The following is a 49,155-nucleotide window of genomic DNA, read 5'->3' as shown; positions in this document are numbered from 1 at the left end:
TTAATTTTAAGTTCTACAACTTAAAATTACCTTACACTTGTAATCAAAATCTTGTTCAGTTTTCAAAGATCTACTCTTGATTGTTGCCGTTTGATTCTTCCTTAACGCAACATGTATAACTATACTACGTTGTGTTTTAAATGTCAACAGATAAACTCAATTATTTTAAATTTATTTGTTCAAGCATTGTATCCGGAGAAACCAGACAACAAAGACTATTATACAACGCTCATAATGAAGATGCAAGAGAAATGATTAAAATAATTAATTCAGTTCATAATCAGTGACTAATCGATTATTATCAAATCACTTTGTCTCCCTCACTGAGCATTTACTACTATACATGCGCTCAAATCATTTGTCAACACTTTTGGTCAAAAAAGGTCAAACTTTTTTAATTTTCATTTTTTATCAAGAAAATTGGCCTACTTTTTCTTTGAATATAAGTCAATTCCATCTTGCGGGTGTTGTCTTAGATAACGCGTCGTAAAAGCATCCACTGCACTCTTATCCTCTAAATCAACGTCAGCATCTTCCATCGCACTAACCAATTTCTTATAAAAGGCATCAAAATTAGAATCGTACATTGAACGTAATGCTTTACTATTATTTTCTACCCATTTATTCAAACTATGACCATTACTAATAATTCCCTGATCGTTTAAATAAGAAAATAAATGGATTAAGGCAAAGGGAATTAGTTGAAACAGCGAGTCCGTTTTTTCATCACTATCTAGTATCAAGGTAAAACGATTAAACATTACGTTAGTAACCAAATCGACGTTCCAGTTCTTAGGCTGAACTCCCAACCCAACGATCGCAATTTCAGCAAAACTATCAATGATGGTATCAATCTCGTCAATCTCATCCTGCGTCTTCTCTAAGACATCAGGTTCATCATCAATATCATCTAACCAACGATCGATCATTTCCCCTACTTGTTGTACTTCTTCATCCTTATCCATGACTCCATCTCCTAAATCTAATCTTATTATTCATTTTATTATAGTAGAAACTCGAAATTAACATTAACTTTTGCACTTTAAAAAAAGTTAAGTAAAAACATGTATAATTATCAACGAATCATGTCAAAGGAGCATCGAATCTATGAATGACAATATCGTAATTGTAAGCGCAAAGAGGACTCCGATTGGTAAAATCAACGGCACCCTCGCTAGCCTAACTTCGGTTGATCTTGGAACCATTGCCGCCAAGGCAACCATCAAAGACGCGGGCATTGATCCAAAACAAATCGACCAAGTCATCTTTGGAAACGTAATTCAAGCGGGCGGTGGACAAAACGTCGCCAGACAAATCGAGTTAAACGCTGGCATTTCTGACACAGCCACTGCCTCCACCATTAACCAAGTTTGTGGTTCCGGTATGAAAGCGGTCCGACTGGGGCAATCTGCCATCCAAATGGGCGATGCTGACATCGTCCTTGTCGGAGGAACCGAAAGCATGTCGAACGCTCCATACCTAAATATGAACGAAAGAAGGGGCCACAAGTTTGGCCCAATCACTTTAGAGGACAGCATTCAAAAAGACGGACTAAACGACGCCAGGAGTGGAAAACCGATGGGAATGACCGCCGAAAACGTTGCCGACCAGTTCAACATTTCAAGAAGGGATCAGGATGCTTTTTCCCTCCAGTCCCATCGAAAAGCCAGTGCCGCCCAACAAAATGGTTACTTTAATGAAGAAATGATCCCAATTGAAATCCAGAATCGCCATGGGAACACTATGGTTGATAAGGATGAGGGCGTTCGTTTTGATACCTCAATGGAACAATTAAAAAAGTTAAAACCATCCTTTAAAGAAAACGGCACGGTGACGGCCGGAAATGCTGCCAGCCTAAATGATGGGGCTTCCGCAATCCTATTAATGAAGCAAAGTAAGTCCAACGAACTTGGTCTAACTCCGCTGGCGGTGCTGGATGACTACGCCGAAGCCGGATGTGACCCTAAAATCATGGGATATGCCCCCTACTACGCCGTTAATAAACTACTGGATAAGACGGGTCAACAAATCAGTGACTTTGATTTGTTTGAACTAAACGAAGCCTTTGCCTCTCAAAGTTTAGCGGTAGCACGGGACCTTCACATCCCAGACGCTAAGCTTAACATTACAGGTGGTGCCGTCTCAATGGGTCACCCCCTCGGCGATTCCGGTTCTAGAATCCTCATCACCTTAATCAACAACCTCAAACGGACTGGTCAGACTAAGGGACTGGCCACCCTCTGTATCGGTGGTGGAATGGGAATGGGAATGACCGTTCACACATTATAATGAAGAAACAAAAAAAGATCTCAGTAGTTAGATTCATTTTTAACTACCGGGGTCTTTATTTATCCTTGCTTCAATTGTTTTCTGGTCTTTTTCACCGAAAGAATCAATCCAATCGCAAATCCAATCAATGCGAACAAAACCCATCCCATTCCGTACTGCGCCAGCGGCAAAAGGTCATTAATTTTAAATAACCAAGCTAATTCTGGAACGTGCGTCAATTCGGGAATGGTGGTAATCCCGCTTAAAAAGGCTGGAATGGCGATGAACCAGATCGTCATTTGGTAAACAATCTTAGAGTTTTTAAGTAATGGTTTAATTAACGAAATCAAAATTAGACAGATGGAAAACGGGTAAACAATCATTAAGACTGGCATGATAAACTTAATCATTTCAGTCAGGCCCAGCGTTGCCAAAAGTGCTGACATCACCACCGCGAAGATCAGAACGGGAAGGTACTTAAACTTGGGAAAAACATCAGACATCGTATCCGCGAAGGCACTACTCATTGCAATCGCCGTCTTAAGACAGGCCACGATCACAATTAGCGCCAACAAAATGTTCCCATACCCGCCAAAGTAATGCGTCGCAATCTGCACTAGGGCAATGCCACCATTCGCTGACGGCTGAAAATCACCCAGACTGCTAGCGCCCATGTAACTTAATAGAACGTAGACAACTGCCATCATCAATCCACCAATCAAGCCGGCCTTTCCGATGCTAACGGCTAACTGCTTGGGGCTTTTGGCTCCTAGTCCACGCACGGTTTCCACAATCACGATTCCAAAAGCAATCGATCCGGCCCCGTCAAGCGTGTTGTATCCCTCAACGAAACCCGAAAGGAGAGGGGAATGCCCGTATTCACCCATTGGATGATAGAAATGTGGCGACCCCATTGGTTTAACAATCGACATGACGATGATGACCGCCAGTAAAATCAAAAACAACGGGGTCAAAAATTTTCCGATGTATTCCAGTAAGCGCCCTTGATTATACGAGAGTAAAAAAACGGCAATGAAGAAAATTAAAATAAATCCGATTAAGCCTAACTGCTGACGACCAGAACTAAGAAATGGTGCAATTCCAATCTGAAATGAAGTGGCTGCTAAACGCGGAATGGCCAAAAGTGGTCCCATTATAAAAGAAATTAAAATCGTAAAGACATACGCAAACGACTTGCCAACGTTTGAAGAAATTTCAAAGGCTCCGGAACTGTCGGTAACCCCTAACGCAATGATGCCTAGGATGGGGAGACCCACTCCAGTTAAAACAAATCCGAGGGTTGCCCACCAAACGTTGCCACCAGCCATCTGTCCCATATTAACGGGAAAGATCAAATTGCCAGCGCCAAAGAAAATCCCAAACAACATTATCCCGACGTAAATAATCTGTCTTACACTTAATTTCTTTTCCAAATTTTTCCCAACTTTCCTAAATTACTGTTCAATGCATTTTACCAGAAAAAAAGCCGGCTCCCTAATTAATTTGGTGGTTGAAAAACCACATGAGCTTCACTATAATTATTTATCGTCTGATAATAAAAGTAAGGAAGTGTTATTATGTCTACTATTTACGTAAGAAAAGCTACTGAAGCTGACTTAAACGATATCTACACTATCATCAAAAACGCCAAGAAGTTTTTGGGCGAACAAGGCATCGACCAATGGCAAAGTGATTACCCGAGTGAAGAGGATTTAGCAAGAGACGTTAAATTTGGCATCTCATACGTCCTAGATGTTGACGGAAAAGTTGCTGGAACCGCAACATTGCATTTAGGAATCGACCCCGATTACTTACACCTTGAAGGTGGCGAGTGGGAAAATGGTGACCAAGGTCACTACTCCGCCATTCACCGTATCGCCGTCTCAAACGACTATCGTGGTCAGGGACTAGCATCCAAATTCATCAGTGGCCTATTCACCATCTCAGCCTTTCGTGGTTTTAAAGACGTCAGAATCGACACTCATCCCGACAACAAGGGCATGCAACACGTCATTCTCTCAAATGGTTTCACTAAACGTGGTATCATTTACGCAAACGGTAAAAAGAGTCATGGAACAAAACGTTTCGCTTACCAAATCGAACTAAAATAATAACTAGGAAGTGGCCAAATTGGGCGACACAGCGGTATTAATCAAATTAATCATAATGGCAACGTTCGGATTGATCGTAATTTTGGGCTGCATGGGATGGACCTATCACAAGACCCACAAATTAACGTCAAAACGTTTTTTGGCATTATCGGTGTTGGCAATTTGTTTCATTATCATCCTAGTTATTCTGGTATAAAAAGAGGCTCAACCTATGATATTCATGGGTTGAGCCTTTTGTTTTGTAATTTTGTTTATTTTTTCTACTATAATTAATAACTAATCATTTATAATGTGTACCAGATTTCACATTCGCCCTATTAATTCTGTTATCTAAAGAATATAATTATTTATGTGTCAAAATTTAATAAAAAGTTAAGGGATGTAAACTGGTTTGAAAAACAAGAAAAATATAATTATAGTCGTTCTAGTAGTCCTCCTAGCATTTGCCTTAGGAATAATATTTGCATTTAAAATAAATGGAAATAATAACAATAGTAATAATAAGAAAAATACTACAAGTATATCTAAGAAACGTAAGCCAACTAAGCACAAAAAAGAAACTGACAACAAAAATAAGCAAGCAACTGATCAAGCTTCAACTAAAAATAACAGTTCAGATGCTGAGGAAACCGGAACAACTTTGCCTCAATCATTACAGGGAGATTATAAGGAATCAGACGATTATACACTAATAATATCTAGTAACACCGTGGGCTTAGGAACTGCCGATAGTAGTATCTTAGTTAAATCTTATAAAAAGACTGGGAATACTTACATTATTAAAGGTGATAGCAATTCTGGAGATGGAGAATCAACGGCAACCTCAACTATTAGTAAACCAGAAAACATACAGATTACCAAAAATCAAAATGGAAGTGTAAGTGTATCAGGATGTTCGAATAATTTTTTAAATGGTACATATAGTGCCTCTAATACTAACGATAATAGCTCTAACAATAACTCCTCAGATGCTGACACAAATTCAAACGACGATAATTCAGATTCTGATAATGACAATAACTCAGATACTGATACCAACTCTGACGATGACACAACTACGGAACCAAATACCAATAATGATCAAGATAACGATTAATCAATAAGAATATTCGGTTTTCATTATCATCCTAGTTATTCTGGTATAAAAAGAGGCTCAACCTATGATATTCACGGATTGGGCCTTTTGTTTTGGGATTCTTTAACCATCAATTTGTGTAAACATTGAGACTTTACTATACTTAAAACCGTTAATTTAGTTAAGAAGAGTTTTAATGAAATACAATAAGATAATCAAATTTATACACATAAATATTGCTTTGGAATAATTTATCATTTTATATTTTATTAATTAGGTAACCATAGTTATAAGGAGAAAAATAAAATGCCAGAAAAAGCCAATTACATTAAAGATCGAAAAGAATTTTTACATAAGTATCATACCGCTTCTCGCTTATTGGTCCTTTCTATCATAATATCAGTAATTTTTTTAGCCATAGGATTTACTCTTATCAAGCTAGATGTAAATAGGGTTATTATTTTAATAATGGGATTACTGACTGGAATTGTACTGGCATTATTTATAGCCTCATTAGGAGCATGGTTAAATTTAAAAATAAAAAAACCTAAGAGTGTAAATTTAATGAGAAAGAAATACTACCTTAATTTATGGATCTTAATAATTTTATTTGTCTTTGGTATATTACTTTTTATTATTTTAATTGTACTGATGCCAATTTTACATAATTTAAGTTATATATATCTTGTTTCTAACATAACCACATTTTCAGTCTTTGGAAGTATATTTATTTATTCGATGGAAAAAGACATCTTAAAGTATCGAAAAGGGAAGTATTTAAAAGAATTTACTAAGGGGATTAAAAATGATGGAATATAAGGACATTGATAACGTACTTTTACTGGAGGGATTCTCTTGCAATCATATTTTCAATTAGGTTATTATCTGCTGGCTAAATTATTCTTTTTTTGTATGCTTATAGTAATCATCTATGAAATTGTTGCCTAGGAGCGTTCCAGACATTATTTTAAAAAAGGGAAGAAATATACCCAAGTTATTGAGCCTGTTTTTAAAATGGAATTAAACCATTAGGAGTACATAAATGATATTTCATGACTTATATACAACATTTACATGGATAACTTACATTTTAGCTTTAGTGGGACTCCTTTATATTCTTGTTGCATATATTCGTTCTAAAATTTACTTAATAAAAACTCATAATTTTAAATACAAATTGCATAACATTAAATATATGATTATGATATTTTTCTATTGTTGCATAACAAGTTATTTGAGTCATGCTTTCTTTGATAAACATTACATTACTAATAACGCAGAGAAACGTCGTCAATTTCTACTTCACAATAATCTGGTCTTTTTCATTTTAATTGTGTTAGCTGCTTACTTCATTATCATCATCTTTTTAACCACTAGAAAAAAGATGAATGATGATGTAAGTTTAACTACTAAATCTCTAACATATCGAGCATTAAAATCAAAGTTTTTTAAACACATTAACATTGCGTATTGGTTGGTAATTTGTTCCTGCGTTGCTGCAAGTGTAAACATCGTGTTAGTCACTATCTATCATTTACTTTAATAAAAATAACATTTGAGATGAAAAATAGAAAATATTAATTAACACTTTTACTGGAGGAATTATTTTGCAATCATATTTTCAATTAGGTTATTATCTGCTGGCTAAATTATTCTTTTTTTGTATGCTTATAGTAATTATCTATGAAATTGTTGCCTATGAGCGTTCCAGACATTATTTAAGAAAAAGGGAAGAAATATTTAACAATATCTCTTCCCTAATATACATTTTGATTCTTTTTCTATATTTTGCCTCTAACAATATCATTGGACATACTTTAACTGATAATTATATGTGGAACAAAACATTAACAGATCGCTGGTATTATTTAATCGGGAACCCTAGTGGACTAATTATGCTAATGTCATACGTAATTAGTCTGACCAGTATTGTTTTGTGCATGACAATTAAACGCTGGAACATTTACAATAATGGGAACCAACAGCCAAAATTAATTAAACAACTGAAACAATCATTTTTTAAACATATTAATTATATCTATATATTAATTATATTTACTTGCATAATTTCATTTATTAATGTTGCATTAGGAATAATCTACCATTTTATATTTTACTAATAAGGTAATATCATAATTGTGAGGGGAAGATAAATGTCTGAAAAACCGGACTACATCAAAGACTACCAAGAATACTTACATAAATACCACATTATGTCACGCTTATTGTTGCCATCCATTATATTGGTAATCATTACCTTCACTTTGGGATTCATTCTCCTTAGTATGCATGCAAACAAATTCATCCTTTGGATCATGGGAACAATCGATGGAATTACATTCTCGCTATTTATTACCGCACTAGGAACTACAATAAGATTAATTATAGAAAAATATAAGATTAAGCATATGCGACCTTCAAGGTTAAAACATTATTATTGTTTATGGGTCATTATTTTATTTCTGTGTTTTGGAATTTTTGTTTTCATTGGATCAATTGAAATACTATTACTTTCAAACAATTTATGGGAGGCATATGAATCTCCAATGCTGCCAACGTTTTTAATTTGCTCTGGATTTTTATTATATTATCTTTCTAAAAGCACCTTAAAATATCGGAAAAAGAAATATTCAAAAGAACTTACTGAGGGAATTAAAAAGTTTAAACAAAGTAAGCTACCTTAATAGATGATTCTCTTTATTAACATAATCATAATAAGAAGGATCAGAATTAAGGAAAACTATTCAGCTTGATAGAAAAACATTAACGAACATTCTTATTGGAGGAATTCTTTTGCAATTTACCTTACCAATCATCTACTATGTATTTTCTAATATAATATATTTTTGTTTAATTATACCTGTAATATATTTATGCATCGCGTATGAACGTTCTAGAAAACATTTAGAAAAAGAAAATAAAAATTATAAAAGTGTTTCTTCAATTTCATATATATTAATATTAATTGCATACTTCTTTATTAATAACATTACAGTAAATACCTTCGATAAAAAAAATTTGTGGAAAATAACTTTAAACGATCGTTGGGACCTTTTACTAGGAAATACAAATTACTTTATTGCATTAATGATCGGCTCAACATTTTTTATTTCGCTTATCCTATATTTAACCATTCATAAGTTAAAACGCTTTAATTATATGAGTAACACAAATAACGAATTTAAAAATCTAAAACAACACTTTTTTAAGCATGTTAACTTTATCTACTATTTAGTGATAGTTGCTTGTGCTTTATCGTTTATAAATATTATTTGTGGAATAATTTATCATTTTATATTTTATTAAAAAGGACATCCCATTAAAATGAGATGTCCTTAACTTTATACTGCTTCCATTGCAGTATAAAGTAATCTAAAGACTGTTCCTAATCTCTCCCCTAACAAATCAAGTGATGCATTTCTTTCATCGACACTCATATTAGAGACCTCCTTAATTGCCCCACTAAGTGGAACTATACTTTCCATTAATCCTGTGGCTACTTCTTTCTTATGTGAACTAAAGTATTGCAAAACTTTTTCTGAAACTTCTACAGCTGCACCCAAGATACTAGTTGGAATATTAAAGGGTTTAATTGTCATATCAAAGTTAACAGCAAAACTTCCAGAAATGTTTTTATCCTTTAATTCAAATACATTAAAAGTTGCTGAAACTCCTACCTTTCCATCACTTGTTAAGCTAGCTTGAATGGTTAATTGGCCATCATTAATTTTATCAAGAAACATCGTTTTCATTAATTGATTAAATACAACCCCAGAAATTGAAGCAGATAAGCCATATTCTTTAGAAAACCAGCCAGTAAAATCACTTGAAATTTTACCATTCTTAATTGAAAAAATCCCAGAACTATTTACATGTTGAACATTCTCAGATGCACTAACTTTTACATTGATCCAATCCTCATCAAATTCCAAAATGGGTTGATTAAACTGAATTGATGAATTATCCAACAAGAATCTAACAGCATTTAATGGAGAAGTTAAACCACTAGTAGAGAATTCTTTTTCTCCGTGATCTTTCCCGGATGAAGCAACTTGATCAATATCTAAATGACCTAGTGAATATTCAGTAAACTGGTCAAAAGCCCAATTTTTACTCATCGGATAACCAAGATTTCCACTGTATCCTGACGACATATCTGAAACAAAACAATACTTAGCAAATCCTGAACTAATCATGTGAGTAGAAACGTTTCTCGTTCCATAAACTCCAATATTATAGTAAGACATTGCATCAGATATTCCCTCAAAATATTGTTTAACTGTTCCATCAATATCTCCGGATTGAATATCAGTATCAACTGCAAAATAAATAGTCGTTCCTTTAGGAAATCCAAGTTGCTTAGCAGCTTTAGAAGCTGTTAAAGCATCTTTAAATCCCTGATTATACTTAAAATATGAAATCTCATCCCCACCATCTTGATAAATAGGGAAAACACTCATACCTCCATTTTTGATTGTTTCTAATTCAGCTGTCGTCAGATTTTTATCACGTTTTTTAGAGCCAGCTCCTACACTACCCGTTAAATATCTTCCAACAATGCTAAAGCCATAACGTTTTAATAGGTTTACATCCGAAGAATTTAATTGAGTAGCAGTATCGGCCGTATCTGAGTCACGGTTAGTATTTCCGTTACTCGTTAATAATCCCTTAATGACAGTCAAGTCTGCAGTACTGGTGAAAGGTGGCAGATTCATAAATTTACGAAACTTAACAACACTATTAGCAATTGAACTATCAAAATTATCATCAACATCACGATTAAACATAAAACCATTGACTAAAAGTCCATACTGAATAATTCTAACAATCAAGCCACTCGCACCTTGATTCACAGTTGGTGTTCGTGCAATTGTTCCGGGTCCATATACACCATTAGCAGTGTTTGGAGACATCCCTTCAGATGACTGCAATGCGTAAATTAATGCGGTATTCGTATTCCGATCATAAATACCATCAGTAGGAACCAAACCAATATCATCACCAAAATAATTCAGAAAATGATTATTCAAATATTGTTGCATCCCTCGTACACCATCAGTTCCATCACCAATAATAGTGAAAGCACTCATGTCGAATAATGCTCCCATTAAAATGACCGTCATCGAACCATTTTTTAATCCAGCATCATTACGTAATTTATTTACCGCATTCTGTGTATCTTTGGTATATTTCTCATCAAATGCATTCGGGCTAATTCCCTTACACCAAAAGGCACCCTGAATTAACTTCGCAATCTTGCCCTTGTAACCGACCTTCAACTGATCGACCATTCCACTTAGTGCTTTTTTGGTTTTATCACCAAAACCACTACCAAGTGGACTAATCCCTAGTTCATGCTGAAGTCCCATTCTTAAAGCATAAATAGTTGGCCAACCCGTCTTTCCATTCTCCTTGACCTTATCAAATCCCGAAACATTACCGTATTCTTGGTTCAACCACTTTTGAACGCTTAAAACTTGTTCATCCATAATTATTTCCTCCTAAATTTCTCTTTATAAGATTTAAGAGTTAGCGCTAACTCGTACGTAAACACATCGAAATCAATTCGCAATCATGTAGAATAATCATTGAATCTTATAGACAAAAGTTCTACAATGATGATAAAGAAAATCAGCTGAAATAATCTAAACCAACCTCACTTCGAGGTTGTTGCTTGATTTCTTATCTGTTTACAGGAACAATCATATATCCATAATTTCTACATGTCAACAATTTCATAGATTAATTTTCTATGTAAATAATTAAAAGGAGTCAAAAATGTCGATCTATCAACGTGTTAAAGAGCTTGCTAAAAATAAAAATATTTCCATTCGCGAACTAGAGCATCAACTTGGGTTCTCCAACGGAACCATGCAAAAGTGGGACCAAACCGCTAATTCGCAAAAACTAAAAAGGGTTGCCAACTACTTCAACGTCTCCGTTGACTATCTCTTAGGAAACTCAACCGGCAATTCGGCTGACTTAGATGACCTCTCAACGATCATGATGTTTGGGGGCAAACCCATCCCAGAAGAAGACCGTGAAACAGTCGTGGAAATCTTAAGGAAACTTCGAAATGCACGAAATCATCAATAGTCTTTTTAACTATGCGTTAGATAATGACATTGCCGTTGTATACACGGACAAACTCCATCAAAATACCCAATCCTTCGCGGACGTTCGTTCCCATTCAATTGTGATTAATGCCAACTGGCAACCACGAAAACAACTTCCGTTTATCATTGCGCACGAGATTAGCCACGTCCTGCAGTGCGATCAAGATGACGCCATTCTTAGTTTTACCACTCTGATGAATCCCAAGTACGAACAGAAGGCCAACGTGAATGCCGTTAGGCTCCTAATTCCCTTCTACGCTGACAACAAGGAAATTGACCAGATTAACCTAGAGAAATTCATGGATTTATTTGCCATCCCGGATTCACTACGTGACGTATGTTTTACTGAAATTAAAGACTATGTTGATTGAAACATCAAAAAGCTCAACTTCATTTCGAAGTTGAGCTTTTCATTTACGATCATCTATTCAAATAATTTCTTAGCGGCCTTGGCCAAAATCTTCGGATTCTTATCAAATCGTGGGTTGTCCACGAGTTTTGACATTGGAACACCAGCAAAGTGGTAGGCGGCCATTTCACCAGAACGAACTGCACTTTGTTCGGTGAAGACCATTTGGTAAGGTTGTTCAACAAACTCACCGGTGAAGGCTAGGTTCGTTGAATGGTCAGGGATGACCTTGGGACGGTCAATTTTAGCCCGGTTGTTAAACAATGCCGAAGCGTATGGCATGTATACCGGAACGGAGTTGACAATTGAATACATGATTTCTTTTTCTTTATCACGGATGTTTACGGGACCTGGATCGACCTTTGAAAGCTGTCCGATCAACTCTTGAACCATTTCTTTTCCAGTCATCTTGATGTACTGCTTGTCGACGAATTCACCGCGACGATATGGATACAAGAAGTAACCCCAAAGAACGGTTTCGTTTGGCTTTTGGTCGGTGAAATGAGGTTGATGATGAACCACAATCGACATTCTCACGTCTTTTTGACCTAACGGAGTAATTGGACTCGTTGATAGGAAGGAGTTCAAAGCATTCCCAGGCAGTTGCGTAGTAATACGGGTGATTTCGTTTAAGAAGGTATGATCCTTAGTGGTTACGGTAAAACTACTCCAACCACTAGCGTTTCGGTCGGCGAAGAACTTGTCCGGATTACCTAAGTTGTAGAAGTGATTGGTGGCTTTCTTCCACAAACTTGAGGCAGCCCCATAATCAGTGTTCTCACCGGACGGGGTGTTGAAGTCTCCAAGCGTAGCCGAATCGGTGATGGAACCATTGGTGAAGAAGACCGCAGTATCATCATCGACATCAATGTGTTCATCTTTACCAGTGTCAACGTTCTCCATTTCTAGGCCCTTAACGGTAATTTCTTCGTTCATTGGAGTTTCTTTGAAGTCCCAATCATTAACCCGACGGTTCAAAACGAAGGTTACGCCTTGCTTCTTCAAGTAATTAATTAATGGTAGCATCAAACTTTCGTACTGATTGTATCGAGTTCGGTTAACCCCCACAAGCGTGTTAATTTGGGTAAATTCGTAAATCATTTGATGCATGTAACGGCGGAGTTCTTGAGCTGAACTCTGGGTACGAAAGGCAAAGGTTGTCTCCCACATGTACCAGAAGTTAGTTTGAAACATGTGAGGATCGTCCTTGAAGTAGTCAGCAATTGAGACGTTATCAAGTTCAGTCTCCTTGTCGTCTGGCATCATGATTAACTTCGTCAATAAGAGCCGGTCCTTGTTGTTAAAGCCCATTTTAGCGGAGTTAAGGATTCCCTTTTCGCCTTCCATCAAACGCGCCTTGTCGTAGGTCCGGTGTTTAGAATCAAAGTCGCGCGTGTCTTCTGCAGCAGTCATTCCCTCTTCGGTGGCTGACGGAACCCGACTTAAGAGATCCATCAAATCAACGTAGGTTCGGTAATTCAACATTCTTCCCCCACGAGCGACAAAGCCAGTCTGGTCAGATGTTTCGTGATTGCGATTCCAGTATTCATTGCCGGTCACGTCAGTCTTGGCACCATCATTTGCGCCATGGTCGTCCAAGGAATAGAAAGTGATGTTCTTTCCATCCCAGTGACCTTCTTGAATCAAGTAAACGGCGGCGGCCATGTTGGAAATGCCGGCGCCAATCATAATTGCTTTTTTCTTAGTCATATTAAACCTCCTAGATTTAAATACGTAGTAAGCACTGGTCTCTATGTTAGCAGTTTCACATATGCTTATATTTATATTATAACGTACCCAAAAGTTGGAGTGTAACTTATCAATTTGATTTAATAATTTATTTAATTAATGTTCTAATGTCAACCATTAAGCAACTCACATATCAGCCTGCGAATAGATAATTAAGGTCGTAATCTGGTACAATATAGTAGAAGAAAGGTGGTAATTACTATGCCAGAAACAGTATTTTTCAATCCCGGCGACTCACTTGGAAACTTTCACGACTATAATGATGCAGTTCGTTCTGCTCAACTTTACCGTGACAAACAAGTGGAGGCCAAAAACGTCGTAGTAGTCCATGGAAAAGACAAAAAATCATTCGATATTTTCCTTTCGGATAACGCTCAATCAGATACTAAAAATAACGATCAAACTTCGCCCTATTACGTTAATAAACGAATCTAATTAATTGATTTAATTTAATTGGAAATTACGTAATTATTAGTGTACAATTGATTATATTAAATAGCCAAACGTATGTTCGCAATTATGTAATATGTAAAAAGAAAGGAATTTTATGGCAAATTCTAAAAACAGTGTCGACGGGCGTCAAATCGAGCTCGATAAAGCACTTAGCAAGATCAAAAAAGAATTTGGGACCGGTGCTATCATGCGGATGGGTGAGTCCCCTAACCAAAACGTTGATTCCATTTCAACCGGTATTTTATCGTTAGATATTGCTCTTGGCATTGGGGGATTCCCTCGTGGTCGTGTGGTTGAGATCTTCGGTGCCGAATCATCAGGTAAAACCACGATCGCTCTTCAGACCGTTGCTGCTTTACAACAAGCTGGCGGAACGGCCGCATACATCGATGCCGAAAACGCGATGGATCCGGAATATGCTAACAGTCTGGGAGTTAACATTGACAACCTCTTGTTATCACAACCAGGAACCGGTGAAGAAGGGCTACAAATTGCCGATGCATTGGTACAATCTGGGGCCATCGACTTAATCGTTGTCGACTCAGTGGCTGCCCTAGTTCCAAAGTCTGAAATTGAGGGTGACATTGGTGATTCTCACGTTGGTTTGCAGGCTCGTCTAATGTCACAGGCACTTAGAAAATTAGCTTCCAGTATCAACAAGACCAATACAGTCGTTATCTTCATTAACCAACTAAGAGAAAAAGTTGGTGTGATGTTCGGTAACCCAGAAACAACTCCTGGTGGTCGGGCTCTTAAGTTCTACTCAAGTGTGCGACTCCGTGTTAGTTCTGGTAAGCAATCAAAGGAAGGTCAAGACGTCGTTGGTCGAGAAACCAAGATTAAAGTCGTAAAGAACAAGGTGGCTCCCCCATTCAAGACCGTTGACACTTTGATGAGTTTTGGAAAGGGTATCGAACCAATTGCCGATATGGTCAACTTAGCCGTTGACAAAGACATCGTCGACAAATCTGGATCATGGTATTCATATGGTGAAGAACGACTGGGACAGGGTCTAAACAAGACCGTAGCCAACCTGCGTGACAAACCCGAGATGGTCGAAGAAATCAAGAATAAGGTCAGAGAAGCCTATGGCATCGCCAATGATGAAGAATCAAAGGACGATAACAGTAACAAGGATACAAAATCCAAGTCAACTGACGATAAGGCCACTACTAAAAAAACAACCAAAGCAAGTACCAAAAAAGATAGCGAAACTAAGTTAGACGTTTAATTAAATGGAAAAGCATCAAATCATTATGTAATGATTTGATGCTTTTTTAATACAAATAATAATCTTGATAAAGCTTTAAACAATATTTTAATTAAATCTACATAAGTCAAATATCGAATACTCAAATGAATTTTCAGTGTAATTACACAACTATAAAAAACAATTTTTATAACTTTAAAAAATTGTTGACTTTCTATATCGTTTAATTTATATTAATTATGGTAATTAAACCTCTCACAAGAAAGGAAGATTTAATATGAAGTACTTGCTTAATTTACAAGCACAACCAAACGTGGAGTTAAAGAAGAAGCGTCGTCATCACCATCACGGAGTACGAAGTAATATCAGTGTTCAATGTGATGTTCGAAGCAATGTAAGTGTCTTCTGTCAGTAATTTAACAATAGGTGTATTTATTATGAAAACTTTGCTAGACCTCCAAAAGACTGTGGGTAAAAATGCCAAGAAGCTTGTTGGCGGGAAAAAAGATTCTCATATTAGTGTTATGGGATGTGGCAACAACAGCAATATTAGTATTATGTGCAAATAATACTATAGGAGCATTTCATGAAACCTATTCTGCAATTACAACAACTTGATAATGTAGCATTAAGAAAAAAGCACCGAAAAGGACGTAAGGGTTCTCATCTGAGCGTTGGATGCACAATTAACAGTGACGTTAGTATTCTTATATGCAAGAGATAAGAGAGCCCTAATAGGACTCTCTTTTTATTTTAAACTTAAAGGATGTAGTTATGGATTTAAGATATTTAGATTATTTAAAAAAAGGATCATTATTTTATCAACCCACCACAGCCGAAACAAACAGTTTAATTTATAAAGTTACTATTCACGACAAGGATAAATGGAATCATCATATCGATAAAAATTGGAATTATTTTATCAATAAAAATAGACAACTGCCAAACCAAGGGTGGAAAATTCATGTAACATCTCCCATTGATTACGCGCAAAAAACATTGGACCAAATCACACCGTATTTGATAGAAAATAACATTTCTTTTAAATTTGTTCCTACCAAAAAAGAATTAATTATGAAAAATTCAAAATATGGTGATCGATCTGCATGTGGAAAATTCATAACAATTTACCCCAAAGATGAAGATCAATTTATTCAACTATTAAGTCCCCTAACTGACCTAACCAATGACATCCCCAAGGGTGCATATATTTTAAACGATAAACAGTGGTACAATTCCAACATCTTCTTTAGGTATGGGGGATTTATTGGAATGCCAATGGTACATGATGGAAAAACGATCATGGGAATCAAAAATCCAAATGGAGAGTTAGTGCCAGACTTAAGGGTTCCATACTATAACGTTCCCTCATTTATTTCTGAACCAAAAGAAATTAAAAAAATGGATAAAATACAAACGATTGAATATTCCAAAATTGATTTAACTAAATTCAAACGCTATGAGGTTATTTCCGCAATTCACTTTAGTAATGGTGGCGGCGTCTATCAAGTCACAAAAGATGGTAAAAATTATGTAATGAAGGAGGGGCGAAAACAGTCTGGAATTGATGCACAAGGGAATGATGGTTTTTTCCGTGTAAAGAATGAATACAATACCCTAAAAAAATTAAATGGGATTAACAGAACAGTTAAGGTCTATGATTATTTTGAGATATGGGAAAATAATTACTTGATTGAAGAATTTGTTCCTGGAAATTCATTATCCGATTTCATTCCAGAAAACTTTCCTTTCTCATACGAAAAGAATCGAAATGAATATTTAAAACTTATAGATCAATTAATCAAACAATTAAAAGTGGCAATCACAGAAGTTCATCAGGCTGGTTTTGCTATTGGTGACTTAAATCCAAATAATATTATGGTTACTCCTAACAATAACATTAAACTAATCGATTTTGAGACTGCTACCCTCCTCTCAAATGAATATCATCCAGAACTACAAACTATGGGATACGTTAATTCTAAAATTAGTGACTTTAAAAGTGCTGATTGGTTTGCTTACATGAGGATCTCAAGATTTTTGTTACTACCGATTGAGTTCGTTTCTGATTTGTCTTTAAAAATTGAAGAAAATCAAAATAAATGGATAACAGATTATTTTGGAGAAAAAGCACTTGATATATTACAAAATACAGAAAAGAATTGTAAAAATTTCATTCCAAAATTAAAGAACATTTTCGACGTCCCAAAATTTGAAATCAATATAAAAGCAGTAGACAAACTCATCAATGGGTTAAAAACCGGAATAATTGAATATTCATCAAATCAAAATGATAGTTTTTCAGGTGGTGACATTAGACAATTTATTGACAAGCTTGGAAAAGTTAACATCGCTAATGGTGGTTTTGGAATACTAATGGCATTAAATCGGAGTAATACAAAGTTAACAAAAGAAATCAATTGGGCTAATAATAGCAGCAAAAATCTTATTAGCCACTTCAATGAAGACACCAGTCTTGGACTATTTAATGGTATTTCAGGAATCGCGTCTATTTTAGATGATTTAAACTTACAGGAACATTCAAACCAATTTCTTGAATTTATACTTGATCAAAAAAATAGAATTTTAAAAGAAACAGATTACACTCTTTACTCTGGATTAAGCGGAATTGGTTTAAGTTTACTAGCCTTCTTTAAAAAAAATAATAATAATAAATTTTTAGAAATGAGTAAATTAATCGCGATCCGCTTAAATACATTATTTATAAATGGTTCGGGAACTCAACCAGATGATGAAGATACCATTCCTTATGGATTAATGAATGGATGGTCAGGCGCGAGTTTATTTTTATTACTACTATTTGATGTAACAAAAAACAAAGAAACTCTGAAAAATGCCAAAGATATGTTGAATTTTGAACTAGATAAAAACATTGAAATTTCCGACTCACAATCTGCAGAGATTTTGGATAATTCAATTGGTTTTCCCAGAATACTTCCATATCTGGGAGAAGGAGGAGTTGGTGTCGGATTAGTATTGAGCCAATTTATTAGGCGCTTACATGAATTTCAAAACGAAAAATATTTAAACCTTCAAGAACAATTCACTAAAAATCTCCAAACTTACTGCACATACTCATCTGGACTAACCAGAGGGATCAGTGGAATTATCCTTATAGGAATTGATAATAAAAACAAATTATCCGACATCGATAAATTAGTCCAGTCATTAGAAAACTATCTGCTTGTAGATTCTAATAATAATATTATGTCACCCGGAACATATGGATATCGTTTTTCAAATGATTTGTTTACTGGAAATGCTGGTCTAATGACTGTCTTACAAGGCATTAAAGATAATAACGCTTGGAAATGGATGCCAGTGCCTAAATCTGTCTTAAATCAACTGTTTCTTTCCTAATCAAAATTAAATTAATGTCATCGTATAAAATCATTTATTATGATTAATTCTTAAATAAATTAAAAGTAGGAAAATAATGAAAAAGACAAAAATTAATTTCATTAAACTAGATGCCGGCTTCTTCGTTGGACTCGGTTTAAGTCTGATTGGAACAATAGTTTCTTTATTTATTCCCCTATTAATTGGTAAGGCTATCAACATTAAATCGTTACTCAGTCAAAAAAATAATACGTGGACAATTATTGGAATTTTGGCCTTGCTAATTTTTAGTGCCATTTTTACAGCAATTAGTGGATATTTGCTTAGTCGTTCAGGAGCCAAACAAATTGCAAATATTCGCACTCGTATTCAAGATCATCTTCTTTATTTACCAACTACCTATTTTGATAACCAATTAAGTGGAAAACTTTCTAGTAGAGTTATTAATGATGCCTCAATAATTCAAAACTTTACTACTGAAATAATCCCCTCTTCAATTAGTGGGATAATTACTGTGGTAGGAACATTTGCAATTTTATTTTCACTTGATTGGAAACTATCTTTACTTATCTTAATTGCATTTCCACTAGACGCGATGGTTACCATCCCAATTGGAATAATTGATGAGAAGGTTTCAATTAAATCTCAAGAGAAACTAGCTCAAATGAATGAAACCAGTTCTGAAAGTCTTAGAAACATTCGAGCGGTTAAATTAAATAACGCAGAACATAGTATCCAAAATAAATTCAAAAAAGATGTAAATGCTCTTTATCATTTATCACTAAAAATGAATGCAATTTTTGCTATAACAGGTCCAATTCAAACCATGTTTGGACTTTTATTGATTATTATAATCATTTGGTACGGTGGTGTTCGGGTATCAGCTGGAACTCTTTCCATTGGAACCTTAGTCGCTTTTCTAATGTATCTATTCCAAGTAATTGGACCAATTAATGTCATAGCTGATTTCTATGCAAGCTACAAGCAAGCAAAGGGAGCAACAAAACAAATTACTAAAATCTTACAGTTAAGTCCAGAAAATAACTATAAAAATCCTGTTATTAAAAACACTTCAAAAAATTCTGTTATTAAATTAGAAAATGTATCTTTCTCTTATGAAAATCACCTAGTACTAAGTAACGTTTCAATGGATTTTACTCCTGGTGATAAAATTGCAATCGTTGGTCCCTCAGGCGCTGGGAAAACCACTATTATTAATTTATTAACAAGACTTTACCCAATCCAATATGGAAAACTTTTGTTTGATGACAATGACGCTTCTAATTTTTCGATTTCGCAATGGCGTTCGCTTTTTGGAGTAGTAACTCAAGATAACACTATTTTTTCTGGAACATTTTATGATAACTTAGTTCTTGGTTTAGTAAATATCCCAAGCAAATCAGAAATATTAACAGCAATTAAAATTGCTGATTTAGAAAATTGTGTATCATCATTACCAGATGGAATAAAAACAATCATTGGTGAACAAGGACTTAAATTATCTGGAGGACAAAGACAACGATTACAAATTGCTAGAGCATATTTAAAACATCCTAAATTCCTAATTCTTGATGAAGCAACTTCTAGTCTGGACTCTGATTCTGAACAATTAGTAACACATGAAATTGATAAGATGATGACCGGCAAAACAATTATTGCCATTGCACACAGACTTTCAACCATTATAAATGCCGATAAAATATACTTTCTAGACCGTCACAAAATATTAGGCTTTGGAAACCACGAAGAATTAATGAATCGAGTTCCAGAATATCATCGCTTCGTAAATGAACAATTCATTGATAAAAACTAAAAAAGCATCAAATCATTACATAATGATTTGATGCTTTTTTAGTTTGTTATTTAATTACGCTTTTCTCATTAACTTACTACTAACATAGTAGATAATGGCAATCACAATCATAGAAATGAAAGTGGCTCCAACCGTCGCCTTAATAATTGGCAACATGTTTAACGCAATGTACAATACCACCCCGATGGCGATACATAACATCGCAAACCAGTTAATTCCATTTTTGTACCAATACTTTCCAGCAGGTGTTTTCAGAGCCTTCAAATCGTATTTCCCATCTGACAAGCCAAAGTAATCAACCACCAAGATGGCAATAATTGGACCAAGGAACATCCCGGTATAGTTCAGAAATGCGGTAAAGGCATCGAGGAAACTACCGTTAATCAAAGGAACCAGTGTCAAAATCATGGACAAAATGGTAACGATAAACAGTGATTTATTCAAACTAATCTTAGGAATTAGGTTATTTAGAGCGGATCCACCAGACTGAATGTTGACGGCGTTGGCAGTCATACTGGTCAAAACAATGACAACCATCGCAATAACCCCTAGTCCCAATTTATTAGCAACCGTACTAGGATCGGAGTTATTAGGATTGAAGACTCCGGACGTCAAGGCAACACTCAGCGTCGTGCACAGACCGATGATGACAAAGCTGACCATCCCAAGAATGGCACCAACGTACGGAGCTTGGGTGGCAATGCGTTTACTGGAAGTGAACCGGGTAAAGTCAGCTCCACCAACTACCCAGCCAAGCGCAGCTGCAGCAATCGTATCGAGGGCAACCCCAAATGGCATCCGGGCTTTCATTGGAACTTGATACTTGGCAATCTGTGAAAACGAAACGTCACGAAAGACCACGATGACTTCGATAATCACAAAAATAATTACCAAAATCACTCCAATTCGTTCGATAATTTGAACGGACTTGGGACCAGCAATAATACTAAGTAAGTGCAGAATGCTCATGATGATAATTCCAACAATAATCCCAAAGTAACCGCCGGGTTGACCAAACAACGCCCAGCCAAACATACTGTGAAACAGATACGCAAGGGAAGTAGCGGCGATAAACGTATTAACGGCCGTCCACCCCATAAAGAGCGTCAGATTAATGACTGATGGCACGACACTTCCCCGAATTCCAAAGGGAGCTCTGGACAAGATCGTGGTCGATGCCCCCGTTTGATATCCCATGTAGCCCACCATGCTCAAAAACGCGAAGGCAATTGCCGAAGCAATGACGGCGGAACTAATTCCGCCAAAGAAACCAGCGGCGGCAATCACGCCACCAATGAACCAGGTTCCGTTGTTAGCGTTCGCTCCGAACCACGTGGCAAACATATCCCAATAATTCATGTCTCGTTCGGAAATTGGGATTGACTCAAATGCATATTTCTTATTTCGCTCCATTTTATCCTCCAATTATTAACGACTGGTTTGGTTTACTGTCTGATGGTCGTATTTGCAACTTATTTCAAGTATACCACTGAAAGAATCCTTCACAACGAATAATTCGAACGCCTCCTCAATTACTAAAATTCTGAATTACATTAGGCAAATCATTAAGTTACCACAAATTCTATCATTCGTTTTTCTTTGAATCAATTAAGTTGGTTAGCTAATATTGTTCGTTTTCTATGAAAATAAAAACGCCAATCATTTTTGACTGACGTTCTTATTATTTACTTCTTAGCTCTAACCCGCTGCAAAGTATTATTTGATAGCAGGTATAAATATTCGTCTTTAACCAGTTTGCCCAAGATATCTGATAAAGCAATCCCATAGATATTTACCTGACCACGATACTGGTCAATGATCTTCTTGACACTTTCATCCGGCTTCTTCGGATTAACGAAATCGGTCTTGTAATCAAACAGAACGGGTCCATCGTCTAAATCAAGATAACCATCAATAATTCCGTGGACCAACAACTTTTGTTTTGAATCGTTTTCAAATTCAGAGAAGATTTGGTCGGCTGAAACCAGCAGTGAAAACGGAACTTCCCGATGAAGTTGATCGGGATGAGCCTTAATTAGTTTGCCTAGGTCACTTTGATAAAACTCGACAACCGAATCAACGTTGACCTTTTTGGCAACCTCCGGCGTAATTAACTTATCATTAATCAGCTGCGCCAAGAGTTCTGAAACCGTCTCGTGATTAACTGGTTCTTTGACGTTAATCTTCTGCAAAATCAAATGCGTTGCCGTTCCAATCTCCATCGAGTTGGGTTGTCCGACTGATTGCATGAACTGCGGCTGCATAAACGTTGAGTTATTGTATCGCGTTCGCCTTAAAATCATGTTACGACTTTCGGCGACACTTCCCAGCTGAATGTTGTCCGGATCATCAAACAATCGTTTGATTTCCGAAACGGACTGATAGGCAGTGGTGGTAGTAGCTGCTTTGTATGGATATTTGAACCCCATAATCTGCTTAATTTGTGATTGATCAATTTGATCAGCTGGAAATTCCTGTTCCTCTGTGGCCGACTTTGTTTCGGTCGTCCCAGGTTGCTTCAAATCCTTTGCCGTCACAAATTCGACCTTAAAGTTCGTCGGATCCTTCGCCAAAACGTGGGTGGCGTCAACTTTTCCACGGTCCTGATAGTAGTTTGGGTGACGAGCAAGGGCCGCCCCAATCCAGTCCATAAAGTTATTCGCACTACTTCTCGTGGACTGATTTAAGACCAGGTCTGAACTCTGATAAGCGCGTTCCCACTTCTTGGTCTCATCTTCAACCGACTTCTTATTCTTAACAATCCCAGTGATGTAGAGTTGTTGCTCAGCCCGGGTCAGTGCAACGTACAACTGCCGCATCTCTTCGGCTAGCATACTGTTGTACTCTAGATCATTAATGGCCACGTACTGCAAACTGGGCAAAAGTTCATGCTTTCTTTGGTCTAAGTATTTAACCCCAATTCCCAATTTATTATTGAAAATGTAGTTTCCCCGGCTGTCAGAGTTATTGAACTGTTTGGTAGCGTCCATCAAAAAGACCACCGGAAATTCCAGCCCTTTGCTACCGTGAATCGTCATGACGTGGACCGAGTCGGTCTCAACTTCTGCAGGGGCCTCCGCTAAATCGTCATCCTTGTCCTGCAGTCGTTTCACAAACTGCACGAAGGCAAACAAGCCCTTAAAACTACTCTTTTCGTATTCAGCGGCCCGTTCGTACAAAGCGTGCAGGTTAGCCTGGCGCTTCTTTCCAGCTGGCATCCCACCAACGTAGTCCAAGAAACCCGTCACACTGTAAATGTGCCAGATCAAGTCCGAAAGCTCATGCTTTGTCGCAAAGTCCTTAAAATCATTCAGTTGGTCCAAGAACAACTGCACTTTTTTGGAAACCAAGTTCCCGAATTCGGTTGGTTCCTGTGTCGGATAGTTGTGGTAGAAATCAAGAAGCGACGTGAAATAGTCACCAGTCTTATGGTTAATTCGCAGATAAGCCATCTCATTTTCATCCATTCCCACGATTGGCGAACGCAGGACAGCCGCGAGCGGAATATCTTGATAAGGATTATCAATAATCTGTAAGAGTGACATCATAATCTGAACTTCAGTGGTTTTAAAGTAGCTCTCGCCACCATCAATTGAAAGTGGGATCTGTTTTTGGGCAAATTCCTTGGAAATATCTAAATTGTTCTTACGGGTTGGTTCCAAGATGGCAATATCACCGTAACGAATGTCACGCATCTCGTGCGTGGCCTTGTCGTAGATCTGTATCTTCTTTTTCATTAAGTCCTGGATTTGATCGGCGACCATTTTAACCTGACCTTCAGAACTACTGTCTGGTTCAAGGGTCAGATCGTCGTCATCATGGTCTGAATCATCAACGTACATCATGATATTGGCGTTTGATTGAACGTCGTCACCGTAGTAAGTGGCCCCGTACTTCAACTTGGCGTTGCCGGTATAGTTCATCTCACCAAGACCCCGGTCCATGATTTGAGAAAAGACTAAGTTGGTAAAGTCATCGACGTTTTTGGCCGAACGGAAATTATCGGCCAAAACGACCGCCGTATCCGGATTATCGGATTCTTGATAATCGTCTAGTTTTTCCAGAAACATCCCGGGATCGGCCAACCGGAAACGATAAATCGACTGCTTGACGTCTCCTACCATAAACATGTTCTCATGTTTCGGATTCTTCATGGCGTTTAAAATGGCGTCTTGAAGACGATTATTATCCTGATACTCATCAACCATGATTTCATTAAAGTAGTTCTGAAACTGATGTTGAATTTCAGGACTGTCCTTGCCCTTCCCCGTCAAAATGTTTAACGCAAAGTGCTCAATATCAATAAATTCGTAGGCGTGCTTTTGTTTTTTGACCTCAGCATAGCGCGTCGAAAACGTCTTAACGACGTCCACTAATTTGTTAACGATGGTTTCAGAATGATGAATCACATCTAGATTGTTTGCCTGTTTGGCAAAAAAGTATCGATTGGTAAGGTTCTTTTTGATCGTATCATCAGCATTTTTACGCAGTTCCATGGCTTGTTTCTTGAATTCTTTTTGGGAATCATCCACCTTTTTCCGAGACATGGTTCCCAGTTTAAAATCATGAAATACATCATAGAGAGCATCCCAGTCCGCCGTTTTCAACCGATCGTAAATCTGATTCAACTTTTTAATGTCAGCTTCAACCAAATCGGCCCGATCAGACATGGCACCGTTTAAAAATTCCTGACGGGACTGTTCAAGTAAACTAAGGGCCTGCTTCATTTTGTTTTGAAGTTCTGGGAGGAGGTACTTCTGGTAAAACGCACTCTGAGTGATACTACCGTCCATCTGGTACAAGCCTGAAAGCTTATCTAACCACGCCACTGGATCTCGATCAACGTTTGCGAAATCATAAAGTCCCAGAACTACGTCGGTTAAACCGTCGTCACCCCGATCACTTGAAAAATTGCGGGTTAATCTGGCAAATGACCCATCCTCATCGTCTCCGTACAGGTTTTCGCGCACGTCTTCCCAAACGGTATCCCGGAGCATCTCCAGCTCCGTTCGGTCGGCCAAAATCCGAAAGTTGGGATCTAGGTCAATGGCGTAGTAGTACTTCTGGACCAACCACTGACAAAAAGCATCCATCGTTGAAATGTGGGCCACTGACAACTTCCGAATTTGTTTGACCAAGTTTCGTTTTTGTGCATTGTCACTGGCCTGATTAATTTGATCCTGGAGACCCTTTTTAATGCGGTCCTGCATCTCCTTAGCAGCGGCCTTCGTGAACGTCACAATCAATAGATGATCGACGTCAACGCCGTGTTCAACCTTATTTAAGACTCTTTGAACCAGCACCCGCGTTTTTCCCGAGCCAGCCGAGGCCGACACTAGCGCATTTCCCGGGAACTTTTCCGTAATAGCTTTTTCTTGTTCGGGGGTAAAATTCATACTATTGTTCGCCATTATCACGTACCTCCTTTCTTAAGAAGTCAATCACGTCCTTGTTGTTCCCCATGTCTTTCACAATTCGATAGTTATTTTCAGTTAATAATGGGTCAAACTGCATCACCGGTTTATAGGGAGAATAAATAATCTTGGATTGGTCTTTATACTGAGACGGTTCCAATTTAATGTTTCCGGCAAAAATCTGCTTACCGGCATTCTTAATCCGATCCTCAGTCCGCTTCAGTAAGAGGTCCAAGTCACGTGGTTCAACAATGCTGGTCTTGACCGCATTACTGTATAAATCACCCTTGCTGGTAAACTGATAGGGATAAATATTACCGGCATCGTCAATGTTATTGACCATGTCTTTTAACATACTGTCGTTATTAACCAAGAGGCCCGTGTACTTATGAGCCTTCATCAATGCGGCTTCCAGCTGCTTCGGATCATCAAAATTCTTAACGTCTTGCGGCTTCAAAATCGGGTCAAAGATGTGCATGTAGAGCGCTCCCGCTAACTTCACCTTGTCAGTAGTAGACAGCTTGTCCTGATTTCGTAGCAACGCATCAAGGTAAGTCATCATCTGCATCCGCGTTCCGTCATAGGCTTCCGACAAATCAATCTTCTTTTCACCAGATTTATAGTCGACCACTCCAAGATATTCAGTCCCATCAATGAACATCTGGTCAATCCGGTCAATTCGACCCCGCACGTTCACCGAGTGCTGACTGCCTAAATCAAAGTTCAGACCGTCAATGCCATTTGGTTTTCCGGGTTCACCAAAGATGACCTCGGTGTTTTTCGGCCGCATCTTGGTGTAATGGGACTGGTCTCTAAGTGCCGTCGCCATCTGAATCACGGTTTGAACTAACTGCCTAGCAATGTACTCCATCCGGTTGGAACTCTTCAGAATTTCGTACTGCAGGTTCGGGTCGTTTTCAATAATGGTATCTGTGATTTCAGTTACCATGTTTTTAATCTGTTCGTTGGTTAACTTAGTAATGTCAATGTGTTCGGCATTAATCTTCTTGACCAGTTCATCAAGAGACTCGTGGTAGAACGTTCCCGTACTACTGGGATCAAGGTTAAACTCGTCTCGTTCTCTTAGTCGCAGTCCATACTTCAAAAAGTATTCGTACGGATCATAGTAGAATTCTTCTAGCTTAGAAATGGAGGTATTAATCGTGTTCCCGTACAGACCCGTCACAATTTGTGGCTTCAAAGAAACTGGCACGTTCTCATACGTCAGACTGCCAAGTAACTTCTGCGTGATGGTCCGCATCGTTGGGTCATTTTCAAGGTTCGCTTTAATCTGATTCCAAGCCGGACTCAATTTTTTACCACTAACCTTCGCATCGAGTGCGGCCTTGACCAAAAACTTCAGGGTGGCACGCTTGGAACCAATGAACTGCCGAACATCATTAGAATCAGATACTGGCGTCCCACTTACATGTTGCTCTTTTAGGTTAAAATGATCCCTAATTCTGGCGATGTACGGTGAGATGGACTGAGTCACGTCTTCCTTTCCGCCACCCAAGTTGTATGAAAAGACCAATTTATCAGATGGAGTCATGAAAGCTAAATAATTTAAATAGGGTTCGTTGACCATCTGAGTCTCACTGTTGTCATTTAAATACTGGTCATCAGTAAAGTGATCATTCATCTGGTCACGATCAGCGTCATTAAAAAGACTATTGTTTTCAATCGTGGCTGGCATGCTATTGTCGTCAGCTCCCATTACAAAGGTCACTTTTTTATCGTTCAATTGGACTAGTCCGGTTTCAGAGATTGTGACCTGATCCAAGGTTGATGGAATCTGGGAGTACGAAGCACCTTCAAAACCAGCCTTTAAGAGGTCCAGGAAGGTGTCCATCTCAAAGGGATGATCACCCAAAAAAGTAACAAAGTCGTCCAGTAAACCGCACAGCGTGTTCCAAACTTGTTCCGACTGACCAGCTTCCTGTAGGTCACCACGTTCAGTGGCATGATCCTGCCAGTGTTTTAGTTCATTAATTACACCATTTTCATCCAAAAATTGGTACAGCAGGTTGGCAGCATCTTTTCCCGTCTTGGCTTGCGCCATTTTCTTATAAAATGGTGGTAACGTTTCTTTTACAAAGTGGCGAATGACGTTGATGTCAGTGGAGATTTCCTTATTTCGATTTGACACAATCCCCGTATCATTATCAGAAACGGTGGCGTACTCCCAGTCTTCGTCCTGAGTCCAGCGTTTCCCCTCGTAGCCATTCTTTAGGACTAAATTTTCACACAACGAAAGACAGCGGCGGTAACGGTCAATGTTCATCGGCTTTCCGTCTTGATCCCTTGGCAGTAACAATTCTGACTTTAGTAATCGCATCACATCGTCGTAGCGGTAATTCCGTTTCCGATCGGTACGATAGATGGAAAACAACGCGTCAATTAGTTCCACTAAGGGATGATTGTTCATGTGTTTCTGAATGTCTACGAAATATGGAATTTGTTGCATCTGAAAAATGGGATCAATGACGTTTTGATACTTGTCCAAATGTCTGGTAACCACCATGAAATCGGAGTAACGAAAGCGTCCCGTGGCAACCATCTGACGAATCATGGTCGCAATGTTCATCAACTCGTCATAATTGGAATCAGCCCGAAAAAGTTCGAGGTCCGAGTTGCCATTCGTGTTCGGCAAAATTGGGAAGCCCACTTGACTACTTGAAATCCAGTAGTCCTCTAGTTCCTTAATGCCGTCACTACAACGACAGTCGCCCGCGTACTGATCGGTCATGATTTTGACCCCAATTGCCTTAGCGTACTGGTACAACTGATTGTATAGTCTTCCCGAACGCAAAAAGAAGGCCGAGTTATCGGGCATTTCATTTGGATACGAACGGTCCAAGTTGAGGTCAATCGTAATGTCTTTAGCCTTATCAATCAACGTTTTAACGATATCTAGTTCCGAAGCGGAAAACTGCGAGAAACCACTGATGTAAAAATGCATCTGGGACAGGTCAGTGTTCAGCAGGTACTGGTTTAACATTGTCAAAGTCTGTGAGCTGTAGACATATTTTCCGTCCGTTTTTTTCAAGAATTCGCGATAAATCACACTACTGTCTTTCAGTTTCCCCTGTAACTCGGGATTAATCGTTCCAGGATCAAGATCAGCAATCTTATCCAACGTATCGGGGTCAATCTTGCCCTGCTGCAGTTCGTTAATCTGATCAGCCACCTGCGAAATAAATCCTGGTTGGGCTCCCTCGCCCTTAAATACGGATAATTGTTCCTGTTGATTTTCAATAATCTGGAAAATGATCATGTTGATGGCATCTTTTGAAAGCCGAGGTAGTTGATACTCCTTACTGTTGCCGAGAAAATACCACATCAATCGTGAAAAGGAAAAGACCTGGACCCGTGTCTCAGCAAACGTGCTCTGCTGCTTATGATTCAATTGTTTCAGCGTCCCTAGTTCGGACTCAAACTTGATGTGATTCGGTACCAAATAAAAATAAGCATCATTTGGATGTTGCTGCATGGACTGATCAAGATCGCCGACCACTTTTTTAAAATGATCGTTACTGGCTTTGCCTAAAACAAATTGTAGTGCCATTATGCTTTCCTTTCTGAACGCTCCTCAATGAGTGCTTGTGACTGATTGATAAATTTCTCGTTCACGATTGCGTCAATTACAAAATGTGCAACCGTTTCATGGGAAACGTCTCCAACCGGAACGGACTTTCCCTCTTCAATCGTATGACCATCGTTGTGTTTGGTATTAACTACGTTAACCAAGCGAAACACGGTGTAGGGGATTTCCGATTCATCAATGACTTTTACGGCGTACTGCTGCTGCTTTAAAAACTCGGAAACGTCGTCAACCCCGGGGTAATCCAGCTTTCCGTCAACTTCTTTGTCAATGCCCGCTACCGAGAGAAAAATGACTCGTTTTAGTTGAAGGCGGTGCGAATAAATCACGGAAAACAACGCTTCCATGTCCAAATCGACGTCCATCGGTCCCAAAAAAGAAACCACGATATCAACATCCTTTAAGTGTCCCTGATACGTCCGTTCCTTAGTAAAATCGCCCGCGGTAATCTCAAAAACCTGAAATTTATTACTTCTATTAAAATAGTTAAAGACCATTTGTTCGGCCGGAGTATTTCCTAATAATAAAATCTTCTTCATCTCTAAAACTCCATTCATACTCTAATTCTAACAAACATGTCAACGGACGTTAATGCACGATTTTTGCACTGTAATTAGGATCGTTCGTGATTTGACACATTTTAACTTTGTGTTATCCTATTATCGTAATTCGTTTTTGAAAAACCGAATATTAATTTGATAGGAGTTGTGGAAATGGCTAATCGAATTGCCTCGTTTTTTCACTTTCAGGAATTAGGGACTAACTTTATGCGTGAAACGGTTGCGGGAGTTACGACTTTTGTTTCCATGGTGTACATTTTATTCGTAAACCCGAACGTTTTGGGTGCCGCAGGAATGGATAAAGGTGCCGTCTTTACGGCAACGGCCCTCGCCTCTGCCTTTGGCTGTTTCCTAATGGGAATCATCGCAAACTATCCGTTTGCATTATCCGCCAGTCTGGGGCTCAACGCCTTCTTTGCGTACTCCGTATGTATTGGGATGAAGATTCCATGGCAGACCGCACTAGCCGGCGTGTTTGTCGCTTCGATTCTTTTTGTCATCTTGACCTTGCTCAAGTTGCGAGAAAAGATCATCGATTCGATCCCATCTGACTTAAAGTCAGCCATTGCGGGTGGGATTGGCCTGTTCATTGCCTTTTTAGGGTTAAACAATGGTGGACTAGTGGTTGCCAACAAGTCCACGCTGGTTGGACTTGGTTCGTTCAGTAACCCACTCACTTTACTGACGGTTGCCGGCTTAGTCATCACCTTGTTCTTGATGGCCGCTAACGTCCCAGCCTCAATCTTCATTGGGATGGTTGCTTCAGCCGTAATTGGAGTCCTTTTCGGATTAATCAAAATGCCTACCGGAATCGTCTCGGCGGTTCCAAGCATTAAATCCACTTTCCTAGTAGGATTATTCAACGTTGACAAGATCAACACGCCCCAGTTAATTGTCGTCGTGCTGACGTTCCTTTTGGTAACCTTCTTTGATACCGCCGGAACGTTAGTTGGGTTAGCCGAACAGGCTGGTTACATGAAAAACAATAAAATTCCACGAATTGGCCGCGCTTTAGGTGCCGATTCGGTTACCATGCTGGTTGGGTCACTTCTTGGAACTTCGCCAATGGGTGCCTACGTCGAATCTTCAGCTGGAATCGCGGTTGGTGGTCGTTCTGGCTTTACTGTCATTGTGACCGGAATTCTGTTCTTGTTGGCAATGTTCTTCTCACCACTTTTGACCGTCATTACCAGTCAAGTCACCGCCCCGGCACTAATTATCGTCGGAATCTTGATGGCCAAGTCACTTGGTAACATTCACTGGAACAAGTTTGAAGTGGCAGCCCCAGCCTTTCTGATCGCAATTGGAATGCCACTAACGTACAGTATCTCTGACGGAATTGCACTTGGTTTCATCGCCTATCCGATTACCATGATTGCCGCTAAACGTGGCAAGGAAGTCGGTTGGATGATGTATTCGTTAGCAATTATCTTCCTAGTCTTCTTGTGGATCTTAAACGTAAAATAACAAAAAGCCCCAAAATGAATTTGAAAGTTCATTTTGGGGCTTTTTTAAGAAATGGTAATACTAAGTTTTTTACCTAACGCCGTCGCAATTTTTGAAAGCGTCTTTACACTAACGTTATCACCCTTTTCAACGCGGTTAACAGTTGACTGAGGAATTCTAGCCTTTTTAGCAAGTTCTCTTTGAGAATATCCCGCATCTTTCCGTGCTTTCATAACTGAAACAGCAACTTCTAATTTGCCTTCTTCTTTTTGAACCCTACTTCTAAAGCCGGGTTCTTTTTTATCTCTATCTAAGACATACTTTTCTAACTTATTCATTATATTCTCTCCTTATCAAGTACATATTTATTTTTTGTTCTTTTTCCACTTGCAAGATTTTTGTATCTTTTTCGTAAATATATAGGTAAATAATTTTTTCAAAACAATTAAGCCAATTTCATTGTAACCGCTTCCGAATGGATTATACTCAAGGTGAGATCCGAGTTAGCTAACTGATTCTCATAGTTATTTGGTCACTAAAGTTTAATTCAAGTTTATTTATAATAAGGGAGAGTTATTATGGCATATGAGACTGTAAATCCATTTAACAACGAAACAATTAAGACTTATCCAAACGCTACCGACGCAGAATTAGAGCAAGTCCTAAAAACTGACGAAGCGCTTTATCAAAAAACGAAAAAACAAGACATTAAAAAACGAGCTAAAATCCTTCACAACGTTGCCAAGGCTTTGCGTGACAACAAGGACGATCTAGCTAAGACCGCTACCATTGAAATGGGCAAGTTGTTCCGCGAATCTCAAGGTGAAGTTGAACTTTGTGCCATCATTGCTGATTGGTTCGCCGACCACAGCGAAGAATTGCTTCAACCAAAGGCCATCTCTTCAATCGTAACTGGTGAGGCTGAGGTTCACTACCATGCCCTCGGGACGTTAGTCATGGTTGAACCATGGAACTTCCCTTACTACCAGATCATGAGAGTCTTCGCTCCCAACTTTATGGTCGGAAACCCAATGATTTTAAAGGATGCATCCAACATTCCTGCTTCAGCTCAATTATTTGCGGATGTTATTAAAAAAGCTGGCGCTCCAGAAGGTGCTTTAACCAACATGTTCCTGTCTTATGATCAAGTTACCAAGGCCATCGAAGACAAACGAGTTCAAGGAGTAGCACTAACTGGCTCTGAACGTGGTGGTTCATCCGTTGCCGAAGCTGCTGGTAAGAACCTCAAGAAAAACTCAATGGAACTGGGTGGAATGGATCCATTCCTGATTCTAGATGACGCTGATTTAGACAAAGCGGAAGACATTGCTTGGCGGGTTCGTCTCTATAACGACGGTCAGGTCTGCTGTTCTGACAAACGTTTCATCGTCATGGACAACGTTTACGACAAGTTTGTTGAGAAATTAAAGGAAGACTTCAGCAAAGTTAAAATGGGCGATCCAATGGACCCATCCACAACGCTTGCTCCAATGAATTCCAAGAAAGCTAAGGACAAACTTCAATCCCAAGTTGATGCCACCATTAAAGCCGGCGCTAAGGTAGTCTATGGCAATGAACCAGTTGATCTCCCAGGCCAATTCTTCATGCCAACCATTCTTACCGACATCGACAAGTCTAACCCTGGCTACACCACTGAATTCTTTGGTCCAGTTGCTTCGGTCTACAAGGCCCACAGTGAACAAGAAGCCATTGATCTTGCAAACGACAACCCTTATGGACTAGGTGGGATTGTCTTCTCTGGCGATCCCCAACATGGCGCCAAGGTTGCCGACCAGATTGAAACCGGGATGGTCTTTGTTAACAACTTCCTCGCTTCCCTTCCAGCATTACCATTCGGTGGTGTAAAAGGTTCTGGTTATGGTAGAGAAATGAGTGACATTGGACAAATGGCATTCGTCAATCAACAATTGATCGTTACCGCTCAAGAACCAGATATGCATAACCTGGCAGGTGCACTGGTTGCCACTGATCCTGAAAAATAAATCAAACTAAGAATGAACTTAAATAATTCATCCTTTTTAATAAAGAAGAGTCTAGATCGTTTGATCTAGGCTCTTCTTTATTTTTAAATTTGAACGTTAGAGAATTGGTGACAACAAACGGCTAAAGTGCTGCTTGAAGTTTAACCACCATGATTCCGATTCAAACATCTTTGTTGTTTGAAGGGTACTATTCTTCAAGTCCTCTTCAAAAATTGCTCCCATTTGTTTTCCAAATGCTTCATCATAGGTAAACGAATTAATTTCGAAGTTTAGTTTAAAACTACGATAATCCATGTTAGCGGACCCAACTGAGACAATTTTATCATCAACGACAACCGTTTTAGCGTGCATAAAGCCGTTATTGTAGTAGTAAACTTTGACCCCCAGTTTGGTTAACTGACGTGCATAGTACTGGGTGGCACGGTATACGAACGGATGATCTGGCATGTCTGGCACAATGATTTGGACGTCCACTCCTGACATGGACGCAATCTTCAGGGCGTCTAAGACCGATGGGTCAGGGATTAAATATGGCGTAGTAATCTGGACCTTGTGCTTGGCCATCTCAATCATCTTGATGTAACCAATCTTAATCTGTTCCATACTGGTATCAGGACCACTGGAAACAATTTGCATGACCGCTTCGCCGTCGGTATGAATGATTGGATAGTACTTCTTGATCATTTCTGGGTTGTTGGGATTAATTTGGAGTTTCCCATCAGTGGCGTTCCAATCCAAAATAAACTGGGACTGGAGTCCATAAATGGCGTTTCCGTGAATTCGAATTGAACAGTCCTGCCAATTGCCAAACTTCTTACTCCAACCCATGTACTGGTCGCCGATGTTAAAGCCACCGACGTAAGCATGCTCACCATCAATCACTAAAATCTTGTGGTGATCTCGAAAGTTAACCCGGAAATCAAAGAAATTAGAGTGGGTGTGTAGAAATGGATAAGCATGACCACCCGCCTCAAACAGCGGTTTAAAGAACTTCTGCGTGGTTCCCATTGAACCCCATGAGTCATAGATGACCCGGACGTCGACGCCTTCTTTGGCCTTCTCAACCAACGCAGCTAAAACTTTTTTCCCAATTTTATCAGCATAAAAAGTATAAAATTCTAGATTAATGGAACTTTTAGCGTTCTTAATGTCAGAAAACATCTGATCCATCAACTTGTCACCGTTAGTGAAAACATCGATTTTGTTGTTATCGTAGAGTGGAGAAGTATCAGAATTCATAAACATGCGAACCATATTAGCTGATTCCCACGCAATCTTCTTTGACTGCGTGTCAGCATCCTTTGGTTTTTTAAGCATTGCTTTTTCTTCACTAAGTTCATGTCTCACGTGTTTTTTCACGCTACCCTTTAACCGGAAGAACTTACTCTTGGGTAGTTTTCTTCCAAAAAAAGCGTAGATAATGAAACCTAGTAATGGTAGAAATACCAGTACTAAAAGCCATGCCCACGTTGCGGCGATGTCTCGTGGTTGCCTGAACACGGTAATAATCGCAAAAATCGCATTACCGATGACGATAATATGCCAAATTAACATCCAATCAATTGCCATTGTAGATCCTCCTAGGTTTTATACGTTTATAATACATAATTTTAAAAAACTTTGCTTACTTTTTTGCTAACGATGGATTAAAATGATATGTACTTCGCATGAAATAGCAGGTGATGAAAATGAATTCTTACTTTGTCCTCGGACTACATGGTGTACACAGTTTTTCGATTCTTCATCGATTAGTCAACGCCTTGATTGCCAATCCGCAGGTCGCAACCATGGTCTTTGCCGCCATAGTCATCGCAATCTTAGTCTATCAATTGTTTTTGAAAAAATAAAAGTGTTTCATAGTTGGCGATTAGTAAACATCGCTCACAACTATGGAACACTTTTTTATGTTTCATTTATATCGATAATGATGATTAATTGTACTCTGAACGCGTTGATTGATGATTAATAAGAATGCCAAACTGGAGAAAAGCAGTATCAGCATCGGAAAGTAATCGATGGGGAGACTAATTAGTACCAAAGATAACGATCCAAATATCATAAATTCAACGACGTACAATCCAATTTTTAAAAACCACTTCATCTTACTCTCCCACCTATTCTACTGCTTGTTTAATAATTATTGATGCAAATTATACAAGCAATATAAATCGGTGTCTACCGCTTAGTAGCGGTGTTTTGGAATTTTAACCCGCTGTTAAATGGATTGTAATAGTGTATAATGTCACAAACACTTTTTTCATGCCAAAACAACGAATGTAAATCTAAAAAAGAGGTAAATTACTGTGAAACGAACTTACGTTAAAACCAAAAATGGAATATTTACGCGTTTTTACCAATAACATTTTGTGATCAATAACTGTCCTAGCTATGCATCCCAATAACGATTCATTAAAGTATGAAGCCATTGTACTGGCAGCTGTATATCAATGCGACTGCTTTTTTATAATTATATATTATCATATGGAATAAAATAATCCATAAAAAAACACCCTCCACATCAGAAGGATGTTAAATCAATTTTTATTGTAATGAATCCCATGGATCCAACTTGATTGGAGCCTTCTTCAAGACCTCTTTTTGAGTGTGTTTTAGATAACTCTTCTTAACAACCACTTCGTAAACGAAATCCTGCATCCATTCGTCGGTCATTGCGAAGTAACCATCGTCTCCAACCTTCTTGCCCCAACTGTTTTCAACTTTCCACTTCGTTGGAACGTCGTTGATTAAATCAACACCAGCCAACGTCATGGCGTGGGAAACTTCAGCTTCGTGATACTTGAGACGTTCAGCCTTGGTCATGGTCATGTTTACATCAAATAAGGCAGATTGACGGTAGAGCTTGCTATCCAAGTAACCCTTTTGTCGACTCATCTGATGCAAAACATCATTTCCAAACCAAACGGTCTCGCCATCTTTAAGTTGTTTAATGGCGGCTTCCTTCAGTTCGTCCATTGGGGCGTTCAAGAACTCAATCGGCATGCCACCCTCAACGTTGTTTTGACTTGGAAGGGAATACATCTCATCCATCTTCTTATCAGGTGAGTTGGTCAAAACGACGTAATCGTTTAAGTCAACGCCAATGTACTTGTCGTAAAATTGCTTGGGAGTCAAACCCTGATCTAAATGATACTTCTTATCGTCATCACGATATTCAAGGTCAAAAGTCTTTGGTGGAACACCAAACGAATAGGCGGTCATTCGGTAGACCTCTGTCATCATCTTCTGTTTCATTTGGTTGATATCGTCGTCTGAGGCATCAGAATTAACCAAGTCTCTGAGGACCATCCCGTCGTGACGTAACTTTCGATCCATCACCTCATCGTAGTCGGTGGTGTCATCGGTGACGGCCGTTTCTGGAAAAGCCTCTTTGGGCATAACGCCGTACTTTTGGACCAGTGCCGCTGCCATTGCCCATTGGCCACCGTCTTCACCCGGCATGCTCAAGTAAAAGTCAACATCCCGGTCACTCGTTGGGCGATCAGCCAGTGCAATCATCCGGTCGTAAAACATGTTAGCCCGTTCAATCTTGTCCCAGAAGAACAGATAGTTTTGGGATAACTCAAAGTCTTTCTTGTTATACTTAACCGCAAATTTGTGTCTCAAAGTATTTAACAATGAAAATAGCCAACAGCGGCCACTGTGTTTCTGATTAGAAACCGTTCCCGTATCAATGTCAATTGAAAAGGTGCGGTTTAAGCGGACTGCGGTCTTAGGATCTTCAGAAGCTTTATCAATCCCGTTAGTCATGATGGCCCGTGAGATCACTTCATTTTTAGGTTGCACTTCCAGATCGGCCTGCATTTGATCAACGTCATCTGGTGTAATTGGGTGGTTAAATTCTGTCATTATTTTTGTCCTTTCTTTCGATTAATTAGTTAATTGTAATTCTAAGTCTCAACTAATCGTTTTACAAGCGAAGGGACTAAAAATTAGGATTCGTCATCCGCATCAGTTCGGGACCTCGGTTTACCAGTAGCATGCCCTTCCCGTTTTCAAACGACAGTCCCTCAAACTCGCGGTGACCGTCGGTAATAATCGTCCGGATGTCGCTGGTCTTTAAGTGACCTAACTTGCTGACCGGAATTCGCATGACCCCACCATTAGAAACGAGGTAAAGGTTATTATTTTGACCGTTATACGCCAGTGACTGGGGTACAATCCCAGGAGCGTGTCGGATTAACTGCGGAATTAGTTTGAACTTAGCTACCCGTTCGCTAATCTGACCGCGATAAATCTTGACGGCTCCCCTTGGAGCGATGCCGTGATGAGTAATGCTGTAAAAGTAGGCCTGACCGGCTTTATCGAAGGCGAGGACCATGCCCATTGGAACCTTACCCGGAATGGTCGACTGAACCCGTGCTCTGACTTTTTGTTCTGGCTTTAAGGTGTCCATGTTCAGGCGCTGAACAACTGGTTTGAACCCATTCTGTTTGATAAACCATATCTGTTTATTCTTAGGATTATAGGCCATCGACTGCCCGTGCCCCGTGTGAAAGACGGGCCCAACCTTGATGGCGGATAACTCAGTCTTACTATGACGAAACTTCCCCATGTAGCCTGGCAAGTCAAATCCCAGTTCATTTAGTTTTTTTAAATCGTAGCGCACCACGAACCCGGTGTTGGAGCCACCGTAGAAGGTGTACATAACGTACGCATACTGTCCGTGTAGCACCACACTCTGTGGATTACGCATCAACCGGTGATTACGGTCGTTCAAACGCGCGTATCTACTGGTATAAGTAGGTAAAAAGTACTGGGTGATAAAGTCAGAATGACCGTCACCCCGAATCGTATGTAAAGTGTTCGGATAGTTCTCATTTGGTTTATAGGCCGATTCGTATGGATAATAGCCCCGTGAGTAATCCTTGTTGTCAACTACCTGATAGGCGTGTGCTTGTTTTGATGATTGGGTCTCATTTTGATTTGATTTCATAAATTCTAAAAGGTAAAAAATGACGACCAATCCAACAAAAAGCAGACACATCACAAATAAAAGCCTCTTCATCAATCCCTTCATATAATCCCCCCAAAAATTAATTTAAATAAAAAGCTCATCATAAATATGATGAGCTTTTATTGATTTAATATCCTAATTCATTAATATTATACCGCTTTTGCTTGGTGGTACTCCATGGGAAGGTCTTGACAACCCCAACGACCTTCTTCTTTGGAACAAAGCCCCAGTAACGGCTATCGTTTGAGACGCTCCGGTGGTCACCTAAAACGAAGTACTCTCCCTTTGGCACCTTTACAGCGCCCTTATTCTTAGGCCAGTTCTTGGATAAACTAGTTAGATCCCAGTCACCAGGCATCCGGTTGTAGTAAGTTCCCTGTTGCTGCTGACTCTTACTGATGTAATCCTGGTTAACCTTCTTGTTGTTAACGTAGATACTGCCACCCTTAAAGGCAACAGTATCACCAGGAAGTCCAATCACCCGCTTAACGTAGTCGGTGTTTGGGGCAGCAGTGGGATCCTCCCCTGCCGCATTAAATACAACGACACTTCGATGCTTAATCTTCGCCTGTCTGAAGACCATGATCCGTTCTCCATTTTCAAGGTTCGGCTGCATCGATGGTCCATCAACCTTGGCCAGCGTAAATAGATATTGTCTGATTATTAAGGCTAGGATCAGTCCAATCACAATCGGAATCACCCAACTCATGACGCTCTTAAAAAATTTCATTTCAGATTCTCCTCAATCATTATGTATAATTTTATTCTATCACTAATGATTTGTCAGGGATGAACTCCATCCCGAAAATTTCCTTTATATATTTAGTAAGTATACCTTATAATAGCAATTAGTGCGTCATTGATCGCAAATTTTTTACTAGGGATGAAAAAATGGAAACAAAGAAAAGTCATGTCATTTGGTTAGCGGTCCTGCTTGGGATCGTAAGTGCAACTGGTCCACTCTCAATGGACCTGTACATGCCGGCGCTCCCACAGATGATGGTAACGTTTCACACCAACGCCTCCATGATGCAACTAAGCATCACTGCTTGTCTGATTGGCCTGGCGGTTGGACAAGTCATCATCGGCCCCTTAAGTGACCATTATGGTAGAAAACCACTACTAATCATCGGTTTTATCCTATTTAGTGTCTCATCTGCGATGATTGCGTTCATTCCCAACGTCTACGCGCTCATTAGTTTACGACTAGTTCAGGGAATCGCTGGAGCAACTGGCCAGGTCATTTCTAGAGCCGTCGCCCGCGACATGTTTTCAGGAAAAATCCTGACCCGTTTCTATTCGTTATTAACCGCTGTTAACGGCATCTTCCCCATTATTGCTCCCATCTTTGGTGGTTTAATCATCAAAATTACCAACTGGCAGGGAATCTTTCTCATCTTAGGGGTGATCGGAATCGTCATCGTTTTCATGTGCCTCTTTGGCATCCCCGAAACTTTGACGCCCGAAAACCGCAGCACCGGTTCCCTTTTTCAATCCGAAGTGCAGATGTTTTACCTACTAAAGGACCCTAAGTTTCTCCGCCTGGTGCTCGCAACCGGACTGGTCTACGGGTCACTATTTAGCTACATCTCTTCCTCTTCCTTTGTCTTTCAGAGTCAGTTCCACATGTCAGTCACCGACTTCAGCTTCTTGTACGCTGTAAACGGCGTTGCCATTGGGATTGGGAGTGCGCTGCCTGGTCGCTTGGTAATGAAGACCGACTCCATTACACTATTAAAACGGTTCATTAAGGCCACCATCATCACTAGTTTTATCCTAATTCTCAGTGCCATCTGGTTTAAAAACCTGTTAGTGGTTATTATCCTAGTCTTCATCATTCTCATCTTTATCGGTGCCATGCTGACGTTATCCACGACCGTCGCCATGAACGCTGCCAGTAAGAACGCCGGCAGTGCCTCAGCTCTTGTGGGTCTAACGCAAAACGCCATGGGTGGAATTGTTTCACCACTCGTTGGTATCATGGGTGAAAATACGTATTTGCCAATGGGACTCATCATTTTAATTGCCATGATTCTGATTAACTTATTGTTGGTCAGACCAAAAACTGTGAGAAAATAAAGCTAATAATTAATTTTTTCTGCAGGTTTTCTTCATGTTTTCTGCAGGTTTTTAGCACCATCAAGTACACAAAGACTATCAAATCAACGTTCTTACATCATCTTTTCTGCAGATTTATTCTATCAATAAGGAGAACCCTCCATGCTAACCACCAAAAACAAACGCTTCGACTCCTTCTCACTTGTAGTCGGACTCTACTTTTTATTTGTTGCGTTCCTCCTATTTATCCGACCGCTTGGCTCTTTAATCACCATTATGGCACTTGGAACCCTACTAGCCGGAATCTATCGCTACGTTCTGTACTACGAGTTGTCCAACTATTTCAATGTGATTAATAAGACCCTGATAGTAACGGGAACGATTGAACTCGTAATCAGTATCATCTTGTTTTTTCATCAATTCTTGAACTTTCACGTGGTCCTGATCTTAATATTTGCCTGGATAATCGTGGACTCCCTCACCGAACTTTTAACGGTCAGATTCATTCCTAAAGTTCGGAAGTGGTACCACGCAGTCGTGATTGGCCTCGGCATTTTGGGAGTCATCGTTTCAGTTGCCCTCACCATTCTGTCGTTTGTTTCCACCTCAGAAATGGTCATCTTATTGGCCTTGTTCTTCGTCGCCGATGGCATCGTCATTGCCGTTCGAGCATTTTAGGGAGTGAATTAATGATCGAAATTATTTTCAGCTCAATCGTGGCTTATTTTTCAACCAATCTGGATTACTTACTCGTCTTGGTCCTCTTGTTAGGAGCTTATAAGAGCCCAAAGTTGGTCCTAACTGGTGACTTAATTGGAACGGTGGGGCTCACTCTACTGCCAATGATAATTGCGCGAATTCTCGGGGCCGTGCCTCAGATGTGGATTCTCGGTCTTCTTGGGATCTTCCCCATTTTATTCGGAATTAAGGAGTTATTTCCACCAAAGCCGCACTCAAGTAGTGACATCAGTACCAGTAAGGGATCGAAATTCAAAACCGTGATGAAAGTCGTGGCAATCACCATCACCGCGTGTGGTGCTGATAACGTCGCCGTTTTCATCCCCATCTTCATCCGAAAGACTAATTTAGAATTACTGGTAGCCCTAATCACCATGCTCATCATGGCGGTCATCTTTTTCTTCTGTGCCATCCTCATTGAGGACAATAAACCAATTAAAAATTTGTTAGGAAAGTACGGTCGTTACCTGTCATCAATCGTGTACATTCTTTTAGGAATCTCTGTCCTAGTTCAAAACGGAACGATTGCCCACTTCTTTCACTAATTAAACAAAAAATGCATCCTAATTGGATGCATTTTTCTTTTGTTTTATAACTCGTTTCATGAACTGATCCTTCTGGTCAAACACGGTCTCATTCATGAAGCCACTCGGACCATGGGGAACACCGTCAACGATGTGAACCTCAACGTTAGGTTTGCCAATGAATTTGATGAGTTCGGCTGCCATGTTAATCGTCTGAACATAGGGAACAACGCGGTCACCGGTTCCCGCGTACAGAAGTGCCGGGACCATGGCTTCATTTAGGTACGTCACCGGATTGGCCTCGGCAACTAGGTCAGGAACGTCAATCGGTCGGTGAAATCCCAGCATCGCGCCCTCAAACGAATCGGCGTCACCGGTCTCATAAAAGTTAGGTTTTTGCCCAAGCGCCTCAAACTCTGGCTTTAAAAGGTCCATTTCGTACAAACCGTACGAAGAAATCACGCCATCAACCTGACTCGAGTAGTCAAAGTTACTACCAAAATCACTCTCAAGGTGCCCACTGGCTTCAGAAGCTGCCAGTAACATCGCTAATTGAGCCCCTGATGATTCACCCATCATGAAAACTGCGTTACTATCGAAGTGATAGCTATCGGCGTGAGCTTTCACAAAGCGCACCACCGCTTTTAATTCGTAGATTGCGGTGGGAAATGGTTTCATGTAACTAAGTGAGTAGTTGGGACTGACAACCGCGTAACCACGCTTTAACAATTCCAAAGCACCATTCAATTTAAAGGAACTCTTCTGTCCGAAGTACATTCCGCCGCCATGAACATCAATGATGACCGGGTAACGGCCGCGCTTTTCATTTGGCAGGTAAACGTCAAGCTTGTGTCGTTCTCCATCCGCATAGGCCACATCGATGAACTTGCGGTCCACGAAGTCAGAATCAGCTGGTGAAAATTTATGTTCACGTTCAATGAATTTAACCATTTTAAGACTCCTTTGAAGTAGTTAATTTTATGATAATTCAAAAGCGAAAGAGCAGCAATTATTCCTACTTAATCGTGATGGTTTCGTCCTGACTCAGGTTAAATTAATTTATTTTACGAAAGTCAGTTTTTTCTATTGCTTTTTTAAAAAAAGAGGCTAAAATCAGTCCACGGTTGTTTAGAAGCACATTCTAAACGATATTTGGAAAAAGGGGTGAGAAACATTGGATAACAAAATTCTAACTGACGATGATTACGCCAAAATGCCATTGTCAGATCTCACTAGCACGCTAGACACCTCGAGCACCAAGGGTCTAACTACCAGTGAGGCCAAACAAAAGTTACAAAAAAACGGATACAACGTCATCAAGAAGGGTAAGCAGGAATCGGTTTTAATCGCCTTCCTTAAAAACTTCACTTCACTAATGGCCATGCTGCTGTGGGTCAGTGGTGTGATTGCTATTCTGGCAGGCACCGTCGACCTTGGAATCGCAATTTGGGCAGTCAACATTATTAATGGTCTCTTCTCATTTTGGGAGGAACATGCGGCCAAAAAGGCCACCGACGCCCTGAGTAATCTACTGCCAACCTACGTCAACGTCATTAGAAACGGGAAATCAATTCAAATCAACGCTGATGGAATCGTTCCCGGCGACCTCCTGCAACTACAAGCCGGTAACGCCATCCCAGTTGATGGAGTCGTGGTCCATTCTTCATCACTACAGGTGGACGAATCTGCTCTAACCGGTGAATCACTTCCGGTTGATAAGAACAATAAGTACCAACATGGTGACGGCAAGTTTGCCATCAGTAACGTAGTCTACGCTGGGACCGTTGTCACTAACGGAACGGCGACCGTCTTAGCCGTTAAGACCGGGATGAACACCGAATTTGGTAAGATTGCCAGCCTGACGCAAAACCAGAAGAAGACGGACTCACCACTTACTAAGGAATTGAACCGTTTGACCCGTCAAATTTCCATTATTGCTTTTGCGATTGGAATTACGTTCTTTATCCTGGCAATTTACTTTGTTCATTACCCGCTTGCCAAGTCGTTTATCTTCGCACTGGGAATGATCGTGGCTTTCATACCGGAGGGACTCCTTCCGACCGTCACGTTGTCTCTAGCCCATGGCACCCAGGTCATGGCCAAACGCCACGCCCTTTTAAAAGACTTAGACAGCGTTGAGACCTTGGGTGAAACCAACGTCATCTGTTCTGATAAGACCGGAACGCTGACCCAAAATCAGATGACGGTCAACCACGTTTGGCTTCCAGACAAGGAGTATACCGTTACCGGAACGGGGTATTTCAACAACGGCAAAATCCAGTTCAACGGCAAAAATGTCAATCTCGCTGACGAACCGGATTTGAACCTTTTGTTAAAGATTGCCCTGTTAAATAATGACACGGCCATTAAGTACGACCAGGACAACAAGAAAGCTCCGTCAATTTTAGGAACTCCAACCGAAGCCGGATTGAACATCTTGACCGACAAGGCTGGTTTAAACCGTGATGACGCGGCCAAACAAACTCCGAGGCTGAAAGAACTCCCATTTGACGCCAATCGGCGCCGCATGACCACGATTCAAAAGACGGCGCTAAACGGCAGTAACGTCATTTACACCAAGGGAGCCCTTGATAACATTCTTTCGATTTGTGACAAAATCCTAGTAAACGGTCAGGTGCGCCCCATCACCGCAACTGATAAGCAAAAGATTAACCAAGCTAATGCCGACTACGCTAAACAAGGACTGCGTTCACTCGCTTTTGCTTACCGCGATGACGACACCGATGATCCGAAACAAGCCACGATTGACAACACCGAAAAGAACCTCGCGTTTGTTGGTCTAGCCGTCATGTCCGATCCCCCACGAGAGGAAATCTTTGACGCCGTCAAGAAATGTAATAGTGCCAACATTCGGATCATCATGGTCACCGGTGACAGTTCCTTAACCGCCAAGAGTGTTGCCGTCCAAATCGGCATTACCTCTAACAAGGCGCGGGTCATCACCGGAGAAGAATTAACCAAGATGTCAGACGATCAACTTCAAGAAGCCGTCAAGGGTGAAGTCATCTTTGCCAGGGTGGCTCCGGAAGACAAGTATCGCATCGTCTCCATGTGTCAAAAAAACGGTGACGTGGTTGCCGCTACTGGTGACGGTGTCAACGACGCTCCAGCTCTAAAGAAAGCTAACATCGGCATCGCCATGGGGGTTAACGGAACCGACGTCGCCAAGGATGCCGCCGACATGATTTTAACCGACGACAACTTTGCCTCCATCGTTTCTGCCATTGAAGAAGGTCGAACCGTCTACAGCAACATCCAGAAGTTCCTCCTTTACATCTTGAACAGTAATATGGCCGAAGCCTTTCCATCAATTCTGTTCCTAATCTCAAACGGTGCCATTCCACTCCCACTGACGGTTATGGAGATTTTAACCGTTGACCTGGGGACTGATCTCCTGCCAGCTCTGGGACTTGGAACCGAAAAGAGTGAACCGGGAATCATGAAACGGCCACCACGTTCAAGAAGCTCGCACCTGTTAAACAAAGGACTTATTATCAAAGCGTTTGGTTGGTACGGACTATTTGCGTCTATCTTGTCAACTGGCGGTTACTTCTTTGCCAACTACCAACACGGTTGGCCCAAGATTCCGCTAGCTGGCAGTGGCACATTTTACGCCGAAGCCACTACCATGACGCTAGCTACCATCGGCTTCTGTCAAATCGCCGCCGTCCTTAACTGTCGAACCGATTCGACTTCCCTATTTAAAATTGGGATCTTTAGTAACCACCGCATCATGTGGGGCATCGCCTTTCAGATTGTCCTAATCACCCTCCTAATCTACGTTCCGTTTCTTCAAGGTGTCTTTGGAACCGCCGCAATTGGTGTCAGTGACTGGATCTATCTGATTGCCATCCCAATTCCACTGGTTCTAATCGATGAGGTCAGAAAGTATTTCGTAAGACGACATATTCACAACAAGTTCAACCAACACATGTCTCACCTACAAAAACTAGAAAAAGCCCTATAAAATTAAAAGGGGGTGCTGAACAAATTGTTCAACATCCCCTTTTTTGTGATCAATAATAACTATTATATGTTGTTTGATAAGCACCCCGTTGAATGGTATTTTTATGTTGTTTGTTTTTATGATGAGAAATCTTTTTTCTTTCTAATAACCAATACGTAACATTTTGGTTCTCAAAATTCTGCCCATGCTTTGCTACGATTTTATAATTTTTAAAAAGCGTCGAAGAAATTTGTTGTGTTCCAGGATTTAAATTACTTCCTGCCATCTGTCCTTGTTTTTCACCACCTGGTCCACTATATTCACTAATACTTGTTCCTCCAAGTGTATTCAAAGTTACCCACTGAACTTTTCTATCCTTAATAACATTATATTGAGAATTCAAAACTTTCTTTTCAAACTTTGCTGGAAAATTATAATTTTGAAAATAATAAGTTGATGGCATTGCACCTGAAGTTGTATAAATTCCCATATCAAGAGATCCGTAGTTTAATAAAGTTGGTTTCCCTTTCGAATTATGTTCTATAATTTTACCAAATATAACTTGCGCAGGCTGAGTGGGCTTGCCAGTTGGATTGACAGTCATCGATCCATTATTGGCAAAAACTTTAGAGTTCATTACATTATTATTTATTCCTAGCAAAAATGAAAAGGAAAGAAGAAAAGTTCCTAATATAATATTTCTCTCTTTTACATTTATTTTACTTTTTAATAAGGATTTATATAAGTAGACTACTAAGGCAATTATTGAAAGAATAATATAAGGGAACCATATAAGCTCATAATATTGAAGAACATTAGATAGATCATGTCCATAAATTGAAATAAGTGCATTACCAAATAACATAAGCAAAATTAATATATGTGTAAACGTGTTCGTAAAAAAGCTATTATATAAACATAAAAATAAAATTCCTAAAAATCCAAAACAAAATATTATTGGATCAGAAGTAAGAAATTTTTCAAATACTATTAAAGCATTAATTAATTTCCCAATGATAGAAGCATGAGATCCACTATATTGGAAAATATTGGCAATAAAATAAACATTAATAAATTGTTTTAATGAATTAGTAATAATAAAATAAATAATCCATGGAACAGTAGATAATAAAAAACCTAATCCACTATATAAAATCATGTTTCTCATCGCTTCAAACCTTTTATGAAAAAGATAAAAACCAAAAATGAGAAAATAGAAGACAATCCAACTTCCAATTAAAGTAAATTTTGAAAATATAATAATTCCAACAATAATACCTTGAATTAACCATTCAAGCTTTGTAACTGTAAAGTTTCTATTACTAATTAGTAAAACAAGATAAATAAGTCCTAAAACTGCAGGAAAAGCAAAAAACTCAACGGAATCTCCATAATTATAGTATGGGTGATAGAGTGATAATATTGACGTTAATAGGCCTACTGAAACAGAAATAGGATTACTCTTTATATAAAGATGCGTTATTTTATAAGCAAAGTACATAATTGCCATTAAAGACAACACTTCAAATGGAAACATTCCAACCAAACTTTTGGAATTTATTAACCAAGCAATTCCATGAATAAAATAAACATAAGGACCCTTTTGTTCAAATAAATCTTTATACGGGATAATTCCATTCATCATAGCTTTCCCAACAGTAAAATAGCAGTTACTATCTGGTGAATAGTCAAAATAGTACAAAGGAGAAGTGTAACTACATATTCCTAAAAAAATTATACTAGCAAATAAAAAAATACAAAAAAACATTAAATTCGTACGATTAAAAACCTTATTAAAACGAATCCTTCTTGATTCAAAATGCATTATTCTTTCACAATCCTATCTTACAATGTACTAAGTATTCATTAAAAACGAACATTATCATGACATTGTTATTAAATTTTAACTTCTCATAATGCCATGTTACCCCCCCCCAGAGGATTTATTGCAAGAGTTTTTTTGTGAATGTGATAAATAAATCAAGCTGATAACTACAAATTAGAAAAAGCCCTATAAAATTAAAAGAGGATGCTGAACTAATTGTTCAACATCCCCTTTTTGGTATGGGTTTTAAAAATTGAGGTTTTAATAATTTAATGGCAATCAATCGTTACTTCAGAATCTGACAAAATTCAATGCGTTCGTGGTTAGGACCATAGACGTTAAAGAATTTAATTCCCTTCGTCCAGTACGCCCCAATGTATTGAATCTGATCATCATCGACGTTCAGTCCCATTTCTTTAGCGGCCTTAAAGGCACTTTCAATGTCAGTGGTATTTAAGGCAAAGTGGTTAATCGCGCCATCAACCGGGTTGGTTGGCTCGCCTTCCCAAATTTCAAGGGTGAGGTTGTCGTACTTCATAAAGGCACAGTGAATGTTACCATTTGGGAAATCGCCAATCTTTTTAAATCCAAGTTTTTCATAATACTGAATGGTTTTGTTAAGGTCTTTGGTAGGAATTCCTACGTGTTGAAGACCAGTAAAGTAATCACTAATATTCATTTTCTTACTCCCCTTTTTATTATGCGATAATTGGTGGTCATCATTATCAACACCAGTTGCCACCGTTGAATCTTCTATACCATTAGACGTATCTAACGCTTGGTGCTTGAGGCTTGGAAAGACGACCTTATCGGCAATTCCGGTAATGCCACCCTGGAAAAGAAAGGCAAAAATCGTTCCAATACCATAGTATTCAATTCGATGTGTGATCAAAATCGCAACTATTCCGATAACAGTCGGTGGGATGTATGAAGCCCACATTGCTTCAGCGGCGTTCCCCTTAAAATACTTGAAACGTAGGATCTGCATTAGATCGTCATTTGGGTGTAAGACCAGGTTGACCCGTTGATAAATCGAAATTCCAATCGCAATAAACGCAACTCCGATAAAGTTGACCAGCACGTAAACGGTGATTAAGCCCAACGAACGGGCCTCTGGTAACTTGATAATCTCGGTCAGGAGGTCATAGAACACCTGAACTAACCAGGAAAACGGAATCATGAAAATCATGTTTCCAATGGCTCTGCCCCAGTCCCATTTCCCAAGTAAGAGCGCATTCAAGATGATAATGGCAACTCCGATCAGGACAAAGGTCCAAAAAAGATTCCAATGAATCGCAATACTAAAGTTGGTTTCGGCCGCCGTCCAGTAGGCGGATCCCAAAAACTGGGGAACCACCTTGGCACTGGTGACCAACGTCAGAACGTTTCCAAGTGAATTGATGATGATTGAAATAATAAAATAAATAATCGAAGCACTCATCGAAATCGTTCGTGGTGTTTTCTTTGCAGTCATAAC

General features: G+C 39.3%; 39 protein-coding genes and 1 pseudogene. 22 read left to right on the top strand and 18 right to left on the bottom strand.

Translation table 11 applies throughout. The features are described 5' to 3' along the window. Nucleotides 1-425: 425 nt before the first annotated feature. Complete coding sequence (locus tag AC6UDB_RS05560; RefSeq protein ID WP_500709388.1) at nucleotides 426-965, bottom strand: hypothetical protein; 540 nt, start codon at nucleotides 963-965, stop codon at nucleotides 426-428. A gap of 142 nt (nucleotides 966-1,107) precedes the next feature. On the opposite strand from AC6UDB_RS05560, the gene AC6UDB_RS05555 reads away from it, so the two are divergent. Further along, entirely contained in the window at nucleotides 1,108-2,289 is a 1,182-nt protein-coding gene (locus tag AC6UDB_RS05555; RefSeq protein WP_500709387.1) for a thiolase family protein, read from the top strand. A 59-nt stretch (nucleotides 2,290-2,348) separates the two neighbouring features. On the opposite strand, the gene brnQ is transcribed toward AC6UDB_RS05555, so the two are convergent. Beyond that, entirely contained in the window at nucleotides 2,349-3,701 is a 1,353-nt protein-coding gene (gene brnQ, locus AC6UDB_RS05550; protein WP_500709386.1) for a branched-chain amino acid transport system II carrier protein, read from the bottom strand. A 144-nt stretch (nucleotides 3,702-3,845) separates the two neighbouring features. Here brnQ and AC6UDB_RS05545 point away from each other — a divergent pair, with 144 nt between their 5' ends. The 5 genes from AC6UDB_RS05545 to AC6UDB_RS05525 all read left to right on the top strand — a co-directional run bounded on the left by AC6UDB_RS05545 (nucleotide 3,846) and on the right by AC6UDB_RS05525 (nucleotide 8,138). Continuing rightward, nucleotides 3,846-4,379, top strand: a complete 534-nt coding sequence (locus AC6UDB_RS05545) for a GNAT family N-acetyltransferase (protein WP_500694276.1) — start codon at nucleotides 3,846-3,848, stop codon at nucleotides 4,377-4,379. Between the two features lie 391 nt (nucleotides 4,380-4,770). Beyond that, the gene (locus AC6UDB_RS05540) at nucleotides 4,771-5,475 is read left to right on the top strand and encodes a hypothetical protein (RefSeq protein WP_500709384.1); all 705 of its coding nucleotides are present in this window, start codon (nucleotides 4,771-4,773) and stop codon (nucleotides 5,473-5,475) included. 285 nt (nucleotides 5,476-5,760) lie between these two features. After that, the gene (locus AC6UDB_RS05535; protein WP_500709383.1) at nucleotides 5,761-6,273 is read left to right on the top strand and encodes a hypothetical protein; all 513 of its coding nucleotides are present in this window, start codon (nucleotides 5,761-5,763) and stop codon (nucleotides 6,271-6,273) included. Nucleotides 6,274-6,688: 415 nt separating this feature from the next. After that, on the top strand, nucleotides 6,689-6,997 hold the full coding sequence (locus AC6UDB_RS05530; protein ID WP_500709382.1) for a hypothetical protein: 309 nt from the start codon (nucleotides 6,689-6,691) through the stop codon (nucleotides 6,995-6,997). Between the two features lie 610 nt (nucleotides 6,998-7,607). Continuing rightward, complete coding sequence (locus AC6UDB_RS05525; protein WP_500709381.1) at nucleotides 7,608-8,138, top strand: hypothetical protein; 531 nt, start codon at nucleotides 7,608-7,610, stop codon at nucleotides 8,136-8,138. Nucleotides 8,139-8,795: 657 nt separating this feature from the next. On the opposite strand, the gene AC6UDB_RS05520 is transcribed toward AC6UDB_RS05525, so the two are convergent. Continuing rightward, nucleotides 8,796-10,943, bottom strand: a complete 2,148-nt coding sequence (locus AC6UDB_RS05520) for a glycoside hydrolase domain-containing protein (protein ID WP_500709380.1) — start codon at nucleotides 10,941-10,943, stop codon at nucleotides 8,796-8,798. Between the two features lie 289 nt (nucleotides 10,944-11,232). Here AC6UDB_RS05520 and AC6UDB_RS05515 point away from each other — a divergent pair, with 289 nt between their 5' ends. Both AC6UDB_RS05515 and AC6UDB_RS05510 read left to right on the top strand, forming a co-directional pair. Then, nucleotides 11,233-11,550: a helix-turn-helix domain-containing protein gene (locus AC6UDB_RS05515; protein WP_500706025.1), complete on the top strand. Its 318-nt coding sequence runs from the start codon at nucleotides 11,233-11,235 to the stop codon at nucleotides 11,548-11,550. Continuing rightward, entirely contained in the window at nucleotides 11,531-11,941 is a 411-nt protein-coding gene (locus AC6UDB_RS05510) for an ImmA/IrrE family metallo-endopeptidase (protein ID WP_500709379.1), read from the top strand. The genes AC6UDB_RS05515 and AC6UDB_RS05510 overlap by 20 nt, the downstream gene beginning before the upstream one ends. A gap of 53 nt (nucleotides 11,942-11,994) precedes the next feature. Here AC6UDB_RS05510 and AC6UDB_RS05505 read toward each other — a convergent pair whose 3' ends face one another. After that, nucleotides 11,995-13,689 carry an oleate hydratase gene (locus AC6UDB_RS05505; protein WP_500709378.1) on the bottom strand — a complete coding sequence of 565 codons (1,695 nt, stop codon included), beginning with the start codon at nucleotides 13,687-13,689 and terminating at the stop codon, nucleotides 11,995-11,997. 240 nt (nucleotides 13,690-13,929) lie between these two features. On the opposite strand from AC6UDB_RS05505, the gene AC6UDB_RS05500 reads away from it, so the two are divergent. From AC6UDB_RS05500 to AC6UDB_RS05470, 7 genes are all read left to right on the top strand, one after another. Beyond that, nucleotides 13,930-14,163, top strand: a complete 234-nt coding sequence (locus tag AC6UDB_RS05500) for a hypothetical protein (RefSeq protein WP_500707565.1) — start codon at nucleotides 13,930-13,932, stop codon at nucleotides 14,161-14,163. A gap of 112 nt (nucleotides 14,164-14,275) precedes the next feature. Continuing rightward, on the top strand, nucleotides 14,276-15,412 hold the full coding sequence (gene recA / locus AC6UDB_RS05495) for a recombinase RecA (RefSeq protein WP_500709377.1): 1,137 nt from the start codon (nucleotides 14,276-14,278) through the stop codon (nucleotides 15,410-15,412). Between the two features lie 256 nt (nucleotides 15,413-15,668). Next, entirely contained in the window at nucleotides 15,669-15,806 is a 138-nt protein-coding gene (locus AC6UDB_RS05490) for a hypothetical protein (RefSeq protein WP_500694268.1), read from the top strand. Between the two features lie 22 nt (nucleotides 15,807-15,828). Then, entirely contained in the window at nucleotides 15,829-15,960 is a 132-nt protein-coding gene (locus AC6UDB_RS05485; protein ID WP_500694267.1) for a class III lanthipeptide, read from the top strand. Nucleotides 15,961-15,977: 17 nt separating this feature from the next. After that, entirely contained in the window at nucleotides 15,978-16,115 is a 138-nt protein-coding gene (locus AC6UDB_RS05480; protein WP_500709376.1) for a class III lanthipeptide, read from the top strand. Nucleotides 16,116-16,165: 50 nt separating this feature from the next. Beyond that, nucleotides 16,166-18,772 (top strand): class III lanthionine synthetase LanKC, encoded by a 2,607-nt coding sequence (gene lanKC / locus AC6UDB_RS05475; protein ID WP_500709375.1) that lies wholly within the window; start codon nucleotides 16,166-16,168, stop codon nucleotides 18,770-18,772. A 76-nt stretch (nucleotides 18,773-18,848) separates the two neighbouring features. Further along, nucleotides 18,849-20,564: an ABC transporter ATP-binding protein gene (locus AC6UDB_RS05470; RefSeq protein WP_500709374.1), complete on the top strand. Its 1,716-nt coding sequence runs from the start codon at nucleotides 18,849-18,851 to the stop codon at nucleotides 20,562-20,564. Between the two features lie 54 nt (nucleotides 20,565-20,618). Here AC6UDB_RS05470 and AC6UDB_RS05465 read toward each other — a convergent pair whose 3' ends face one another. From AC6UDB_RS05465 to AC6UDB_RS05450, 4 genes are all read right to left on the bottom strand, one after another. Beyond that, nucleotides 20,619-21,977 (bottom strand): cytosine permease, encoded by a 1,359-nt coding sequence (locus AC6UDB_RS05465; protein ID WP_500709373.1) that lies wholly within the window; start codon nucleotides 21,975-21,977, stop codon nucleotides 20,619-20,621. A 272-nt stretch (nucleotides 21,978-22,249) separates the two neighbouring features. Further along, complete coding sequence (gene addA / locus AC6UDB_RS05460; RefSeq protein WP_500709372.1) at nucleotides 22,250-25,975, bottom strand: helicase-exonuclease AddAB subunit AddA; 3,726 nt, start codon at nucleotides 25,973-25,975, stop codon at nucleotides 22,250-22,252. Then, entirely contained in the window at nucleotides 25,962-29,546 is a 3,585-nt protein-coding gene (locus AC6UDB_RS05455) for a PD-(D/E)XK nuclease family protein (RefSeq protein ID WP_500709370.1), read from the bottom strand. Before AC6UDB_RS05455 ends, addA begins: the two co-directional genes overlap by 14 nt. Beyond that, entirely contained in the window at nucleotides 29,546-30,121 is a 576-nt protein-coding gene (locus AC6UDB_RS05450; protein WP_500709369.1) for an NAD(P)H-binding protein, read from the bottom strand. Before AC6UDB_RS05450 ends, AC6UDB_RS05455 begins: the two co-directional genes overlap by 1 nt. 174 nt (nucleotides 30,122-30,295) lie before the next feature. Between AC6UDB_RS05450 and AC6UDB_RS05445 the strand changes: the two genes are divergently transcribed. Next, entirely contained in the window at nucleotides 30,296-31,609 is a 1,314-nt protein-coding gene (locus tag AC6UDB_RS05445) for an NCS2 family permease (RefSeq protein WP_500709368.1), read from the top strand. 44 nt (nucleotides 31,610-31,653) lie between these two features. Here AC6UDB_RS05445 and AC6UDB_RS05440 read toward each other — a convergent pair whose 3' ends face one another. Beyond that, a complete protein-coding gene (locus AC6UDB_RS05440; protein ID WP_500709367.1) occupies nucleotides 31,654-31,926 on the bottom strand; it encodes a helix-turn-helix domain-containing protein in 273 nt (90 codons plus the stop codon). A gap of 240 nt (nucleotides 31,927-32,166) precedes the next feature. Here AC6UDB_RS05440 and AC6UDB_RS05435 point away from each other — a divergent pair, with 240 nt between their 5' ends. Further along, on the top strand, nucleotides 32,167-33,591 hold the full coding sequence (locus AC6UDB_RS05435) for an NAD-dependent succinate-semialdehyde dehydrogenase (RefSeq protein WP_500707558.1): 1,425 nt from the start codon (nucleotides 32,167-32,169) through the stop codon (nucleotides 33,589-33,591). Between the two features lie 96 nt (nucleotides 33,592-33,687). Here the strand turns inward: AC6UDB_RS05435 and cls are convergent, their stop codons facing one another. Then, complete coding sequence (gene cls / locus AC6UDB_RS05430; RefSeq protein WP_500709366.1) at nucleotides 33,688-35,160, bottom strand: cardiolipin synthase; 1,473 nt, start codon at nucleotides 35,158-35,160, stop codon at nucleotides 33,688-33,690. Nucleotides 35,161-35,279: 119 nt separating this feature from the next. Here cls and AC6UDB_RS05425 point away from each other — a divergent pair, with 119 nt between their 5' ends. Beyond that, complete coding sequence (locus AC6UDB_RS05425) at nucleotides 35,280-35,438, top strand: hypothetical protein (protein ID WP_500709365.1); 159 nt, start codon at nucleotides 35,280-35,282, stop codon at nucleotides 35,436-35,438. A 62-nt stretch (nucleotides 35,439-35,500) separates the two neighbouring features. Here AC6UDB_RS05425 and AC6UDB_RS05420 read toward each other — a convergent pair whose 3' ends face one another. The 4 genes from AC6UDB_RS05420 to lepB form a co-directional block, all read right to left on the bottom strand. Next, nucleotides 35,501-35,692 carry a hypothetical protein gene (locus AC6UDB_RS05420; protein WP_500694254.1) on the bottom strand — a complete coding sequence of 64 codons (192 nt, stop codon included), beginning with the start codon at nucleotides 35,690-35,692 and terminating at the stop codon, nucleotides 35,501-35,503. 440 nt (nucleotides 35,693-36,132) lie between these two features. Then, a complete protein-coding gene (locus AC6UDB_RS05415) occupies nucleotides 36,133-37,458 on the bottom strand; it encodes a C1 family peptidase (RefSeq protein WP_500709364.1) in 1,326 nt (441 codons plus the stop codon). A gap of 76 nt (nucleotides 37,459-37,534) precedes the next feature. Then, nucleotides 37,535-38,629 (bottom strand): hypothetical protein, encoded by a 1,095-nt coding sequence (locus tag AC6UDB_RS05410; protein ID WP_500709363.1) that lies wholly within the window; start codon nucleotides 38,627-38,629, stop codon nucleotides 37,535-37,537. 64 nt (nucleotides 38,630-38,693) lie between these two features. Further along, complete coding sequence (gene lepB, locus AC6UDB_RS05405; RefSeq protein ID WP_500699744.1) at nucleotides 38,694-39,296, bottom strand: signal peptidase I; 603 nt, start codon at nucleotides 39,294-39,296, stop codon at nucleotides 38,694-38,696. A 161-nt stretch (nucleotides 39,297-39,457) separates the two neighbouring features. Here lepB and AC6UDB_RS05400 point away from each other — a divergent pair, with 161 nt between their 5' ends. The 3 genes from AC6UDB_RS05400 to AC6UDB_RS05390 all read left to right on the top strand — a co-directional run bounded on the left by AC6UDB_RS05400 (nucleotide 39,458) and on the right by AC6UDB_RS05390 (nucleotide 41,907). Continuing rightward, nucleotides 39,458-40,645, top strand: a complete 1,188-nt coding sequence (locus tag AC6UDB_RS05400; RefSeq protein WP_500709362.1) for a multidrug effflux MFS transporter — start codon at nucleotides 39,458-39,460, stop codon at nucleotides 40,643-40,645. Between the two features lie 141 nt (nucleotides 40,646-40,786). Further along, complete coding sequence (locus AC6UDB_RS05395) at nucleotides 40,787-41,302, top strand: hypothetical protein (RefSeq protein ID WP_500709361.1); 516 nt, start codon at nucleotides 40,787-40,789, stop codon at nucleotides 41,300-41,302. Nucleotides 41,303-41,313: 11 nt separating this feature from the next. After that, entirely contained in the window at nucleotides 41,314-41,907 is a 594-nt protein-coding gene (locus AC6UDB_RS05390; RefSeq protein ID WP_500709360.1) for a cadmium resistance transporter, read from the top strand. A gap of 18 nt (nucleotides 41,908-41,925) precedes the next feature. On the opposite strand, the gene AC6UDB_RS05385 is transcribed toward AC6UDB_RS05390, so the two are convergent. Further along, entirely contained in the window at nucleotides 41,926-42,837 is a 912-nt protein-coding gene (locus AC6UDB_RS05385; RefSeq protein ID WP_500709359.1) for an alpha/beta hydrolase fold domain-containing protein, read from the bottom strand. Nucleotides 42,838-43,099: 262 nt separating this feature from the next. Between AC6UDB_RS05385 and AC6UDB_RS05380 the strand changes: the two genes are divergently transcribed. After that, nucleotides 43,100-45,874, top strand: a complete 2,775-nt coding sequence (locus AC6UDB_RS05380; protein ID WP_500709393.1) for a cation-translocating P-type ATPase — start codon at nucleotides 43,100-43,102, stop codon at nucleotides 45,872-45,874. 49 nt (nucleotides 45,875-45,923) lie between these two features. Here the strand turns inward: AC6UDB_RS05380 and AC6UDB_RS05375 are convergent, their stop codons facing one another. The 3 genes and pseudogenes from AC6UDB_RS05375 to AC6UDB_RS05365 form a co-directional block, all read right to left on the bottom strand. Next, entirely contained in the window at nucleotides 45,924-47,678 is a 1,755-nt protein-coding gene (locus AC6UDB_RS05375; RefSeq protein WP_500709358.1) for a teichoic acid glycosyl transferase, read from the bottom strand. A 286-nt stretch (nucleotides 47,679-47,964) separates the two neighbouring features. Further along, nucleotides 47,965-48,357, bottom strand: coding sequence for a VOC family protein (locus AC6UDB_RS05370; RefSeq protein ID WP_500696009.1), 393 nt, complete (start codon nucleotides 48,355-48,357; stop codon nucleotides 47,965-47,967). A gap of 72 nt (nucleotides 48,358-48,429) precedes the next feature. Next, a pseudogene (locus AC6UDB_RS05365) lies at nucleotides 48,430-49,152 on the bottom strand (DUF6198 family protein); the annotation flags it as partial. Nucleotides 49,153-49,155 lie beyond the last annotated feature (3 nt).

It is taken from the genome of Fructilactobacillus sp. X3R2C1 (assembly GCF_059901235.1).
Note: the sequence above shows the minus strand (reverse complement) of the source record. Positions and strands in the feature narration are given on the sequence as shown.

Excerpts from the sequence above, each read along its gene's own strand:
- AC6UDB_RS05555 (WP_500709387.1), top strand. The coding sequence starts at position 1,108 with ATGAATGACAATATCGTAATTGTAAGCGCAAAGAGGACTCCGATTGGT.
- AC6UDB_RS05560 (WP_500709388.1), bottom strand. The coding sequence starts at position 965 with ATGGATAAGGATGAAGAAGTACAACAAGTAGGGGAAATGATCGATCGT.
- AC6UDB_RS05505 (WP_500709378.1), bottom strand. The coding sequence starts at position 13,689 with ATGACTAAGAAAAAAGCAATTATGATTGGCGCCGGCATTTCCAACATG.
- AC6UDB_RS05455 (WP_500709370.1), bottom strand. The coding sequence starts at position 29,546 with ATGGCACTACAATTTGTTTTAGGCAAAGCCAGTAACGATCATTTTAAA.
- AC6UDB_RS05375 (WP_500709358.1), bottom strand. The coding sequence starts at position 47,678 with ATGCATTTTGAATCAAGAAGGATTCGTTTTAATAAGGTTTTTAATCGT.
- AC6UDB_RS05490 (WP_500694268.1), top strand. The coding sequence starts at position 15,669 with ATGAAGTACTTGCTTAATTTACAAGCACAACCAAACGTGGAGTTAAAG.
- AC6UDB_RS05480 (WP_500709376.1), top strand. The coding sequence starts at position 15,978 with ATGAAACCTATTCTGCAATTACAACAACTTGATAATGTAGCATTAAGA.
- AC6UDB_RS05500 (WP_500707565.1), top strand. The coding sequence starts at position 13,930 with ATGCCAGAAACAGTATTTTTCAATCCCGGCGACTCACTTGGAAACTTT.
- AC6UDB_RS05420 (WP_500694254.1), bottom strand. The coding sequence starts at position 35,692 with ATGAAGTGGTTTTTAAAAATTGGATTGTACGTCGTTGAATTTATGATA.
- AC6UDB_RS05435 (WP_500707558.1), top strand. The coding sequence starts at position 32,167 with ATGGCATATGAGACTGTAAATCCATTTAACAACGAAACAATTAAGACT.
- AC6UDB_RS05425 (WP_500709365.1), top strand. The coding sequence starts at position 35,280 with ATGAATTCTTACTTTGTCCTCGGACTACATGGTGTACACAGTTTTTCG.
- recA (WP_500709377.1), top strand. The coding sequence starts at position 14,276 with ATGGCAAATTCTAAAAACAGTGTCGACGGGCGTCAAATCGAGCTCGAT.
- AC6UDB_RS05400 (WP_500709362.1), top strand. The coding sequence starts at position 39,458 with ATGGAAACAAAGAAAAGTCATGTCATTTGGTTAGCGGTCCTGCTTGGG.
- AC6UDB_RS05395 (WP_500709361.1), top strand. The coding sequence starts at position 40,787 with ATGCTAACCACCAAAAACAAACGCTTCGACTCCTTCTCACTTGTAGTC.
- AC6UDB_RS05445 (WP_500709368.1), top strand. The coding sequence starts at position 30,296 with ATGGCTAATCGAATTGCCTCGTTTTTTCACTTTCAGGAATTAGGGACT.
- AC6UDB_RS05520 (WP_500709380.1), bottom strand. The coding sequence starts at position 10,943 with ATGGATGAACAAGTTTTAAGCGTTCAAAAGTGGTTGAACCAAGAATAC.
- AC6UDB_RS05485 (WP_500694267.1), top strand. The coding sequence starts at position 15,829 with ATGAAAACTTTGCTAGACCTCCAAAAGACTGTGGGTAAAAATGCCAAG.
- addA (WP_500709372.1), bottom strand. The coding sequence starts at position 25,975 with ATGGCGAACAATAGTATGAATTTTACCCCCGAACAAGAAAAAGCTATT.
- AC6UDB_RS05450 (WP_500709369.1), bottom strand. The coding sequence starts at position 30,121 with ATGAAGAAGATTTTATTATTAGGAAATACTCCGGCCGAACAAATGGTC.
- AC6UDB_RS05410 (WP_500709363.1), bottom strand. The coding sequence starts at position 38,629 with ATGAAGGGATTGATGAAGAGGCTTTTATTTGTGATGTGTCTGCTTTTT.
- AC6UDB_RS05440 (WP_500709367.1), bottom strand. The coding sequence starts at position 31,926 with ATGAATAAGTTAGAAAAGTATGTCTTAGATAGAGATAAAAAAGAACCC.
- cls (WP_500709366.1), bottom strand. The coding sequence starts at position 35,160 with ATGGCAATTGATTGGATGTTAATTTGGCATATTATCGTCATCGGTAAT.
- AC6UDB_RS05535 (WP_500709383.1), top strand. The coding sequence starts at position 5,761 with ATGCCAGAAAAAGCCAATTACATTAAAGATCGAAAAGAATTTTTACAT.
- AC6UDB_RS05525 (WP_500709381.1), top strand. The coding sequence starts at position 7,608 with ATGTCTGAAAAACCGGACTACATCAAAGACTACCAAGAATACTTACAT.
- AC6UDB_RS05545 (WP_500694276.1), top strand. The coding sequence starts at position 3,846 with ATGTCTACTATTTACGTAAGAAAAGCTACTGAAGCTGACTTAAACGAT.
- lepB (WP_500699744.1), bottom strand. The coding sequence starts at position 39,296 with ATGAAATTTTTTAAGAGCGTCATGAGTTGGGTGATTCCGATTGTGATT.
- AC6UDB_RS05465 (WP_500709373.1), bottom strand. The coding sequence starts at position 21,977 with ATGGAGCGAAATAAGAAATATGCATTTGAGTCAATCCCAATTTCCGAA.
- AC6UDB_RS05370 (WP_500696009.1), bottom strand. The coding sequence starts at position 48,357 with ATGAATATTAGTGATTACTTTACTGGTCTTCAACACGTAGGAATTCCT.
- AC6UDB_RS05380 (WP_500709393.1), top strand. The coding sequence starts at position 43,100 with ATGCCATTGTCAGATCTCACTAGCACGCTAGACACCTCGAGCACCAAG.
- lanKC (WP_500709375.1), top strand. The coding sequence starts at position 16,166 with ATGGATTTAAGATATTTAGATTATTTAAAAAAAGGATCATTATTTTAT.
- AC6UDB_RS05415 (WP_500709364.1), bottom strand. The coding sequence starts at position 37,458 with ATGACAGAATTTAACCACCCAATTACACCAGATGACGTTGATCAAATG.
- AC6UDB_RS05390 (WP_500709360.1), top strand. The coding sequence starts at position 41,314 with ATGATCGAAATTATTTTCAGCTCAATCGTGGCTTATTTTTCAACCAAT.
- AC6UDB_RS05510 (WP_500709379.1), top strand. The coding sequence starts at position 11,531 with ATGCACGAAATCATCAATAGTCTTTTTAACTATGCGTTAGATAATGAC.
- AC6UDB_RS05385 (WP_500709359.1), bottom strand. The coding sequence starts at position 42,837 with ATGGTTAAATTCATTGAACGTGAACATAAATTTTCACCAGCTGATTCT.
- AC6UDB_RS05515 (WP_500706025.1), top strand. The coding sequence starts at position 11,233 with ATGTCGATCTATCAACGTGTTAAAGAGCTTGCTAAAAATAAAAATATT.
- AC6UDB_RS05470 (WP_500709374.1), top strand. The coding sequence starts at position 18,849 with ATGAAAAAGACAAAAATTAATTTCATTAAACTAGATGCCGGCTTCTTC.